Origin of the sequence: Psychrobacter sp. Cmf 22.2, from assembly GCF_001921745.1 — a bacterium.
In the GTDB taxonomy this organism is placed as follows: domain Bacteria; phylum Pseudomonadota; class Gammaproteobacteria; order Pseudomonadales; family Moraxellaceae; genus Psychrobacter.
In genome coordinates this window covers 403,700-448,335 of the sequence record NZ_MRYA01000003.1, presented here as the reverse complement: position 1 = coordinate 448,335, position 44,636 = coordinate 403,700, and the positions used below count along the sequence as shown (strand labels likewise).

Genomic DNA, 44,636 nt, shown 5'->3' with positions numbered 1-44,636 from the left:
TGGATGGAAAATGACTTATCTAAATTGTTTTATGATATTCATCCAAAACATAACTCTTTTGTAGTGCAGTGACTATATTAGATGTGTCGTCACAATGCATTTAGTCAGATGACTGTTTAATACTGATAATCATGATATTAATAATTCCATAACCGTACTATTAATTAATAGTACGGTTTTTTTGTATGTAAGACATACAAAAATATGGCTAATATTTATCAGTGTAAAAATGCGTTAACTTATACCCAATCGATGTTATGACACTTACAGCCTATTACACGCAATTACGTCAGTTGCACATTTTGCTACCTTGCTCATATATCTCAAGTAAAATCGCGATGTTACGATAATTACAAGTTGATGCAGTCATTGCTTATAACTGCAAATCTATGACTGCAACTAATGAAGTAGAGGAAAGGTCAGTGTATTCTGACTTATTCAACGACATATTTATCATTGGCGTTATTTTTTGACGCTACTATTTATTTACAATTAATCATTTACTCATATAAAAGGAAGACAATAATGAGCCAACTAATTCGCTTACAAGATATTCAAGCAACTCACCGTGATCTTATTGGTGATGACTATTATGATCCAACAGGCAAGACTGCCTATGGTGTCAACGAAGAAAAAATCGGTAAAATCGATGGCGCACTAGTAGAAGATACTACTGGTCGTATTCGCTATCTAATAGTCGATGCAGGCGGCTGGTTTAGCTCAAAAGAAGTCTTAGTACCAGCAGGTCTAGCTCGTATTGTCGGTGATGACGTGTTCTTTGATAGTTTGACCAAGTCACAAGTCGAAGCCATGGAAGAGTATGACCATGACTATCAGTACAGCTATAAAGAGCAGTATGAAAAAGACCGTCAAGCATTTGTCGCTGATTCTGTACCAGAGACTGAGCGCCGTGATATAGCTGACGCTGATTATAATGCGCCAAATACACTAGAGCTACTAGAAGAGCGTTTGACAGTAAACAAAGATCGCATCGTGGCAGGCCTAGTAAAAGTTGGTAAGCATGTTGTGACTGAAGAGCGTAACGTTGAAGTAGATCTTGAAGAAGAACATGCAAATATCCAACGTACCAATGTAGATCGTCCGACAGATCGTCGTATCGGTGATGTCACAGGTAACGAGTCTATCGAAGTTGAACTAGAAGCTGAACGTGCTCGTGTTAATAAAGAGACTTACGTGTCAGAAGAAGTAAACGTCGGTAAAACCACTGAACGCCACACTGAAACTATCGCAGAGACTATTCAGCGTGAAGAGTTAGATATTGATCGTGATGGTAATGTTGTTGACCGTGAAGGTAATATCGTAGACCGCGATGGTATTACTGCTGAAGATGTACGTAGCGCACGTGGTATGTAATATTCTGATCTATCGTTTATCCTAATATGATAATTACGATTAGGTAGCGTGAATATATAACTGAGCAATAAAGCTCGGTGAATTAAGGTCAGAGTTTGTCTCTGGCCTTTTTTTATGTCTTCTTTATGAATTGTAGACTTTATCTATCGCAATTTAATCATACTAGTAAAATACTTGCTAATAATAAGGAACGTAATGATGAATACTAACCATGAAAAAAAGACCCATGATACACACGATGCGAATGAAAACTTGAGCCAACGTCCAGATAGCGTAACGTCCTCAGCGACTACGGCAAAGCTAGAAGATCATGCAGGTGAGAATAAGCTAGCAGCTCCTGATACTGTGAGTGATAGTGCTATTACTAATCGTCTAGAGCTGTTAGAAGAGCGTCCAGTCGTCAATAAGGAACGCTTAGACGTTGGTAAAGTGACGGTAACCAAGCATACTCACACCAAGTCTATTGAAGTACCTATTGAGCTGGTAGAAGAGTATGTCACAATTCGTACTGAATACAACGATGCCGAAAGCCAAGACTTGCTATCAGGCAGCTATGACGAAAAAGACATCTTGCGCCATGTTGAGCCATCATTAGACAGCAAGGCAGTAGTCACTATCAATGGTAAGCAGATAGAAGTCGGTGACGCGCCTGTCGAGATCGTTTTATCACGTCAAGTAGCGACTGTGACAAAAGAGACTTATGCTATTCAAGAAATCGAAGTCAACAAGACCACGCACACACATACAGATAGTATCCAAGTTGAGCTACAGCATGAAGAACTAGAAGTGACAGAAGAAGGGTTTTTGGAGCACGAAACATCACGTATTCGCAAAGAGTAATCCTACCCGTATTAGATTTTTCTATTAAAGTGAAAAATTAAAGACAGAAATTGAAGATAAAAATCGTGACACAAAAAAAGCAACGTGAGCGTTGCTTTTTTTATGCAGAATTAAAATATGCAATAATTAATGCTTAGGTCTTATTACATTCGTAAGTACTTATATCAGCTTCGTCTTCACCTGCCGTACGCATGACGCCTGTTTCACGTTCTCCGTGAGCGACGCGCCACTGAGTAAAGCCTTGACCGCCATCCATCGCTGTATCGACTTCAAAGACTTCAGGGTTGGTGCCTTCATTGGTTTGTGCCAATGTAACTGTACCCATGTCTGTACCAATGACCACTTGATTGGCGTCATCTTTATAAGTTGCCTCAACTTCTAGAGCAGGCGTACATAAGTAAGTTATCTGATTCAAATCAGTATTCACATTGGCAACAGTATCATCTTCCACTTCATTTAGCGAAGCATCATCAGTGGCAACGATGGTATCGTTAGGATCTGCTGGCTCAGCTGACATTGGCACTGACTCTTCAGCATTGATACTATCTTCTAGGCTCGGCTCTGGCTCTTGCTGCTGCTGACAAGCACTAATACTGATAGCACCAGCGAGCAAACCTGTCATAAATACGGTCGTACGTAGTTGTTTTAGTTGTCCTAGATTCATCGTTGTCTCCTAGATTGATATGGTAAATACTATAGCGTGTCCACCTATATTCGCCTATGTTGAATTTGTAAACAGTAATGACAAACTATGAAAGCTTTAGCTTGATAACTATGATGATCTATATACAATCTAGATGAAATAGCTAACGATGTTGCACAAAAATACCCACCACTGCTAACAGTGATGGGTATCTAATCTGATAGGCCAATCCATTATGCGGCAACTAACAGGGTTAAATTTTACCGTGACATTGCTTATATTTTAGACTAGAACCACAAGGACAAGGCGCGTTACGGCTGATATTCATACCGGCATATGGGTTTGGCTCAGCGTCATTTGCATTATCAGGATTATTGGCTCCCGCACTTGCGCCTGCTGCTATGCCTCCAGCAAGGTTTACGCGCATCTGACCATTTGCCCGTTCACCTTGGTTTTGAGGACGCGGCGTTGGCTGCGGTTCACCTGATAAGTTATCGACATCGTTATGCTCGAACTGCATTTTCATGCGCTCGGCATCTGCACGTTGCTGCGCTTCTAATGCCGCAAGCTCTTCTTTGGTTGGGATATGGACACGCGATAGATCTTGGACCGTTTCTGATTTAATAGCGCCTAACATCATTTGAAACAGCTCAAACGACTCACGCTTATATTCTTGCTCAGGGTTCTTTTGAGCGTAGCCGCGTAAGTGAATGCCTTTACGTAGCTGATCCATCTGCGTCAAATGCTCTTTCCAATGCTTGTCGAGGCTTTGGAGCATAAAGTGTCGCTCAAGCTGGGCAGCGCTTTGCTCGCCCATTTGCTCACGGCGACCATGATAATGCGCTAGGGCCGTTTCGATGATTTTTGCTCGCAGACCTTCTTCATCAAGACGGCGGTCTTCATCGAGCCAATCATTGAGTGGCATATAGATTTTGAACTCTTCTTCAAGCTCATCCTCTAATCCGTCGATATTCCACTGATCATCGACAGAACCTGGCGGGATAAATTGATTAATCATGGCATTATAGACTTCATGATGCATCACTTCGATGGCGTCCATGAAATCCATATCAGCAAGCAAATCATCACGCTGAGCATAAATAACTTTACGCTGCTCATTGGCCACGTCATCATATTTTAGCAAGTTTTTACGAGCATCAAAGTCGCGGCTTTCAACCTTACCTTGTGCATTTTCAATCGACTTTGACACCATCTTATGTTCGATAGCTTCGTCTTCTTTGAGACCCATAGCACGCATCATGTTGACCACGCGATCACCAGCAAAGATACGCATGAGATCGTCTTCAAGCGATAAGAAAAAGCGCGACATACCAGGGTCACCCTGACGACCTGCGCGGCCACGTAGCTGGTTATCAATACGGCGAGATTCATGACGCTCGGAGCCGATAATGTGCAAACCACCAGCTGCGACCACTTGGTCATGCTTGACTTGCCATTGGGCTTTTAGGCGTTGCATTTCTTCTGGACTAACTGAGTCTATGTCTTCGATAAATGATTGCCAGTTACCACCCAAGATGATATCGGTACCGCGGCCTGCCATGTTGGTTGCAATAGTAACGGATTTTGGGCTACCCGCCTGCGCGATGATATCAGCCTCGCGCTCATGCTGCTTTGCGTTTAGGACATTATGCTTAACGCCTTCTTGATCGAGCAAATAAGATAACTCTTCACTGGCTTCAATCGTCGCTGTACCGACTAGCACTGGCGCGCCTTTATCCTGTATCTCTTTAATCTCGCGAATAATGCCTTTGTATTTACCCAGTTTGGTCAAAAATATCTGATCATCCATATCGACCCGTGCTATGGGCTTATGGGTTGGGATGACAATCACTTCCAAATCATACGTCGACTTAAATTCTGCCGCTTCGGTATCGGCCGTGCCGGTCATACCTGATAACTTGTCGTATAAACGGAAAAAGTTCTGGAAAGTTGTGGTTGCAAGCGTCTGGTTTTCGGCTTGAATCTCGACGTTTTCTTTGGCTTCGACCGCCTGATGCAGACCTTCTGACCAGCGACGACCTGGCATCGTACGGCCCGTATTTTCGTCAACGATGACCACTTCGCCTTCATCGACGATATAGTGCACGTTTTTGACAAATATGTGATGGGCGCGAATAGCCGCTTGTACGTGAGCTAACAATGGCAAACGGCTTGGACTGTACAGACTCTCGTTTTCACCAAGTTCGCCTACTTCGATTAAGAAGCTCTCAATCTTTTCATAGCCTTTTTCGCTGATTTCGATTTGACGGTTTTTTTCATCAATCCAAAAGTCTTCATCTTCATTATTCTTATTGGCTTCTTCATCTTTTGAGCGCACAAGCACCGGAATAATCGTATTAATCAGTGCATACATCCGTGATGAATCTTCGGCTTGACCTGAGATAATCAATGGCGTACGCGCCTCATCGATTAAGATAGAGTCAATCTCATCAATGATACAAAAGTTCAGCGGGCGCTGCTTTTTCTCACTGAGACTAAAGACCATATTGTCACGCAAATAATCAAAACCATATTCGTTGTTGGTACCGTAAGTGATGTCCGCTTGATAAGCATCGACTTTTTCTTGTGCTGGCTGCTGTGAGTAAATCACCCCAACCGTCAATCCCAAAAAGTTAAATAGAGGACGGTTCAAGTCTGCATCACGAGCGGCCAAGTAATCGTTGACCGTGACCACGTGGACACCTTTACTACTAATGGCATTTAGATAAATCGCCAAGGTCGCCATCAAGGTCTTACCCTCACCGGTCTTCATCTCAGCAATTTTGCCTTCGTGCAAGGTGATACCACCGATCAGCTGCACATCATAGTGACGCATGCCTGTGATGCGTAGAGACGCTTCACGGCAGACGGCAAAAGCTTCAGGCAATAGCGCATCTAGGCTCTCACCTTTTTGAAAGCGCGCTTTAAACTCTTCTGTTTTTTGTTGTAATTGTTCATCAGACAGAGCTTGCACGCTAGCCTCTTGGGCATTAATCTTGGTGACCACCTTACGCATACGTTTTAGTTCGCGGTCATTTTTGGTGCCAACCACACTGCCTACAATCTTTGATAACATAATTTTTTAACCTATGGAAATATTCGATAATTAGCGTAAATATAGTCAGCACAACACAAAATCGATAAGTGACGATAAGTAAATAGTCACTTATGAGAGATATAAATCGTCGTTGTGCATTGCTAGCAAGCGTGTCTTCGTACCAAAAACCCATGTCTTAACAGCACTATGCCGCTTGTAAAGTGCATCGACTATAGTAGCCAAAGCTTTACCCGCCGTCCTATCATCAACCGACTCAGTACTATCTGATGAAGCATCACCAATAAAATGTGCCGTCATTATATATGGTTATGGCGCTGATGAATACAAGGGCAATTGGTGGATATTTGCTGGCGCCGAAACGCGGCAGCTCATGTTAAAATGGTACTTATTTGGCTATCGCCAAGCGCTGTTATCTACCTATCATGCACCCAACTCTATGCGTTTTATCAGCAATATTTAAGCCAAGCAATATAAGAGATTATGAATGTCTGCTAAACCACTTGATGCAAACCATACCAACACCGAAACCCTAACCATAGGCGATGCTGTCTACGATTTGGCCCATCATACGCCGATGATGGTGCAGTATCTGACCATGAAAGCGCGCTACCCAAATGCCTTGTTGCTCTATCGAATGGGCGATTTTTATGAGCTGTTTTTTGATGATGCCAAGCGTGCCGCGCAGATATTGGATATTACTTTAACGCGCCGCGGCACTGATAAAGTCGGCAACACTATCGCGATGGCAGGCGTGCCGTTTCATGCTGCAGATAGCTACATGGCACGGCTCATCGCCGCTGGGCAAACGGTGGTGGTCTGTGAACAAATCGATGAGGCAGCCGATAGCAACTCTTATCCAAGCATCGGCGAAAAAAGCAAAAAAGATAATACGCTACACACCAAAGGTAGCACTAAAGCCGCTAAGGCTAAGCCGCCCACCATCATGCGCCGCGAAGTGGTCAAGACGCTGACTGCTGGGACGATAACCGATGATGCACTTATCGCGCCCAATCAGACGCCTACTGTCGTCGCCATCGACATCGCCACACCGAATCCAAAGACAAAAGATCGTAAACTGCCTATCCAAGCTGCAATCAGTCAACTAGACTTGACGGCAGGGACGCTCACCACTCAAACGCTAAGTGTGGATAGTAGCGCTGCAACTGGAGAGAATAGCGATATAGCAACGCTACAAGCGCAGATGCTCACTGTCTTGGCACGCTTTGCCCCTAGTGAGTGTATCATCAGTGAAGCCACCAGTGAGGACTGGCTACTGTGGTTACGTAGTCATCTCGACTGCCCTATCATCGAAGTGGCGGCCAATGACTTCCACCGTGAGCATGCGACTGCTACCCTTTGTCAGCAGTTTGACGTACAGCGCTTAGATGGTTTGGGTATTAGTGATGCGCCCCTCAGTCAATCTAGCTGTGCGGCGCTGATTCATTACGCCCGCCAAACGCAGCAGCGCCAAGTGCCGCAGGTCAACCAGCTTATCGTTGAACACAGTGATGACTATCTGATTATCGATGCCAACAGCCAGCAAAATCTTGAATTGTTTACGCCTGTTAGTGCGAATGGAACGTCGTTGATATCGGTACTTAATTATTGCAAAACGCCCATGGGACGGCGGTTATTGGTACAGCAAATGAAGCGTCCACTACGCTTACATACCCGTATCAACCAGCGCTTGGATGCGTTAGCCAGCCTAATAGACGTAGACAGTGCAAAAAACCATTTATCCAATAAAAATGCGACCCTAACCACACACTTAATCACAAGCTTACGTGACACGCTCAATGCCATTGGTGATATCGAGCGTATTAGCAGTCGTATCGGTCTGATGAGTGCCAAACCGCGCGATCTACGTAAGCTTGCCGATGGGATTGCCAGTAGCAATCAGCTAACGACGCTACTGACCAAAGCGGGCATCCATCCTGAGCACACAGGATTGCTACCGATGTTGATGCAGCAACTACCCACTCAGCTGCCAGCCGTACAAACGGTCGCCGATCTTATCGAGCGCGCTATTGTCGTAGAACCCCCTGCTCATATTCGTGATGGCGGTATGCTTGCAGCGGGTTATGATGAAGACTTTGATCGCTTGACCTATCTGCATGACAATATTCAAGCGACCCTTGATGAGATGGCAGAACGCACGCGGCAAGAGTGTCAGCTGCCAAGTCTAAAAGTCGGCTTTAATAAAGTCAGTGGCTTTTATTTTGAGCTGCCCAAAATGCAGGCGCAAAATGCGCCCAGTCACTTTATCCGTCGCCAAACCCTCAAAAACGCTGAACGCTTTATCACTGATGAATTAAAAGCAGTCGAAACCGAATATCTAAGCGCACAAACCTTGGCACTGGCGCGAGAAAAACAGTTATATCAGCAACTGCTGACCACGCTTAGCGAGCATTTAACCGAGCTACAACAGTTGAGCGCTGCCATCGCTCAGATAGACGTACTGAGTAACTGGGCGCAGCTGGCTGTGACTCATAACTGGCAACGTCCAGTCATGCATAATGGCGTATTAAATAGCGATATACATAATAGTAATGCAAAAAAAGACGCCGGCTTACAAGGTAGCCAACGAAACCATCAGAATCAGCAAAACCAGCTGAACTTTGACAGTGTTACTCAAAACTCACTGTCTAATCAATCACTCAATCAGACGCAAAACCAAACCAGCATCGATATACGTCAAGGTCGTCACGTCGTCGTCGAAGCAGCGTTAAATCCTGCCAATACGCACCATCGAAACGCTCCAACTGACCACCCTAGCCATTTCGTAGCCAATGACTGCGCGCTTGGCAGCGATGGACATCCTGAACGTCTATTAATCATTACTGGCCCTAATATGGGTGGCAAATCGACCTATATGCGTCAGACTGCCCTGATCGTGCTGCTCGCTCATTGCGGCAGCTTTGTACCGGCCGAACATGCCCTTATCGGTGATATCGACCGGATTTTTACTCGTATTGGTTCTGCCGATGATCTGGCTGGCGGCAAATCTACCTTTATGGTGGAGATGATCGAAACCGCCAATATTTTAAACTTGGCAACAGATAAATCACTGGTACTCATGGATGAAGTCGGACGCGGTACGGCAACCACTGATGGCCTTGCTATCGCGCACGCTTGCGTCAATCGCCTGCTAGAGATCGGTTGCTTGACCTTGTTTGCCACTCATTATTTTGAGCTGACTGCCCTAGCAAATAATAAGCAGGCAAATAACGAGCAGGCAAATAATAAGCAGGCAGACAACGAACTATCAAACAATGAGCTGACAAATAAAAACGACGGGATTCGCAATGTGCATGTCGCGGCAAGCGATGTCGATGGGCAGCTATTACTGCTACACCAAATCCGTGAGGGCGCGGCAAGCTCCAGCTTTGGGTTGCATGTCGCCAAGATGGCAGGCATACCGACGCAAGTGTTAAGTGACGCCAAACGCTATCTTATCGACAACTTAAGGTCTGAGCAGACAAAAAGCACTGATGACAAAAATGAATTAGCTAAGTCGGCAAACGATAAAGGCCAGCGAGTAGATAGCAGTCATATAACTGAGACGAACGTAAAAGCCAATACCCAAGCAAGCTATCTAGCCGATAATAAACAACAAAAACAACTGCTTAGCTTGTATAATGAGCTGATAGATATAGATCCTGACAGTCTAACGCCCAAGCAAGCCCATGACTTATTGTATGATCTTAGACAACGCATTGGTCGCTAAAGGGGTTTGTTAAAATCGTCTAAAAGCGCTAAAATATGCATTATTTTCATTATTCTATTCAGGCATTAGCCGAACCAATAATAGGTAGACCTCAATATGACCTTCGTCGTTGCAGATAATTGTATTCTTTGTAAACATACTGACTGTGTGGAAGTCTGCCCTGTGGACTGCTTTTATGAAGGGCCAAACTTCTTAGTCATTGATCCTGATGAGTGCATCGACTGCGCGCTATGCGAGCCTGAATGCCCCGCCAATGCGATCTTTTCAGAAGATGAAGTGCCTAAAGGGCAAGAGATATTCATCCAGCTGAATGAGGAGCTGGCACAAAAATGGCCAAACATCACGGAGATGAAGCCGCCTATGCCAGACGCTGAAAAGTGGGACGGTGTCGAAGGTAAGATTCAGTATTTAGAGAAGTAGATTGATTTATTAGATAATTACTCTTAATGATATAGAGGCTGTAGATTTTTGCTATAGCCTTTTTTATTGAAAGGCTTTTGATAAGCCATATTGTAGGGTGGGTTAGCAAAGCGTAACCCGCCAGACGTTATTCAAAATGAAATGATAGAAATAGCTAAATTTTAATCATGATGATATTGTTTTATTATAATTAACCTTTTCGTAGAACCCATGAAAAACTATCGTAGAAATAGACAAGCTGGTGCAACTTATTTTTTCACGTTTTGTTTAAATGATAGACGCAGCTCTCTTTTGACTGACTACATCGATGAATTAAGACAGGCTTATAGGAAAACTCAGTCAAAACTACCTTTTACTAGTGAGGCTATGGTAATACTTCCCGATCATATTCATGCGCTATGGACGATGCCCAACAACGACGATAATTATCCTGCCCGTATCAGACTATTTAAAAGTCACTTTAGTCGTCAACTGCCTCAATCGCTCAAACAAACGAACAGTATCAGTCGCACCAATCGTAAAGAAACTGGCGTTTGGCAACGGCGATATTGGGAACATACGATACGTGATGAGTTAGATTTCAATAATCATATGGACTATATTCACTTTAACCCTGTCAAACATAAGCTGGTAAGTTGTGCCGCTGATTGGGCGTATTCTAGTTTTTTGCATGAGGTTAAAAAAGGAAGGTATGCTAAGGATTGGGCTACGGAAGCATTTGATAATGATGCTATTGGAGAATAATAAATTTTGGGTGAATTGAGCTTTTGTCACTAATAAAGGCGGGTTACGCTGCGCTAACCCACCCTACATAGCCAGATTAACAAAACTAACCCGCCACTTTGTATTATGCTAATAGCAAATCCTATTTAAAGGATTTTTCTCACAAGCCGAACGAAACAGTGTTTTGTTTTTACGGCTTTCAGGTTACGCTATCGTCCATCCTACTCTCTCGCTCATCCATCTACAACCTTTCAATCGCCCGATAATAATACCTATCCAACCTAGGCAAATCATCGGTATGCACGGGTTGCTGCGCATTAAAAAATTCAGCTTGAGCCAGCTTTTGACTACCGGGACAGGCAAAATTACATAGCATGATATTTTGTAGATTGACGCTGCCGTATTTGGTCAGCACGTAGGCGGTATCTCCAAATACTTCTTGCCAATTTTTGAGAATGGTTTGGGTATAGCCATGCTCCTTTCGCGGTATGCCGATGATGTTTGCCATGATATCGTTGCTGTTGGCTTTGAACTGTGTCAACGCTTCAAGCGTGTACAGATTACTCGCAACATGTTGACCTTGAAAGGCATCAATGAGCATAAAATCATAACGAGCTTGTTTATTTCGGGTCAAATAGCCGCGAGCATCATCGCCTATAAACTCAATATTGGCCGCGATGGGTGCTTTTAAAAAGTGTTTTTCGATAATCTTTGGCAAGTCTTTGTCGATGTCGATAACGGTAACCTTCATTTTAGGATTGTAATGTGCCACTTCACTTGGTGTACCCATACCTGCACCCCCCAAAAACACCAAGGTGTCGGGCTTGGTTTGTCCAATGGCTTCTACAGCAATCTCACCATACCAATGGCAGTTTTTTTGAGTGGCGTATACCCAGCAGCTACTCGTTGACTGTCCTGGCTTGTCAGTGATAGTGACCGCCAAGTCACGACCCGCCAGCGTATCTTTGATAAACCAAGCCCCTGTCGCGGTCTGGTAGCCAGTATCCACTCTGTTCATCATAATAAACGCCGCCGTCATGACGAGTGCCGAGGTAAACAGCAAATAATTGGTGACATGATCAGACGCCTTGATAGGCTCGTCGCTCTCTATTTGGATGGCAAGCTTGGTACAGAGCCAAGCACTAAATGCCAATGACGCTATAAATAGCGCCAAGCTACTCATAAGCCCTATATAAGGCAACAAAAAAATCGGCGTCACGGTTGAGCCAAGTACGCTACCTACTGTGGTAATCGCTACCATTGTGCCAGCATTTTTGCCCGCGTCAACACCGTCGTGATTTTTGTATTTCAATGATAAAAACTGCGTAATAAGAGGAATGGCAGTCGAGCCAAACGCTAGCCCTACCCCAAACAGCAATCCGACACCGATTGCGGCGATGATAGGGCTATCTGTACTAGATGTCATGGCTGCCAGTAGGGGCAACTGAATGATACAGGCGATCGCATGAGAGATGGCGGACAATGACAACACGTATCCGGCCTGCAATAGTGCTTGTCTTGGGGTTCGCGCCGCTTGCGATAAGCGCCCGCCATACCAGTAGCCGACGGCGATGGCAATAAGTACCATTGCCAGTATAACGCCAGTGATAGAGATGGACGAGCCGATATAAGTGGCGGATATACGAATGGCATAAATCTCGATACCAAGACCAGCAAAGCCTTCAAGTAGCGCAATGACCAAACATATCATTAAGACTTTTTTTTGCATAAACTGACTCATTAATGTGGTGAGCATATATGCGAGGATTTTACACTATTCTTGATGGGGTGGGATGAATGAAAAAAGCCGAACATAACGTTTGGCTTTTTGAGATATTGAGTAGGATTTTTTGTAGGCTGAGTTTTTAACCCAGCATCGTGAACTTACAGAATAAAAAAGCTGGGTTAAAAACCCAGCCTACGCCAACTACAAGCTGGCGTCGTGAGCACAAGAATTAGGTAAATAATTATGAGCAATATTACTGCTACAGCGCCATGAGCCATTACTGGTACGTAACCATTGCACCTTTTTACCTGCGTTAGTCGGTGTTACTTGATTTGATACTGTCCCTACAATACTCGTTGTCAATGTCAAAGGGTTACTTAGCTGTGCCACACCCATATTGTTAGGTAGTACTACGCCCACTTGCGAGCCACCAACGATGAGATTAGACGCTGATGCTCGTGGATCACACTCATTTTTACCTATGCCAATAGCTGTCAGACCTGTTTGTAAACACTCCTCTACAGATAGACGCAACTGCCCCATCTCATTCACTACTCTTGTCGCTTGCGCCTTGCCTACATAAATCTGATATTGAGGTATAGCTATTGCTGATAGAACGCCAATAATCACGATAACAATCATCATCTCAACGAGAGTGAAGCCATTTTGCGTATACATTCATAAAACCTAATAATTTAAGAGGAGACAAATAGAAGACTTTATACTGATTTACATAAAGATCATTTTCTCCAAACCATTTTTCTCAAATTCCTTACTATACTTTTATTCAGCTATCATATTATTACGTTTATTCTAACTAAGCTATAAACCTATTTTTACAGGATTTCTACTATACTATCTCTGCATTAAACTAAGTATAGAAAATAACATAAATTTTTCTGTATTGATCTTACTAATGTAAATGAAAAAACCTATTTATTTCTTAATAACCAATTAAATATCTTGTTTTAATACTATATTTAAAAGATTTTTTAATAGATAAAGATATTAAAACAGATATAGATAATATTAAAACCAACATAAACATATATAAAAATAAGTTATTTTCTTCTGGATAAAATACAAAACCGAGGTTATAAAAAATTTCTTTAAATAATATAATCAACCATGGATGAATAAAGAATATTGAAAAACTAGTTTTTGATATAACATCTATAAAATATAAATTAAAACTATATTTCTCAAGGAATATATATACCAATAGTATCAAACTTATTTTTTGTAGATACATAAAGTCCATACCATCAAAATAAAAAAATAGCTTATTATAATTTCCAATATGCCCTGTTGAGTACTGAACTATCGTAAAAGTAAAAACAAGAAATATAAGAATGATAACAGCTTTTTTATTTTCAATTGTTACTTTTACCTTATTTCTATTCATTGCTACTAATATACCTATCAAATAAATAGGTGTATAGTATACAAGTGACTGGAAAGGATTAGTTTCTGCGACAGGACGATGACCAAAAATAGAAACCAATGAAAGCAAAATTACAACCTCTAGTTGCAAACGTTTCCTTAAACTTATAAAGAATATATGTATTGGCGCTGAAGCAAATAAAATCAAGGCGAATGGTATATACCAATATGCCGTTAAGAAACGACCAGTAGCATAATATTTTAATACTATAGTAAAAGTACTATCCTCTACTTTGAAAATAATTCCATCTCTATAACTATAGCTTGATAGGCTGTTAGCGTTAAAATAACCACTACTTAAGAAATAAGTGATACAAATAGCGATTATTGCAAGTATAGAGTATGGAACACCAATATTTAATATCTTATTTTTAATGAAATGTTTATACTCATATTTTTTATAAAAAACATAATAAAACATAAACCCTGAAATAAAAACGAACAAACCAGTCGATCCAGTTATTATACTCTTTATAAAATATGTAACTGGATCAGGGCTTGAAAGTCCAAATCCGTAAATATGGCTCGCAACTATTGCTATTATTGCTATTGCTCTATAATTACTAATAGATTTTAAGTACATACATGTCTCTTAAAACATCAAAAAAACTTATGCATCAGCTAATATTACAAACGAATTAATTAAATGCTAAATTACTTGACGGTGTTCTAAAAAATACGGTGAATATTAAATTTAAGTAAAAATCACACTTAGATTTTTGTTTCTATAAATTTTTCAATATATTTAATATTTTTAAAGTATTTATCAATAATTTTTTTATATACTACCGATTCTTTAAATGATAGATTGTAAATTTCTACATACTATCTAACTTATAATAAGAATTAAGTCTCGCATAAACCAGTTCTTTTAGCTTTTGCATAGCTTCAAAACTTGGCGCACTTGCTCCTCTATATACGGCTAATATACCACCTTTATCGTCAACAAATATATCGTTGTTCACTCCAGGAAAATACCCAGATTTGTTATATATAGTAAAACTGTGTCCGGTTTTTTGGTAAGGCTCTAGGGCATAACCATAGCAGCCGCCAATTTTATCTATTGCGCAGGGAGACTTGGCTCGTGATAAGATATTAAGTGGCTCCTTTAATAACATATCTTGAGTTACGCTTACCATAGCATTTGCTGAACCTGCAAGCCCGCCTATCGCATATAGCGAGTCTTTAAAATCAAAGTGAGTGTAATAATCTGAACTAAAAAAATTTTCATAACGATAGTCGTACACGATTTCATCAGGTAGCATGCCATCTTTAACGAATTGTATGTCTTTATCATCTAGGCCATAACTTTCTCTAGCCACCTCATGAAAGCTACGCTTTGTAACTTGCTCAACTACTGCTCCTAATAAACAATAACCAACATTAGAATATTGAAACTGTGTCTTTGGCTCAAAATCAAGCTCTAAACCAGCAAGATCTTCTAAATCAGTAGGGCACCATGGCTTTATATCCATCTTTAACATAGCAGTCTTAGACTTATATCTATCAAAACCTGCGCTATGTTCTAGTAGCATCGCTATAGTAATATCTTGTATTCGCTCATCTTTCGGCTTGGGGATCTCAATAACATCCAACAGCTTTTGATCTAGTTGCACCTTGTTTTGGTTTATCAAGTCTAATACTATCGCGGAAGTGACTATTTTAGATACACTAGCATATCGAAATCTGCTATTTATTGTGATTAGGTTATCACCACGAAAACCGTCTTCCCAGCCGCTTTCACAATGAAAGCGCTCACCCTCTTTGTTTTGATAAACTATCTGATTGCTCATTGATTTTTGTTCAGTTACCAAATTATTCATAAGCTCATACATAAACTCTGGCGCACCGTCAGAGCAGTGGATGGTACTTTTAATAAAAGGTACTTGTAAATGATAGCTAAGACGGCTTAACAATAAGTGCTGTGCTGTATATAAATAAGTACCACCTAATATAAAGAGTAAACTAAGCAAAATAACAAGGCTATATATAATGGTGGTTTTTTTATTGGTTGTTACCATGGCGTTTTATTCAATAGTAAAGGAGACATAAGGAATACGTCCTGGATTGAATGCAGAATCCTCACTACTCACAATAGGTGGTTCATGATCACTAACTACAATGACTTTAGTACCTTTGTAAGCATCGTTCTTTAGCATATCATTTAAGGTATGGAAAAACTGCTTTTGTAATTTAAGATTATTACAAGAATAAGGTCTATCTTCTAGATCAAAGTTATTACAATCGAATAAATCAGTGTATATATCTCTTTTATCATAAATAGAGTGTGTATTCAGAGTAAGCCAATATAAAAACAAACTATTACTATTCTGAAATTGAGTAGTAATCACTGATGCAATGTCTTTATCACAATTACCTGGAAAAGAAAAGCAGCGTGAGTCTGGCAAATTGAGACCTTGGTCTCTAAAAAGTATTGTTTCAAAACCTGCACGTGGATACCAGTACCTCCTATCATACATAAGACTTAATGCCCCGTGTACCGCTACGGTACGATAGCCCAACTCTTTATAACGGTTGGGCAGACAGTCTTCAAAGCCCTCGCTTTGATTTTTTAGATTAAAATGTATAGGTGCCTTATGACAAAGCTCTCGTAGCTCTCCACCTAAGGTAAAACCTTCAAATTCAATATCTGAAGTCTGTAAGTTATTTATGTTTGGGTTATTAACTAACTCAGATAAAACCTCTCTATGAATCAACTCATCTTTTGGTAGCCCCCAAGACTCATTGACAATGAGTAATACTTTTTTATGGCTACCTATATCTTGCCATAATGGTTCTGATACACTGCTAATCCTTACATCTTGTAGTGCATCACCATCGCCATCGTACCCTTGTATGAAGCTCTTGTTAAAATAGCCGATATAGTTTTCTAATTGTGAGCTAACGATTCTGCCTTTGGGTATCCAAAAACCATTTTTGACTTGACCGTTTGTTGTATTTTGAAAAATTTGTGCATCAGGTAAATGATACTTGATAGCTTGTATGACGATAAATATATTGAATATCATTAAGAGATATATGTTCAACTTGGGGCGATATAATTTAAGTGTAACAAATAGCTGTAGTATTACTAGAATTATCAGTAAAGTACCATATATCTGATAGCTTGATGATGATATCCACGAAAATTTCAATAGATATACTAAGTTATTGAGGCGAATAGCAGGAAATACTTGTCCAAACAACACCAAAAAATCAATAACAGCTAATGATAAAAAAGCACCTATATATAGCCACCGAAAGCCTAGTGATAATAGTAGGACAGGAATAAAATAATCGAGATTAAAAAAAGCACGATCTGTTCCTGATAATATATTGGCACTATACATCACGATATTAAGCATTATAACCATGAGAAAAGCTTTCATAGCCAAATAGCTGTCTGAGTTTACAAAGAGGTAAGTCGGTATGTTTTGAGCTTTAATATTCATATAATCAAACACAGTAAATTTTAACAATAAAAAAGAGAGGTTTAAAACCTCTCTTTCTCAAATTAGCACTTAAATTAAGTACGTTATTATAATATCTTACTGATGATTCAGTAAATTAAGAACCTGAACCTGAACAGCCTGCTGGCTTGTATTTAGGATCTACAGAGGTAGAACAAGTCCATGAGCCCTCCGGTGAACGAGTCCAAGTCAAGTTTTTGCCATCAATAGCTTGAGAAGCATTAGCGCCAAATTCTGCTTCAAGAGTAGTAGATTCAGTAGCAGCAGTTGCAAACGTTACCAATAGGCCAGTTGTACCTTGTAAAGCTTTACCAGCTCCACCTTCTAATAGATTACTATCAGTCCAACCGAAACCACAGTCTGCTTGTGAAATACCATCATTTAAGCAGGTTTCAGTAGCTGTACGCATTGAGGCTACCTCGCTCATCACGCGTGATACTTGCGACTTAGCAATATAGTTCTGGTACTGAGGAATAGCAATCGCCGCCAAGATACCGATAATAGCGATAACGATCATTAACTCGATTAGGGTAAAACCTTTTTGTGTAGTAGCGTTCATAAGAACTCCTTTAGATAATAAGTTGACAGCGTCGCCATATATTGGTTGGGCGTAGATACCTGCCGTCAGTGATATAAAATGCACGCTACCATATAGCGCATGCTGTCTTAATATGACTCTTAACAGGAATGTTGCAGGTACTGTGCCAACTTTTTAAAGGAGGGGGGTTGAGATTTAATTATTTTGCTCACACTCGGTGTGTCACTATCTGAGCTTAAGACAAGCGGTTTTATTTAACGATTAAACGGTAAAAATATAGTCAAATATTATTAAATAATAAAAATTATTCAAGACTGCTAACTACTAATAAACGAGTAGTAAGTTAAATTGAAATAGGATTAATAGCTAAATAATGATGAAGTAACGGTAACAATTTTTGTCACCGTTTTTATCTCTATAATAATGTTACCAAATTGTTGCAGCAAATTGTCACTCTCCAAAAAAGGTACTTTGGTCTAAATTGGAGAGATGACATTTTGTGTCAGGATGGGTCAGACAGTGATAGCGAGAATGATGAGAAGATAGTACAGCTTTAGTCCCATTCTTTACCAGTGCCACAGGTTGCCACGTTATTGTTATCAATACGGCACTTCTTACCTTCATGATTAAGCGTAAGCCTGCCGTCATTTACCATACGCTGCTCAGTCACAGGAACAGCGGTAATTGTCCAATTATTGCCACCTACAGTAGTCGTACTATTTGGATCTGTAATAACTGTAACGGTATATAGTGCCGTGCCAGCGATAGGGAAGTTTGCACTACCATCAGCCGCGACAGTGCCTGACAACACCGAGGACAGCGGTATTCTGTCATAACGTTTATAGTTTATTTTATTGGACTCAATGCGGGTGGCTATTTGCTGCATCTCGCTCATCATATCCGCTCGATTGGTTCTCTCGACATAGCCTTGATAGCTAGGAAAAGCAATGGCCGCTAGTATCCCGATGATAGCGACGACAATCATCAGCTCTATTAATGTAAAGCCTCTTTGGGGCAAGTGTTGGTTCGATAGCATATGTGTAGTGCTCGCTGGTGGGTTGCTCGATGAAGATATCACCATGTTGTCTCCCCTGCTCCGCAATCGGTATCTGTAATATCAAATGCGATGTTATTCGTGCAGCGTACGCCTTGACTACTTAGCATAAAGTTATCTGCGCCTGTCATATTGATAGGTGTCGCCATCATGACCCAGCCCATAGCACGCTCACCACCTTCGTGTAACGGGCTAAACGCTGCTGGACTGCCTGCGATGTGTCCAAGACGAATCGTATAATGAGGATTGTTGGCAGGCCAGCTGATCGCGCCTGTTGTGCTTGCGATCGTATCTGTCTTTGGTTCGAAGCCTTTGTAAGTTAGCGCTTTGGCGCGCCATTGCTCAAGCTCAGTTGCGAGCGATAGCATTTTACGCTGCGTATCTGCCTCAGCATTACGTACGACATAGGCGCGGTAACTGGGTACAGCGATGGCCGCTAGTATACCGATAATAGAGACCACGATCATAAGCTCTATTAACGTAAAGCCTATCTGCCGAGCAAAACCACTGTTGGCTCTTATTAGCATTTTAATGTTCCATCCAGCTCAATGGATTGATGCGTTTGTCGGTATTGATACCACTATTGACCCCGCAAGTAGGTCCGACACACTCATCAAACACAGGAGGGTTGTCGTTACCACAGTTACCATCTGGACAGATGAGCTCAGGCTCACACTCATCACCTTCACAGCGATTGACTAAGCTACTAAAGACAGACGTATCATTATACTGACTGATAATATTATCTACGATACCTGAGCCGGCGTTGAAGTATGCGCGTGAGGTCGATACATCGGTACCATAAGCATCGAGGCAATTACCATAAGGCAGACACGTACGTTCACGCTGCGTCTCACCTCTAACGCCCGCACTACAAGCCTGAATCTCTTGGCCTTCATCAGGGTTGTAAGACGACGATAACAACACGCCTCCGATAGCATCAGGCTCATTGAACATCTTAATCTTATATTTGTCATTGACACCCGCTTCCTCCCCTAACCAATGGGTAAACGGCATATACCAACCTTGTACCACGCCATTTTCCATGTTTTTCTTGATACCTGCCGTGCCGATATCTGAGCTAGAAAACGTAAGCTTTTGTAGTTTGTCGTTTCTATTGGACGTCCCTGCAACTTTAACAATAGGTGTGCGTAAGCTTATCGTCGGCGCTGTCTCTTTTCCATAATAAAACAGATCACTACGTGTGAGATCTTTATCTATAAAGTTATAAAGCGCATCGGGCTTACTTCTTATCGCCTCTACTGGACTACTGCGATCTCCTGTACCTACCGTTATCATGGCTTGAACACCGCTATAGTTACCACCGCTGTTATCAGCCTCTGTATAATCATATTTGCCATTGTAAAAAGTAATTAGCGGACGCTCATAGATACGCGGTGGTGCATCGCCCTCTGCCACTTGGTCGCTGACATCCAATACCTTTACCACTCGGTCTACCTTAAAGTTATCGGTATCTTCATCATTGTTGATATCGACACGCCAAACTTGCCCGCCCAAGTCAGCATAGTAAATATGATCGATGAGACCATCATAGTTACGATCTAACGCTCGGATTTGGGTGACGACGCTGTGTTTTAAATCAGCAGAACGAGAATACTGCAATGAAGAAGTGCGAGAGGTACTATCGCTTGAAGCGCCTTGATTGCTCGCCCACCATAATAGTTTGCCATTATTTTTAGAGGCATCTACCATCTCTTCGTTGTTTGATTTGGTCTTGACCTCCCCCATCTGTACCATGTACACAGCGTTGCCTTGAGCAGACGTTTGATTACTGCATTGGATATCTGTTAGGTTTGCAGTATTTAATTTGAATGTTGGATCTTCATAACAGGCATCATACCCACCAGGTAAAAAGCTGACCATGACCTTTTTGCCACCGCTTTTTACATAACCAAGTGTAGGCTTACCCCATGTCTGTCCCATACGTGCATAAGCTCTTAACTCTGCAGATGTGCCAACTCCGGTAGCTGGGCTAGTAACATTATCTCTAGTACCACCTAGCGCAGTTATATCACCCTTTAGACGGTTGGCATAATTAGATCCAATTCCATAAATAATCTTAGGTTTACTGACATCTGAGACATCCAAAGCATAATACATTGATCCACCCATACGTAGACCGCCCAAAGCGAAGCTCTGATCAGACTCATAAGTATTGGTGGTGGTCGCAGACTCTCCTGTACCCGTAGTCGTAGACTTTGTGGTGTAGGAGACATAAGTTAGCCAAGGGGCGTCGACACCATAAGGATAGCTGCCATCTTTGGCGGTGCCAGTACCTGTCAGGGCGTCTGGTTGTAGGTCGAGGATTTGTTTTGGTACAAAGGTAAACACCTCTTTGCCCGTCTTGTCATCGAGCATATGTAGTGCCCCATCCATAGAGCCATAGATGAGGTAATCTTTTCGAGTATCGTTATCAAACTCACCTGAAGCTTTAACTTCTACCTTTTGAGTAATGAGCTGCGGTATAGAATGCAGAACGCCACCTACGTTCTTCAACCATTTGTCCTGAGAAGACTCTAGCGCGGTACCATCTACAACTGTCGTATTGGTAGGTTCGCTATAACCCATAAAATGAAGCAACGTTAGCTTTTGAGCATTGCTATAACCGACTAACGGATTAAAGTTTAAAGGCTTTTTATCTTGACTGACTTTCAAGTTTATCAAACTATTGCCATTATCGACGAATAAGTTCCTATCCCCTATCAATGGCGCTACTGCGTTTTCGAATATTTTTTGATAAGCGCCGCCCACTTGCGGGGTGCCTCTATCTGGTTTTAGTGTATCAGGACGGTTGGTATCATTGATTGTATTCCATAAGTCTTGCGTGTTTTTTGCAAATAAGCCTGTACTATCAGAAAAGACAAATTCATCATTACTGCCCACTAACGTACCATTTTTGACTTTGTATTTTTTTAGATTGCCATTCCATAATAGCGGCGACTTAGGAACAGGCTCGAGGATAGGTAGATAAGCATACTGACGCGATTTTAGTCCGCCTAGACTATCAAGCGGTACAGACATTGTCCCTGCCGATATTGGATCAATCTCAGCCTTACTCACATCTTCAATGAACTTGCGCACACTATTAGCGATATCTACAGACTCTTCTGTGTAGTAAAAGCCACCTTCACCGTAGCCTTCACCTTTTTCGCCAAGCTTACATAAGTTTTTTGCATCCTGACTGATACCGTTGGCATCACATTGATAAACCTGTACAGTTTCAACAGCGCCACTCGGACGGGTCACCGTCTTGGTAACCTTACCCTGCTCTGTCAGTTGCTTAAAGACGTTGCCAAAACCAACGGTTGCGGTAGCAATAGGGACACCCTTACCATTCTCTTTATTGTACAAAGCTTTAGAATACTCACCAATACATTCCCACTTAGACTTTGTCCCGTATCTAGTATTTGAGCTTGTTAAGGCAGAGTTGCAAGAGTCGCCCATGGTTAATGAGCTATCAGACAGACTATTTTCCATAAGCTCAAGAGTATAATTGGAAGAAGTATTAGGCTCACCATCTGTCAAAAAATAGATACCATAGCCATCACACTGGTTAGCTTCGCCTTTGATAGGAGAATCATATCTTAAAAAATCTGGTTTTACTTTGGCGTTATTGGTCGATAAATCAAACCCACTTGCTGAGTTCTCTTCATTGCTTTGTTTAGACGATCTAAAGTAGTAAGTTCTGTTGCCTACTTTATAGGTGGCATCAAAGCCACCTAATTCATCAAAGTCTAATTTATCTTCGTCTTTGTTGTCGTCCTCTTCCTCATACTCACCTGACTTACAAGGGTAGTATTTATAGTCTCCATTGGTAACCAAGTTTGAGCTATTCTCTTCACACTTATAGAGTACATAATGATATTTGTTTTTATTTTTTATCTCACGTTGTGAATAACCAACCTCGGTATACACGGTTTCAGACTGCTTAGCTTGGGTATTAGTCCCTAGCATATAAGCCCCTGCTTCAGCATAGGCATCGGCAGTAGGTGTGTTGGTACTGGCGCTTAAAGATTTAACAGTTGCGAGTAGTTCTTTGCGATTACTTAAAGTTAAGTCTAAGACTGGATTATCAATCTTACCGCCATTAACTCCAGAATTGGTATAAAAACTCCCTAGTCCAATTTTATATTTACTAAGATCAACATTTTTACCAAATGCTGCCTCACTTCTTGGATTGGCAAACATAGGAATAAGTGCCATTTTGAGACGTGACATACGGTCAAAATAGTATTTACCATCATAGCCTCTATAGAAGTCCACTCTATAGGTAATAGAATCAACGATACTTTTTCCATCGTCGCTATATATATTCTCTCTTAGCTGCGCATTATCGCTATACCAAAAATTAACATCTGGATAATCTGCTCCAATACTCCCCCTACCCATACTTCCTGAGTTATCTAGCATCATGGCAATAGAGGCATTACCATAGGTCGCCCCTTGATATATTTCCAAATCAGACGTGTGGCCTACGCTCGTTGCCATACAACCTAAGATGACAGTTGATAATAGCTTTAGCGACCAGTCTTTCACACTAGGATTGGATTGACTATCTGTGTTGCTATTTAAGATTTTCATAATAACTACTCATGTAATTTTGATTTTGGTAGAAAACCACAACTCTCATCTAGTTTGTGATGACTGATCTTTTGATATATTTTTCATCAGCTGCCTGAGATACAATCAACCCCAACTGGCTGATTTAAGTACGTCTGTTGCTGAGTCTGAAAGGGCACAGCAAGGGCTGCTAGGCAACTATCTACCGTGGTAGATTCTGTACGTGACTGTTTGAGGCAACCTGCTATCGTGGTCGTGTCATTACTACTGGCATTACCTAAGGGCGCTCTAGATAGCGCAGGTATGACTGACGTTACGTAGCCTACAAAGGTGGTACACTCGATAGTGACATTGCCGCCTGTTTCTGGTTTTTCAAAATCATTGGACAGCGTTCCTTCGACTTCCTTGTAGAAGACACCTTTGTCTTCAGTCTCGATAGGCCGTACAAAGGTCATCTGAGTCATCACTCGACCTTCACTGACATAGTCCTCACTGACCGCAGGATTGCAATAGCCATTGTTTTTGTCCGATAATAAATCATTGGTTTTGTTGCGTTCGCTAATCTCAAGAATACTAAACAGTTTGGTGCTACGTGGACGTACACAAAAGCTGACTTGATGCCCTTCACGCTCCGTACTAGACATATAGCCTTTGAGGGTATCGACATTGTCCCGGCGCTCACTTAGGATACGATCTTCCTTTTCTACCTTCATAAGAGCGGCATCATTGGCCTGAAAGAGTAGCTTATTGACTTGATCAGCAGTCGCCACTTTTAGATCTGTCGTGCCTTGTCTGACGGCAATTGCTCCGACAACCATAATCAAGATTAAAGTAAACAATACAACGATCAGTACCACACCTGATTGATGATGCAAGCTTGTGGTTATCTTGGGATGATTGGTAGTATTTTGTCTCATCATAATCCTCCTCTTGCATTACGTAGTAGCACAGTACTTTTATAGACACTACGTAGATAAGTGGGACCCTGTATCGCTGTAGCATTGAGGCCGACATCTGTCTTATCGAGCACGGTAAAGCTTAAGTCACTGTTTGCCTGCGGTGTCACTGTTGGATTGTTTGATCTTGCCAAAATGCCCAGCTGCAAACTGACAATACGTCTGTTATTAAGCTGTGCATTAAGGTCTGATCCATCAGGGATCGCTATATACCCAATACGAGAATTCTCAGGATCAGTTGCAAATCCTGTGCTGTCTGATACACCTAGCATTACTCTAAAATAATCTACGTTAGATATAACAATCGTACCAACCCCTGCCAAGTTATTCGGCGTTGCTGTGCCTTCTCCAGGTACTGTGTAAGCCTTTATATCAATACCAGTTGCACTACCAGCATCAGATTCTTTGTAATTGTAGATTGCTGATGCACATGCTAGTCCGGGCACAGCTGGAGTCACGGTGTTATCCATACGAACAAAATAACGTTCAATGACATAAAAATCCTTTGGAATAGAAGCACCCTCGCAATCAAACAAACCTTCTCGGCTGGATTGATATTGAATGGTTAACTGATCACTATTTGCGATACCATTTAGGTTGCTGACACTATTGGCAGAGGCACTACTAGACAGTAAGTTGTCAGCTATAGCAGCGCTATCTAGCACCAAACCAGATAAGTTATTATTAAGCCACTTTCCAGAAGCACCGTCTGGTGCTGTAAGTACTACCCCGCCTTGCGGCGTTAGATGATTCATAAAGTATTCATCGTACGCACTTGTGGATTTGGCACCATAGTTCGTACGTCTCAAATGCTGCTGTATTTGAGAGAAACCAAAAATAGAGTTGTCTTGGATTTGCGAGCTTGCTTCTTGACGACGGCTATTGACTGAACTGGTATAAAAAATCTGTAGTGCGGCAGCGGAGACAAGTAGACCTAATACCAAAGCAATCATAAGCTCAACTAAGGTAAAACCTTGTTGTATTTCAAACGTTGATGTCGGTTGTGGTCGTCCTATAGAATCTGATATAGATGAGTTTTTAACCTCATGGGATAAACGCTTCATATCATATCTCCATCATCATGCATGTGGATTTAGCATAGTAGCTACCACCAGCCTCTTCTACATTATCGCCATCGACCACGCGTTCAGTTAGACAATCTGTCTCACTATCTGTACCGATAGTAGGGGTGGTATCGCCCCACGCCGATATCAAACAGTACGAATACATGATATTATTTGCTACATTGTCACCTGTACCCCCCGTGTTAGGACAAGCATGCATTTGGATTCGGAAGTCATAGTTCTGCAGCTCTGCTTTAACCTTGTAACTTTCAGCTTCTGCAAGCGCTTCTGGTTCACATAGCGTTGTAACAGCTTGACCGTCTAGACCACATAAATCACTAGGTGCAGTGATCGTCCCATCTTCGTTAAGCTCATCTGCATAAGTCTCAATAGCAGAAGGGTTAGCATGTATTTTTTCTGCTATTGTTCGCATCATAACGAGCGATTGAGAACGCTCGAGCGACTCGTTGGTGACTTTTATAGCTTGACCCTGTAAAGCGCTATAGCCCAATACCGCCACTGTCAGTAGCAGCAGCGCTACCATAACCTCGATCAATCCCACACCTGCCTGAGTCATCTGTGTCTTCATTAGCAGCTCCCAACGGTGGTAATATTGATATTAGCGATACTGTTAAGACTGACCTGTGTAGGAGTTTCACTAGTAGAAGCATCATCGCAAACGGTATAGCTAACGCTGGCGCCACCAGCCATGACTTTATTAGGCTGAAAAGTAACCGCGGTGACCGTAGTAGGAGTAATCACTTGATTGATTGTGCTTTGAGAGGCGATGTTATAGGTAGATAAAACGGTATTGCTGTCGTCTTGTAAGGTGATGGTTTTAGGCGTGCTACTGTCGTATACCACTGTGATATTTTGCCGGCGTATAATGCTCTCAGCTTTTGCTTCTTTAAGCGCACTCTCTATGGTTGAGACAGTTGACTTTACTCGCTGATTGGCCAGCTGGTTGCTGATGTTAGGCGCGGCAATACTTACAATGATAGCCAGTACAGCTATCGTTATCATCAGCTCAATCAGAGTAAACCCTGCGTTGGATGCTGGTCGTTGGTAAGATAAGCTGTACAAAGATGCATTCACATCAATATCCTATTAATAACAATCACACATAATGACAACGGCCTATTTATCTACATCAAAAGACAGGTCATGAGTGCCCGATCTTTTGTTTATTTTTCAGAAAACTGTTGCAATATTCATTCCACCGTAACCCTATTTATAGACAGTGTCTTATAGCGCATAGCCTGATATTTAAGTAATGTAATCATTAAAATAGTAGTAAGAATCGACATACGAATAGACAATGTAACACAGATACATTTCTGTATCATTATCAATACATAAAAATATCTTTAAATATTATTTATTAACATTGTTTGTCTAGGTGTCGTGACTGCCGTGTGCAAGTGCATAGGCTGATATATGATAAATATTGGAGGTAGGTGTGTTTTTATCGTGGGATGTATATGGATTTATAGGCTGGATCTGATTATGAGAGGAGGTTTGGATATACAGTGTCCGAGCCAGTGCTTGTAGACTTGCTCCTGTGGTCGCCACATCATCGAATAGTAATATACGTTTGACAGGAGGTAATGTCGTCATCGTAAAAGCATCGTTTAGGTTCGCTAAGCGCTCTGCACGCGTTAGACCTTGCTGGCTAACAGTATGATCAATGCGCTGGACACCTTGCCAGATAGGTATATTCCAATGCTTCGATAAATAGGCGGAAAGAATAGTCACGGGGTCAAAGCCGCGCTCAACTAGGCGACTGGCGGTGGTAGGCATGGGTAGGATGACGCTGTTTTGGCTGTGGCAACCGACAGGTCTTGGGAGCTGACGCAATACATGTACCAATAAAGGCAGCTTGGTCATGTCCTCTGAATGTTTAAAAGCTCGAATGGCTTGGCGAATTGGATAATCATAATAAGTAGCAGCTTGGATAGTAAGAGAAGCACCTGCGGCAATATCTATAGTAAATACCTTAGGTAGCCACGCGATATAATCATGACAGCGCTCACATAAAAGGCCTTTATGAAAATACTGCTGTATACGTTTGTAAAGCGTCGGTGCAGTGCTGCTCGGTATGGAAGGTGTACTACGATAGACATGGCATAGCTGACAGCGTAAATTTACATACTCTGCCAGCCATAGGCCGCTTTGATATGGTGCTAAGCGCTGCATAAGCCGTTATGACACTTATTGATAAGACTTAGCGAATTATAGTCCTTTCCAGTCATTAAGTACTATCCCAACCCCGACAGCGGTATTTTTATGGTTATAATCGATGATAGACTCACCATAACCATGGAACAGCTGAACATACCCATTGACGTTATTAGACAATGGATAAATATAATCCACTTGCGCGGCGCCTTTTTCTGTCTTTGGATTATAACGCAAGGTACCGCTGACACTGTGTTTGTTTGGCAAGTCATATAAGAACTTCATATCACCATAACCCAAGAAATCTTCGATATCTGGGTTGTCATCCGTATCGCCACTTTCGGTACTGACTCGTGTCCACAGTCTTGGTACGATTGCGAATTTACCCCACTCAGCACCAGCCATAAGATAAGCACGGTTCCATGAACGAGACAAATTGTCAGATTGACCATTTGAGTGATGTGATGCCCCTACTCCTAACATGCGCAAGCGTCCGCCAAACGGTAAGTTCGCTGTGACAGGCTGGGTTATAAACATCTCTGGCTCATAGTCGGTTGCTCGAAACGGACGAGAGTTGTCCTCGTTATAGACTTGCCAATGTGACTGCTGCGTATAGCCAAACCACATATCGGCATTGGTATCGAATAAGTCCTCTGCAACCTTAGTCTTAATAGATACTTGCAGTTTTAGCTCAGGTACTCTTAGCTCATTGGGGCTAATAACTTCCTCATCTCGAGTCGGAGTGCTTGGATTACGATTGGGCTTGGCATTTAAGAATAAAGGTAACAAATACATAGGACGGTGTGGTCGCGCTGACCAAGTCCCGCGCTCACTGTTTTGATCCAAATCATAAGCCAGACTCAACGGCGTATATTTTTCGATATCGCTTTGAGTCACGCCTACATCATCTAATATCTCGGCTTGTGTCTTGTCTATCGCAGCCTTATTAGTTCCATTATTGGAAGATAACTGATTGGCAATGAGTACCGTATCAGCAGCTTCTACAGTATCGCCCTGCATTTTGGTCATATCTTCTGCAAGTACCACCTGCGGATCACCCGAAATGGTACTTTTGATGGTACTTGCCAAATCTAATGGTTGCTTGGTCGTGGTATAGCTTGGCGTCTCGCCTTGCTCTGCAACTTTATCAAAACAAGCCAGTCGTGCAGCGGCCGTACGTACTTGCGTACATTCAAAAAACAATTGTGCTTGTTGTGCAACAAAAGCATCGTTAGACAGTTTTGTTTGGCTATCAACAGCATCGTTCGACGCCTCTAACGGCTCAACAGTAGCTTGCGGCGTTTCTATAACCGTCTTACCATTTATCTGATTGTTGTCTACCGCATGCACTTGCATGGTCAAACAGCTCAATATTGCACCAACTGCAATGCTCAAATGAGTTTTGGTTACTGTGTGCTTAGTAGCTTGATAAACAAAAGCAAGGCCCATCATCTGACGCTGCGAAGTTGTATGAACAAACATAAGTGTCCCTTGTGTTAATTGACACTGTGGTCAATAAATTATCTACGATGACTAAAATCAAACCTGATAGGTAAATAGCAACTATGGTGTTTTATTAGTACAACTTAACTATTGTTGCTTTAGTGTAATAAATATATCCACATTATACTAGAGTTATTCATCCTTAGTACAATGTTAAATAGCTAGAATTCGGCTTTAATATATTTTTACGCGGACTTTTGGTAAGTAAAAAGAGCCAGTAACTGTGACATAACAGTATACTGACTCTTTGATAATGTTGACTCTTACTGATGCAGTGTTATTGGTTTAGCACTGTTAATGTCTCTTCAAACTCTGAGCGTCCAATTTCGCCAACCTGCTGGTTTACCAGTTGACCATCTCGATAATACAATAACGCTGGCGGACCAAATAGCTGGTAGCGTGCTAAGATTGCTTTGGAGTCTGGGGTAGTTTCAGTGATATCAAGCCTGACCAGTTGCCAATCTTGCATCTGCGCTGGGCGACTATGGAATAAGTTTTTATCCATAATCCGGCATTCGACACACCAATCAGCCGTCACATCCACGATGGCTTTGGGCGTTTTGGCAGTGATTGCATCTAACTGTGCAAGCGTCGTGACATGCTCATCGTTTGCATTATCATTACTAACCGCTTGGCCAGTCGCTGACTGTACCATCGTTGGCGCAGCACTTAGTGACGCCAATGGATGTAGACTGTCATCATTGCCTAATGCCGCCCCAATGACCAAGCAGGCAGCCCAGATACCAGTCACCAAGCCAAGCGCTTGAGTAAGCATCCGACCACGGCCCAGCCAGCTCCAAGCCCATGTCGCCACCACCATAAACCATAACGCCCATACTAGCAGCATTATGGGAGATACAAATACTCGCTCAATCAATAGTAGCGCCACTGCAAACAACAATAACGCAAAGCCTTGCTTGACCCAGTTCATCCACTCGCCAGCCTTCGGTATGATTTTGCCTTGAGTGGCACCAATCAAAATAAGCGGCGCTGACAAACCAAAACCAAGCATAAATAAGGCGATAAAACCAAGCAGCGGACTACCAATAGTCGAAACTGCAAGCAAGGCACCAAATAGTGGCGCGGACACACAAGGCGATACGACTAGTGCGGATAAAAACCCAGCAACGAGGCTACCTCCCGTACTACCAAGCTTACTATCACCCGCCTGACTCAAGCCTTGCAGCTTACTACTGATGGCTCGTGGCAGACGAATAGTAAATACGCCCAGCATATATAGCCCTAACAGTACAAAGATGATAGCAAAGCTAATCAAGATAATGGGGTTTTGTAGCCAACCGATAATGCCTAATGACTCACCAAACACCGCGATGACCGCACCTAAGATACCATAGGCAGTAGCGACTCCAATGGCATAACTGGTGGTCAATATCACACCTTTTTTGACAGTAGGGTTTTTCTCGCGAGCGACGATGTTAGCAACGATAGGTAGCATCGGCAGCACACAGGGTGTCAGTGCCAAACCTAAGCCTGCTAAAAACAACAAACCTAATGCCAACCATGGATGCGATGCTAGACCAAACGGGTCAGTATCGACTAAACCATTCTCGTTGACAGTAGCGCCGCTGGTCGTGTTGCTATTGGTCGTATTGCTATCGACCGTACCGCCACCGATGACATTGGTATCTGCTCCAGAAATCGTATTGGTTGTAAGCTCGTCATCTAAAGCACCCTCATCTATCAAGGCATAGTCAATCACCTCATCATCTGTCTCTACTTGCTCTGCTATAGATGTAGCATTGTCCGGGTTAGTTGCATTCGCCGCGTCTGCTGTCGTTGCAGCACTCATAGCAGCTTTGACGGTAGAGTCTGTCGTCTGATCTTGAGAAGACGTACTATTGTCACTCGCTGCAGTCTGCGGGGTAGTCGCAGCAATATTGACAGTAGTATTGATCTTTTCAGGTGGGTAACACAGTCCCGCTTTAGCGCACCCTTGCCAGCCAATAACCACTGCTGCATCGTCCACGCTTTTGCCACTCGTACTACTTAGCGTCGTGGTCGCTACCATATTGGCTTGATCAAATACTGGCACACGACCAAAGGTGGGATCATCAATAAAAACAGCAGTCTGACTAAAAGTAAATGGTGCGGCAGTCACACCAGTAGGTAAAGTTAGCTTTATTTTATCTTTATAGACATAGTGTTCAGGCGTGATGTCGAAGGTGATCGACAACTGCGTCCCTGTCGCGACAGGCTTGCTGACACTACCCACCTGAAACGCTTGATCGACTGGCAAGAACTTTGGCTTCGCTGAGCTTTTATTATTACCAAACAAATCACCCAAGCTAACAGCTTGAGCGGTCATGGATGTGGCGGTCAGTCCAGTAGCGACCAACCCAGTAGGTAGCAACCCTGTCAGCAATGAGCTACTGCTTAAAGCAAATGCCAACAGATAAGACTTTTTGGTAGGATGACTTGTAGAGGTGGATGGAGGTTTTTCTAGTGTCTTAATGGACATAAAGGACTGCCTATTGATTACTAATACTGACATCGACTCAATCGATATTTACTTGCGTTGTGCTGCGATATCAACCGTGGTTTTGATTTTCTCTGGCGGATAGCATAGTCCAGCTTTGGCGCAGCCCTGCCAACCGATCACGAGCGGTGCATTCTTTGCCCCTTTACCATTATTGGTCGTCAGTGTCGTCGTCGCTATCATATGCTTTTGGGTAAATACAGGAACCCTACCAAAAGTTGGATCATCGATTGAGACTGGAGATTGATTAAACGTAAACGGCGTTGCGCTTATTCCTTTAGGAAAGTTTAAAGTAAGCTGGTTTTTGTAAACGTAATGACCTGGCGTGATATCAAAGGTGATGGATAAACGCGTGCCCTTGGATGTTGCATTGGTAATGCTATCAACTTGGAAAGCTTTATCCACTGGTAAAAACTTCGACTTTGTAGCACTGTTATTACCAAACAGCTCACCTAAACTTGCCGCCTGAGCAGTCATAGCAATCATTGAAGAACCCATCATCACTGAGGTGCTCATGATAGCAAGTGCAAGCGCATTAGACTTTTTAGAATGATGTTTGTGTAACGCAACTGATTTTATTATTGGCATTTTAATTGTCATGAATAACTACCTTTATTGCTTTTAATCACTGATGGCATAAGTTTCACGTATTGATAAAAAATATCAACCAATAATGACTTATTGGTTGATAATAGTTACGATCCAGTTATCCATTGCTGGTCGTTAATACTGAGTACGCTGATACCTCTACTTATAGTTTTGCATAGATATCAGCATCTTGACCTTCGCCGCCTTGTTGTCCATCTGCACCCAACGAAAACAAATCGTAAGGACGACCTTCACTGCCAGGAGAGACATACTGTAACTCGTTTTCCCAACCATCGGTCGGATAGCCGCCTTTAATATAGCCGCCTTCAGGATAATTCTTTGCTTCGGCAGGTGGCGTGCTTAAAGCTTCTAGGCCCTGCGCGGTCGTTGGATAGCGCGAGTTATCTACTTTATACATATCAAGCGTATTGGATACAGTCGCTAGTGCGGTCTCTGTCGTTTTGACACGCGCTTTATCGCTTTGCCCTACGACTTTTGGCACGACTAATCCTGCCAAAATGGCTAGAATGACAATCACGACCATAATTTCGATAAGCGTAAAGCCTGATTGACTACGGCTCAATGCTGTCCGACTATTGACGATGTTTGTATCTCTTATATCTAAATGAGATTGTCTGCTTTTCATAAAAAACTGCTTTGTCGCATTGGTTGAGGTTTTATCAATCATAATCATCGCTTTTATCATTACCGTTATACATAAATATCAAGACGATTGTCACTATAGACTATGATTGTACATTTATCTACTAGCGCACTTTGATTTTAAATTTTGATTTTAAGTTTTGGATTATCGCTGTCCCTACTTATAAGTACATAAACCTCTATATATGTATAAACGTCACTGTTTATAAAAGTCACTATAGCCCAAAGAATCAATGAACGACAGTGTATTTGCCTATCATTGATTAATATACAACAGTAAGCAAAACTTAAGAAACCTGCTGTAAGGTTAAAGTGATACGGTCAAATAGTAAACCGCCCGAACTAACCTGCCAAGTCGTTCATATTCACAATCGGTAGCATGACTGCCATCACAATAATCATCACTACAACTCCCATCAATACTAGCATTAGCGGCTCTAATAACGATAGCAAAGTGCTAATAAAGTTAGTCGCTTCCGCCTCTTGCATATTGGCTGCGCGACTAAGCATACTTTCAAGCTCGCCCGAGTTTTCACCGCTCTTGATCATCTGTACCATCATCGGTGGAAAATAAGAGGTTTTTTCAAGCTGGCTGGACAAACTTGCGCCTTCTGTTACTCGATCGGCAGCAGTGATAATAGTTTGTTTAATGTGTAGGTTGGTTGTGACCGCAGCACCGATATGCAAAGCTTCAATCAATGGCACACCTGAGCGCACCAATATCGACAGTGTGCTTGCAAAGCGTGCAGCATTGAGTCCTTTAGAGAGACGCGCCAATATCGGCAACCGAAGGACGATGCTATCGATAGCAAGCTTGCCTGCCTGCGTTTGCGCAAACCGATAAAACAAAAAAGCGCTACTTATTAATATTAGTAGCATCAACCACCACCACTGGGTAATAGCATTGGACAGCGTAAGTACTACCTGAGTTATCAGGGGCAGTGCTTGCTCAGACTGCTCGAACACTTTGACAATCTTGGGTACAACAAAGCTCATCAGCCCCATAATCACACTGATTGCCATGACCATCAGCACAATAGGATATACCATCGCACCTTGGATTTTCTTTTGTAAGGCAAAGCGATTTTCAGTGTAATCGGCCAGCTGATTAAGAATCAGATCAAGATGACCTGACTTTTCACCAGCCGCGATAGTGGCAATATATAGAGGCGGAAAGCTTGCCGCTTGCTGTAACGCACGGGCAAAACTTAAGCCTTCTAAAACGTGCGAGCGTACTGCCAGCATAAGAGATTTGATATGGGTTTTGGGAGATTGCTTGGCGACAGCTGCTAGGGTTTCTTCGAGTGGAATACCAGCTGCTAGCAGGACTGAGAGCTGACGGGTTAATAGCGCTAACTCATAAGCAGACGGCTTTTTATAACGACTTCGCTGTCGACCTTGTTTGTCATTGACGGCATTGACTTCTACCGGTGTCCACTGCTTGTCGCGAATTTGCTGACGTATTTGCCGTGCAGAGTCGCCTTCTAATAATCCTTTTTGGATACCGCCTTGGTCATCAAGCGCTTTATAATGATAAGCAGGCATAGCAGCGAATATCCTAAGGCAGTTGATAAAAAAAGAATTGGGAAGTCATGTATTTAAAAAAGTGGCGTAGAGTCGTTACTCTCAGGCATCATTCCTTGTAATAGCAATACATCTAAATGCTGTTGCTGTAGCTTTTTATCAAAATCATTGACCTCAGCGATAAGCATCTTTTCGATACGTTTATCAGACGCATAAACGCTGAGTCGTGCGCAAATGACCGCCAATTGATAAATACGCTTTTTACAATAGCTGTCTAGGCCTTGTAATAAACGTACCATATAAGGGGTCTCGAGGCTAGCATAGTCATATCCTTCAACCACTTGCTCGCCAAGCGCCGTGACACCGTAGCTAATAGATAAATGGGCACAAAAATAACAGCTAAATAAGTAACCAACCACATGACCGATATAATATCCACGGTCATAAGTAAAACTACTCACCCCAAAATGTCCAAGCACATAGCTATTTAGGCTGGCTTGATCCTCAATAGGCTTGGGGTGTTTTAGCTTACCGACAGTCGCAAGTCTCAGCGGATTGTGACCATCTTGAGCAGTCAGCTGCCACCCTGCCGGTTGCTGTGCTGGCATATGACGTACAATATCAGCGATGATATCATCGACCACGTGCAACTGCTGCCACATGCGCTCAAGCGGAGTGACATCGAGCAGGCCACGTTTATCGAGCTGCTGCGCAAGCTTATACTGCTGGTACTCTGCAAACTGACTCTTCAATGTCTGTACCAGATAAGTTGGACGTATATCTGCAGGCGCCAAGTACAGCAAGCGTGTTCGCTCATGCTGCGTGCGATAAAGTGCTAAGCGCAGCTCAGCCACACTAGACTCTGAGGTCTCAGTCGCGTGAATAGCAGATGTCTGAGAAGATGATGGTGTAAAAAGAGCAAGCAGCGCCGCTTTATCAGTCGCCATCGGTTCTTGTAACGATGACACAGCCTCATGGCTACTTTTACCATCAGGGATGGAGGCGCTACTATCGCTACTTATAGCAGTAGATTGTAGGATGTTGTTAAAAGTCGTTTGGGTCATAATGTACCATCACCAGCAAAAAATAAATGTGGTCTTCAGTATCATAATCATATATCTAAGCTATTTATTTAAATGTCATAACTAAAGGTAATAAATAGCCAAATATCGTAGTGACTGCGTTTGGACTACTGATTATTATATAGTACCTGAACGTACTTTGGTTGTCAGTGTTACGGCCGCTCTTTATCTGACTTTTTAAAGATGGGCGCTTATAAAATACTTACGCTGTCAGTTTACGTTGATACTGCTGACGATAAGCTTTTGGTGATACACCATAAACGCGCTTAAAGGCTTGACTAAAGGTTGAGTCTGACGCATACCCTACTAGCTCACTAATACGGCTGATGCTGTTTTGCTGCAAACGTAGATAACGTGCTGCCAAGCGCAAACGGTAATCAATCAAATATGTCAGAGGCGGCATTCCAACTACATCTTTAAACCGCTGGGCAAAGCTTGAGCGCGACATTCCTGCGACCTCAGCAAGTTTATGAATCGTCCAGTTTCGATCTGGTGCATAATGCATCGCTACCAATGCTTTTGACAAAAATGGATCTTTTAGCGCTTTAAGCCAATTATCTGTCGCCTCAGGTAAACTCTCAATATAGGTACGCAGACACTCAATCATCATAATACTGGCCCAATGGTTGATGACTGCTGTCTTACCCATACGCTCATGCTCAGACTCCAAGGTCAACAGCTTAACCTCTACATCAATAACGCCGAATCGACCATCAGACATCTCAGTAAGCTCAGGCAATATCGTGGGTAGTACTGACAGTAGTGGTTGCGTCATCTCTTTTTCGTATCGACATTCGATCAAGATCAAACATGCATTGATCTCACCTTCTCCATTAAGATCTATAACATGGCTTTCAGAATCATTGAGCATCTCATCTAGAGGTTTGGTGTTATCACCATGATGATTGAGTGCATAGCTGACATGTTTATAGGCGTTTGAGATCATAATGGTATCGCCAGTCTTTGCCTCTCGTATCTCACTGCCGACATCGATACAAAAACTACCCGATAACACAAGATAAAATAAAATCGTATCTTTTCTATCAATAGAATATGACCAATTACCCCTACCATTTAAACGATAGTAATTTGTTTCAAACAAATGCACATTCTGTAATAACATACTAAGTGCGTCCATTAACAATTTCCTCAATAATGTATGGCAACTTACGGCAGCTAAGCCGGGCTCTGCAAAATAAACTACCTAAGAGACAATACACAAGAAAAATCGTTTACTGTGGACTGCTATTAAAGTTATACGCACGCTACACACATTTTATACTGATAGCAGCGAGACAATATTCTTTGTATAGACTATTAATATACATAGTATTAATCAGAAAGATACTGTTTCTTAAGTGTAGATTTAGGATACTGCTTAATAATGGGGGTTATTTCGCTAAAATTAACAATAAATGCGTAGAAGACAGTATGGGCATTTTTTTAGAAACCAGATAAAAGATAGGTACTAAGCCAAATAAAGTTATCAAGCTTACAAAAAATAGCTATAAAATGAATAAAAAGATAGGAAAGAAAAACGCAGACGAAAAAAAATGCCAACGAGGGCAATTTATGTATGTAAAAGCAGATATATCAAATAAAAATTGGGGCGACTGATGGGACTCGAACCCACGACAACCGAGATCACAACCCGGGGCTCTACCAACTGAGCTACAACCGCCATAACTATTGCCAAGGAAGGCAAGATTTGCAGGCTAAATGGCGCGCCTGGCAGGGCTCGAACCTGCGACCACCTACTTAGAAGGCAGGTGCTCTATCCAACTGAGCTACAGGCGCTCTTAAGGGCTTTTACGTATTAAGTATAATTCGTAATGCTACGAACAAAACTATTATACATAAAAAAAAGCCTGTAAGGCTCTTAAAATAGATGGTCGGAGTGATAGGATTCGAACCTACGACCCTCTGGTCCCAAACCAGATGCGCTACCAAACTGCGCCACACTCCGATATTCTCTATTATCTCGCTAGTTTTGTCACTTAACTCGTTATTGGCAGTACCGCTAACTTGTTAATGTTCCTCGCTATCGAGGTGCATATATTAAGACTTATAGTCGGTAGTGTCAACACCTATTTTTAATTATTTTCATCAATTTTGACTAAGTTCTTTATCAACGAATTGTTTGCACAGATATCTGCATAATATTTGCTTTTAATCGCCTAAATTTTTTAGGCGCTCAAAGTAGTTTTATTAAGCGTTCCAGTCGTAACATTAAAAGGCATGACCCATAGTGTCGCGTGGTTCGACTCTATAGAGTCAATAGACTGCTGAAGTGCGACTGGTTGAGTGGTGTCATCCATGACCGGATAGACCAGCCAAACTTGCTTAGCTTGGTAAGCTTGAGCATAACTGATCAGCTGATACGCATCAGTAGCGCTAATATCACGCGCATGAGTCAGTGCCTTCCATTTGATATCAATGACGTGACTACAGTGAGTGGTGTTAGCATTCGCCTTACTGGTGTGCTGCTTTTGGCTATTTGCTTCGGTAGCTGTATTATAAATCAATAAATCTGGCTGTATAGACAGACATGTCTGCCCTGTAGCATCTCGAAGCCATACATCTTTTTGCTGAGTAAATGTTTGGTAAATAGGCTGGTTGATACTGGTAGACTGCTCAAACAGCTGCGTAAGACGCAAGCTTGCCCACTGCTCAAAAGCTTGGTTCATATTAATCAGTAAACATAGGCTTAACTGTTCACCTTTGTAGTTAACACCATTACCTGTAGGCAAAGTTGAGTACTGCATTTGAAGTAGCCAATACGCCAGATCTAATAGTTTATCTACAGAGTGCCGCTGCAACCGAGACAATGGCTGTAAGGTTAGCTGCTGCTTTGCCATCTGATAAAGAGAACTCAGTCTTTGCCGCTCGTAGTGGCTAAGCACAGTAATCTGTCGCCAGCACACCAGCTTAGACAGTAACGCGGCGGACAACGACATAGACTGTGGTTGATAGGCTTGAGACGCGCCTACCAGCTGCTCAAGAAAAACCAAAGCACTTTTTATCAGACGATTGACCAGCATATCGGTGCTTAGTTGGTTTACCTCACAGACAAACTTATGAGGCTGATAGCTATTACGCTTTAGCTGCTCTTTAACGAGTAGCTTACCTTGTAGCATTGACTGGTTTTGGCTTTGTGTTTGATACTGCTTGGTTGGCTGATAATCGGACAATAGCTGCAAAAACTGTCTGATGAGCCATTGTGACAGTGGCGGCGTTTGTGTCGATAGTGGCGTGAGATGCTGACTGAGCTGGCCTAAGGTTTTGGTGTGCGGCAGCTTGTGATGTCTATTAGGTATAGTCATCAAATCAGTCAGCATCATTTGTACCCATTGACGTGTCCGCATGAGTTCATCGCTTTGGGTAAGGGTGTTTTTTTGCGTGACTGCCGCTACTTTGGGCAGTATCTCAAGCGTAATGCCGCTTGGCAGCAAAATAATACCGATATAGTGACCCACTTTGAGCTGCCATTGTCCGCGTTGGCGCTTAATGGTAAATACCGTAAATTCTTGCGCAAGCAGCCAAGTAAAATCATCGACATCAATAAAGTCCTCTGCAACCAAGCGTTGATGTTCAAACACGCTCATAGTAGCGTGACCCGCTGTATTTGAGTCAGAAGATGCCTTTGAAGCTGAGCATCCAGCGCTATAATAATGACTGTTTATTGATATATGTTTCATTAAAATTAATACAGACGTTGATAGACATAAGGTTTGGCAAACTCGCCAGTCTGCGTCAGAAGCTCTGGATTGATAGTATAGCTAGCAGATGCCATCATTGAGCCTACAAACGCATTTTGTTCAGCAAACATAGGGTTTTGATGGTCTCTAGTTGACGATTGAGACAGACTGCGTTGACTGTCATGAATAAACTGCGATGTTACTGGCCGCTGCTCATCATTAAATAGATACTGTAATAAAGACACTTGCCCGCCAACAGCTTGTGCCAGTTGTGGAATAATCTGTTCTACTAATACTGTTCGTAGCTGCGCTAAACTCCTTACCGAGTATAAAAAGGCATGACCAAGTTGCGCCTCTTGTCCCAACGTTTGCGTGATACGCTGGTTCAGCCCTCTTAATAGCTTGGCCAAATCCACCTCTGCTGATGACTCATGCTTATCTGAGCGTTGATGCGCATCTGTAGGATCTAAAACGCGAATAATGGGCAGCAATTCAGGCTGCGGTGGACAGTCGATAAAGCGAAAGCGACGTCGTAGTGCCATATCAAGCGGCGCTAACGAGTGATCCTGCGTATTCATTGTTGCATAAATATCGACATTGGCAGGCACGCTAAAGACTCGCCCAGAATAAGCCAAATTTACTTGCATCGCGTTTGGTTGCCCGCTGCGCTTGTCAGGCTCGATCAGACTAAGCAGCTCGCCAAATACTCGGGAGACATTGGCACGGTTGATTTCGTCGATGAGCATGGCATAACGATGTTCAGGATCATTAGCAGCGCGCTTACAAAGCTTTAAAAAGGCCCCGTCTTGGATGTCGTAGCGCATCTGATTGCTAGTCCCTTGTTCGCTTGTTTGGCGATTGATTTGAGCACCCTGCCCTCTTGGTTCATCACCGCTCATCACCGGGCGAATACCTTCGACAAACTCTTCATAGCCATAGGCTTGATGAAAGCTGACCATACTATAGCGCTGCTTTTGTACAGACTGATTGTCTTGTTGCGCTTGTCGAAACTCGCCTAGCTGCTGCGATAACTGAGTCAATAACGTCATACTCTCTGGCAGTAGGTGCCATGCCCCGCTTTCATCTTTATCAAAGTAAGCTTGGCTTGCGCGGTTTTTATAGGTCACTGTTTTTGAGCTGGCCGAACTGTGCATTTGTAGCACTGACCATGCTGTATTGCTTAGGTTTTTTTCACGTGCATTTTGTGCCGCCTTAGCGATAAAAAACTCATGATTGACGACTTCAGGTACTTTTACTAAATCTTTTTGCTGTGCTTTAAAGTCCAAAAATATCAGACACACCACATCGCGCCAGCTAAGCTCAAAGAGCAACTGCGACAACAGCTCATTGCCATCCGTGATGGGCAAATAATGCGTATACTCTTTGGCGATTTGTAACAAGCGATAAGTCTTGCCTGTACCTGCGACGCCCGTATAAATAATATTGGTAGGCTCGCTAATGGGTCTGTCATTCATAACTTAACTCAATATTAAAAACAATTGATAAAAACAATAGGTTTTTGGTTTGCAACTCTCCACCGGTTACGTTACTACTATTTTGTGTGCGTGGTGGTTTATGGTACTAATATTAATGAGATGCAAGTATTAGGCAGTTGCAAGATAACAGTATGACAACTCATGACGCAGCTTTACTTGTATTGCTTTATTCATTATCCAAAAATGCCCAAACAGATTAATTTGAGGAACTTTGTATGTCAGGATTGTTAAATAAGCTACCCAATAAATTATCGACCAAGATACCAGCTAAGTTGCCCGAAAAAATATCTGACGCGCTAACCTCTCAAACAAACACGCCATCGACTCCTAGTTCGCTTAAGCCAGTAAACAATCAATTTACCAAGCTTTTATCTATTACCAAGTATTTACCTGCTGGTGCACGCTCGACTATTTTATCCAAAGCCTTTGGTAAAGTCGTGCCTTATGTAGGTACCACTGGCGTCTACTACGAAACCGTAGAGCCCAATCAAGTGGTGGTCAGCTTACACAATAATAAACCTGTACAAAACCATATTGGCTCTATTCATGCGGTCGCTGTTACGCTACTTGCTGAGACTGCCACAGGCTTTATCTTAGGGTTAAACCTACCCTCAGATCGTGTGCTGTTGATCAAATCTTATTCTGTAAATTTTTATCGACCGCTTAAAAAAGGTCAAGTAGCAGCGGTCGCTACTTTAAGTGATGAACAGCGTTCAGAAATTTTAGATACACCCAAAGGCGAGATGGTCATCCCATGCGTCATCAACGATCGCGAGTCTGACAGCGTGCGTGATCCCATTACGGTTGAGATGACATGGGCATGGATACCTAAGGCTGAATTAGAAGCACGTCGCCAAGGCAAATTTTTTGATAAAGCAACTGACGCTGACAACAAAACTGAAACTGAAACTGAAACTGAAACTGAAACTGAAAACCTATCTTCTATTAATAGTAAATAACCAGTAAACGATAACGTAAATAATCAGTAATAAGGAGTCAATAATGTCCAAACTTACCAATCAATTTGTCAGCTGCCTATCCAAGGCATTTTTTGTGGGTGCTTGCTCATTTGGACTGGCCGTTAGTGCAAATGCTGCTCCGGCAGCAACTACCAACGCAGCTACTATGACCAAGTCTAAACCTGTCTTTTTAGGTGATGGCGGTGACTATCCTTTCTCTAGTGCTGTTCGAGTTGGTGACACCTTATATATGTCAGGACAAATTGGTTTTAAAGATGGCAAACTGGTAGAAGGTGGTATCAAAGCCGAAGCCGCGCAAACGTTAGACAATATCAACGACGTATTGCTACAATATGGCTATCAAAAGTCTGACCTTATCAAATGTATGGCGATGCTGACTGATATGAACGACTTTAACGCGTTCAATGAAGTCTATAAAGCCAAACTTGCCAAACCCTACCCTGTGCGCTCAGCATTTGGTGTCAAAGACTTGGCCGCAGGTGCTAGCGTTGAAGTTGAATGTATGGCAGCAAAATAATAGCCCCAATTACACAATGATAGCGTCCTCAGTTAGGGCGCTTTCTTTGGTTACTCGTAGTACTTCTTCTAATGTCGTCTGTCCTGCTATTACTTTATGCAAACCGTCAGCACGAATCGATGGAGTCTTTTGACGAGCATAAGACTCAAGCTCATACTCCGCAGTATTACTATGAATCATACGTCTTAACGTATCATCAATTGGTACGACTTCATATATCGCTGTTCGTCCTTTAAACCCAGACTGATTGCACTTGTCACAGCCAACGGGCTTTGGTAGCTTGATTGCTGTCGTCACTGAATCTTTAGAATCGGTTTCAATACCAATCTCAGAAAACAGCTTTGCTTGCTCACTATCTGCAGTTTGCCACGTATGACAATGCGAACAAAGGGTACGTACTAAGCGCTGCGCGACTACGCCAATGAGTGAAGACGATAATAAGAACGGCTCTACCCCCATATCTTGCAAGCGAGTCACCGCACCGATAGCAGTATTGGTATGCAATGTTGATAACACCAAATGCCCTGTTAATGACGCTTGTACTGCAATCTCAGCAGTTTCAATATCTCGAATTTCACCAACCATGACCACATCTGGATCTTGACGTAACATCGCGCGCAGACTGGTGGCAAAAGTCATATCTACTTTATTATTCACTTGGGTTTGTCCAATACCATCAAGCTGAAATTCGATAGGATCTTCAGCCGTTAAGATATTACGTGTCTGATCGTTTAAGTCAGTCAATGCAGCATATAGGGTCGTCGTCTTACCTGAACCCGTAGGACCTGTCACCAAAATAATGCCATGCGGACGATGAATTAAGCGTTTAAGCTCAGTATAGTCATTGTCTGCAAGCCCAAGATAAGTCATATTGAGGCGGCCTGCTTGCTTATCTAACAAACGCATGACCACGCGTTCCCCAAAACTTGAAGGCAACGTTGATACCCGCACATCGACCTCACGCCCTGCTAGCCGTAAACTGATACGCCCATCTTGTGGCACACGTTTTTCTGCGATGTCGAGTTTGGCCATGACCTTGATCCGTGAGACCAAAAGCGGAGCCAATTGACGTTTGGGCGTAATGATTTCTTTGAGTTCCCCATCCACCCGAAAACGGACAACCAGACGCTTCTCAAAAGTCTCGATATGGATATCTGAAGCATTAAGACGAATCGCTTCTGATAATAGCGCGTTGATGAGTCGTATAATAGGCGCGTCATCTTGCTGATCCATCAAATCTTCGGTCTCAGGCACACTATCTGCTAAGCTGTCCAGATCTGGATGATCTTCAAGACCGGCGGCGATATGCTGGGATTCACCCGTATTGCCTGCGTAAGCTGCATTCAGACGTTTTTCAAACTCATCCGAGCTGATGCTGTCATAAACAGGCATACCGCGTACGCCTTGCTGCTGCAAAAATCGCACAGCTTCATTGATGGCAGAAAGCGGTGTGGCTTTGGTCAATACCAACGTCGGTGGCAGCTCAGCATCCATCGCTAAAACGATTAAGAGCTGATGGCGTTTTGCAAAACTGTACGGCAGTTGCATCATAAAAACGACCTGATAAAAATAGAGTGGGTAAGAAACAAATAATAAGTGCTTGGCCTCTTTAATAAAGGCGCTAACGTCTTTAAAAAGTAGGCAGTATCTAACATAAATGTCTTAGACTTAAATGATTAAACTAAGTAAAGTTTATCGGTAAGCGCTTATGAGTTTGTTATAATAACATTTTGTTTTATATCATTAACAAAGCTTTTACGTCGTTTTACGTCTCGATAAGCGTTTATTATTATCATCTCTCGATGCTAACTTTGTACTACTTGTATTAGTGTCGCTTACGCCTTTTGTCTTTTATAGTCCGCCCGTTATTAGGATTTCAGATATGTCTCAAGCCACGACTCAAACTACTACTGAAAATACTCCCCTTGTTCAAGATACCTTTACTGTTGGTAGTCGCACATTTTCATCACGCCTACTGGTCGGCACTGGTAAATATAAAGATATGGCTGAGACCGGAACCGCTATTGCAGCCTCAGCGGCCGAAATAGTCACCGTCGCTATTCGTCGTACCAATATTGGTCAAAACAGTGATGAGCCGAACTTGTTAGATGTGATTTCGCCCGATAAATATACCATTTTACCCAATACTGCCGGTTGCTTTGATGCTGAGACAGCGATTCGAACTTGCAAACTTGCACGTGAGCTATTGGGTGGTCATAATCTGGTCAAGCTTGAAGTATTGGGTGACGAAAACAGTTTGTACCCTAATATTATGGAGACTTTAAAAGCGGCA

35 protein-coding genes and 3 tRNA genes (1 of these 38 cut by a window edge) are annotated in these 44,636 nt (G+C 42.4%); 8 read left to right on the top strand and 30 right to left on the bottom strand.

The window, feature by feature from the left end; genetic code table 11:
• Positions 1 to 525: 525 nt before the first annotated feature.
• Together BTV98_RS08705 and BTV98_RS08700 are read left to right on the top strand one after the other, a co-directional pair.
• A complete protein-coding gene (locus BTV98_RS08705; protein WP_058368029.1) occupies positions 526 to 1,374 on the top strand; it encodes a DUF2382 domain-containing protein in 849 nt (282 codons plus the stop codon).
• A gap of 195 nt (positions 1,375 to 1,569) precedes the next feature.
• On the top strand, positions 1,570 to 2,214 hold the full coding sequence (locus BTV98_RS08700; RefSeq protein ID WP_143505714.1) for a YsnF/AvaK domain-containing protein: 645 nt from the start codon (positions 1,570 to 1,572) through the stop codon (positions 2,212 to 2,214).
• Positions 2,215 to 2,347: 133 nt separating this feature from the next.
• On the opposite strand, the gene BTV98_RS08695 is transcribed toward BTV98_RS08700, so the two are convergent.
• The 3 genes from BTV98_RS08695 to BTV98_RS08685 all read right to left on the bottom strand — a co-directional run bounded on the left by BTV98_RS08695 (position 2,348) and on the right by BTV98_RS08685 (position 6,212).
• The gene (locus BTV98_RS08695) at positions 2,348 to 2,878 is read right to left on the bottom strand and encodes a hypothetical protein (protein ID WP_058368027.1); all 531 of its coding nucleotides are present in this window, start codon (positions 2,876 to 2,878) and stop codon (positions 2,348 to 2,350) included.
• Positions 2,879 to 3,110: 232 nt separating this feature from the next.
• On the bottom strand, positions 3,111 to 5,933 hold the full coding sequence (gene secA / locus BTV98_RS08690; RefSeq protein ID WP_075103395.1) for a preprotein translocase subunit SecA: 2,823 nt from the start codon (positions 5,931 to 5,933) through the stop codon (positions 3,111 to 3,113).
• A gap of 90 nt (positions 5,934 to 6,023) precedes the next feature.
• The gene (locus BTV98_RS08685) at positions 6,024 to 6,212 is read right to left on the bottom strand and encodes a hypothetical protein (protein WP_075103394.1); all 189 of its coding nucleotides are present in this window, start codon (positions 6,210 to 6,212) and stop codon (positions 6,024 to 6,026) included.
• A 187-nt stretch (positions 6,213 to 6,399) separates the two neighbouring features.
• Between BTV98_RS08685 and mutS the strand changes: the two genes are divergently transcribed.
• From mutS to BTV98_RS08670, 3 genes are all read left to right on the top strand, one after another.
• The gene (mutS, locus tag BTV98_RS08680) at positions 6,400 to 9,642 is read left to right on the top strand and encodes a DNA mismatch repair protein MutS (protein ID WP_058368025.1); all 3,243 of its coding nucleotides are present in this window, start codon (positions 6,400 to 6,402) and stop codon (positions 9,640 to 9,642) included.
• Between the two features lie 96 nt (positions 9,643 to 9,738).
• Positions 9,739 to 10,062, top strand: coding sequence for a ferredoxin FdxA (gene fdxA / locus BTV98_RS08675; RefSeq protein ID WP_058368024.1), 324 nt, complete (start codon positions 9,739 to 9,741; stop codon positions 10,060 to 10,062).
• Positions 10,063 to 10,272: 210 nt separating this feature from the next.
• The gene (locus tag BTV98_RS08670; RefSeq protein WP_075103393.1) at positions 10,273 to 10,806 is read left to right on the top strand and encodes a transposase; all 534 of its coding nucleotides are present in this window, start codon (positions 10,273 to 10,275) and stop codon (positions 10,804 to 10,806) included.
• A gap of 220 nt (positions 10,807 to 11,026) precedes the next feature.
• On the opposite strand, the gene BTV98_RS08665 is transcribed toward BTV98_RS08670, so the two are convergent.
• The 26 genes from BTV98_RS08665 to BTV98_RS08540 all read right to left on the bottom strand — a co-directional run bounded on the left by BTV98_RS08665 (position 11,027) and on the right by BTV98_RS08540 (position 40,825).
• The gene (locus BTV98_RS08665) at positions 11,027 to 12,514 is read right to left on the bottom strand and encodes a fused MFS/spermidine synthase (RefSeq protein ID WP_075103392.1); all 1,488 of its coding nucleotides are present in this window, start codon (positions 12,512 to 12,514) and stop codon (positions 11,027 to 11,029) included.
• Between the two features lie 198 nt (positions 12,515 to 12,712).
• Positions 12,713 to 13,189 carry a pilin gene (locus tag BTV98_RS08660; protein WP_058368019.1) on the bottom strand — a complete coding sequence of 159 codons (477 nt, stop codon included), beginning with the start codon at positions 13,187 to 13,189 and terminating at the stop codon, positions 12,713 to 12,715.
• Between the two features lie 265 nt (positions 13,190 to 13,454).
• Positions 13,455 to 14,537 (bottom strand): acyltransferase, encoded by a 1,083-nt coding sequence (locus BTV98_RS08655; protein ID WP_058368018.1) that lies wholly within the window; start codon positions 14,535 to 14,537, stop codon positions 13,455 to 13,457.
• A 235-nt stretch (positions 14,538 to 14,772) separates the two neighbouring features.
• A complete protein-coding gene (locus tag BTV98_RS08650; protein ID WP_058368017.1) occupies positions 14,773 to 15,975 on the bottom strand; it encodes a serine hydrolase in 1,203 nt (400 codons plus the stop codon).
• Positions 15,976 to 15,981: 6 nt separating this feature from the next.
• Positions 15,982 to 17,406, bottom strand: a complete 1,425-nt coding sequence (locus tag BTV98_RS08645) for a sulfatase-like hydrolase/transferase (RefSeq protein WP_143505712.1) — start codon at positions 17,404 to 17,406, stop codon at positions 15,982 to 15,984.
• A 115-nt stretch (positions 17,407 to 17,521) separates the two neighbouring features.
• Positions 17,522 to 17,983: a pilin gene (locus tag BTV98_RS08640; RefSeq protein ID WP_058368015.1), complete on the bottom strand. Its 462-nt coding sequence runs from the start codon at positions 17,981 to 17,983 to the stop codon at positions 17,522 to 17,524.
• Between the two features lie 532 nt (positions 17,984 to 18,515).
• Complete coding sequence (locus tag BTV98_RS08635; RefSeq protein WP_305954765.1) at positions 18,516 to 19,043, bottom strand: type IV pilin protein; 528 nt, start codon at positions 19,041 to 19,043, stop codon at positions 18,516 to 18,518.
• Positions 19,037 to 19,543 carry a type IV pilin protein gene (locus tag BTV98_RS08630; RefSeq protein WP_058368014.1) on the bottom strand — a complete coding sequence of 169 codons (507 nt, stop codon included), beginning with the start codon at positions 19,541 to 19,543 and terminating at the stop codon, positions 19,037 to 19,039. Before BTV98_RS08630 ends, BTV98_RS08635 begins: the two co-directional genes overlap by 7 nt.
• A gap of 1 nt (position 19,544) precedes the next feature.
• The gene (locus BTV98_RS08625) at positions 19,545 to 23,618 is read right to left on the bottom strand and encodes a hypothetical protein (protein ID WP_075103391.1); all 4,074 of its coding nucleotides are present in this window, start codon (positions 23,616 to 23,618) and stop codon (positions 19,545 to 19,547) included.
• Positions 23,619 to 23,704: 86 nt separating this feature from the next.
• Positions 23,705 to 24,517, bottom strand: a complete 813-nt coding sequence (locus BTV98_RS08620; RefSeq protein ID WP_143505710.1) for a pilus assembly PilX N-terminal domain-containing protein — start codon at positions 24,515 to 24,517, stop codon at positions 23,705 to 23,707.
• Complete coding sequence (locus tag BTV98_RS08615) at positions 24,514 to 25,617, bottom strand: PilW family protein (protein ID WP_058368010.1); 1,104 nt, start codon at positions 25,615 to 25,617, stop codon at positions 24,514 to 24,516. The genes BTV98_RS08620 and BTV98_RS08615 overlap by 4 nt, the downstream gene beginning before the upstream one ends.
• A gap of 1 nt (position 25,618) precedes the next feature.
• Entirely contained in the window at positions 25,619 to 26,206 is a 588-nt protein-coding gene (gene pilV, locus BTV98_RS08610) for a type IV pilus modification protein PilV (protein WP_075103390.1), read from the bottom strand.
• Complete coding sequence (locus BTV98_RS08605) at positions 26,206 to 26,712, bottom strand: Tfp pilus assembly protein FimT/FimU (RefSeq protein ID WP_075103389.1); 507 nt, start codon at positions 26,710 to 26,712, stop codon at positions 26,206 to 26,208. The genes pilV and BTV98_RS08605 overlap by 1 nt, the downstream gene beginning before the upstream one ends.
• Positions 26,713 to 27,012: 300 nt before the next feature.
• On the bottom strand, positions 27,013 to 27,813 hold the full coding sequence (locus tag BTV98_RS08600) for a ComF family protein (RefSeq protein ID WP_075103388.1): 801 nt from the start codon (positions 27,811 to 27,813) through the stop codon (positions 27,013 to 27,015).
• A gap of 36 nt (positions 27,814 to 27,849) precedes the next feature.
• On the bottom strand, positions 27,850 to 29,277 hold the full coding sequence (locus tag BTV98_RS08595; RefSeq protein ID WP_083606158.1) for a phospholipase A: 1,428 nt from the start codon (positions 29,275 to 29,277) through the stop codon (positions 27,850 to 27,852).
• Positions 29,278 to 29,575: 298 nt separating this feature from the next.
• The gene (locus tag BTV98_RS08590) at positions 29,576 to 31,777 is read right to left on the bottom strand and encodes a protein-disulfide reductase DsbD domain-containing protein (RefSeq protein ID WP_058368005.1); all 2,202 of its coding nucleotides are present in this window, start codon (positions 31,775 to 31,777) and stop codon (positions 29,576 to 29,578) included.
• Between the two features lie 48 nt (positions 31,778 to 31,825).
• Positions 31,826 to 32,395: a protein-disulfide reductase DsbD domain-containing protein gene (locus BTV98_RS08585; RefSeq protein ID WP_058368004.1), complete on the bottom strand. Its 570-nt coding sequence runs from the start codon at positions 32,393 to 32,395 to the stop codon at positions 31,826 to 31,828.
• Between the two features lie 151 nt (positions 32,396 to 32,546).
• Positions 32,547 to 33,071, bottom strand: a complete 525-nt coding sequence (gene gspG / locus BTV98_RS08580) for a type II secretion system major pseudopilin GspG (RefSeq protein ID WP_227511682.1) — start codon at positions 33,069 to 33,071, stop codon at positions 32,547 to 32,549.
• Between the two features lie 317 nt (positions 33,072 to 33,388).
• A complete protein-coding gene (gene gspF / locus BTV98_RS08575; RefSeq protein WP_058368003.1) occupies positions 33,389 to 34,591 on the bottom strand; it encodes a type II secretion system inner membrane protein GspF in 1,203 nt (400 codons plus the stop codon).
• Between the two features lie 53 nt (positions 34,592 to 34,644).
• Positions 34,645 to 35,634, bottom strand: coding sequence for a hypothetical protein (locus tag BTV98_RS08570; RefSeq protein ID WP_058368002.1), 990 nt, complete (start codon positions 35,632 to 35,634; stop codon positions 34,645 to 34,647).
• Positions 35,635 to 35,854: 220 nt separating this feature from the next.
• Positions 35,855 to 36,790: an AraC family transcriptional regulator gene (locus tag BTV98_RS08565; RefSeq protein ID WP_058368001.1), complete on the bottom strand. Its 936-nt coding sequence runs from the start codon at positions 36,788 to 36,790 to the stop codon at positions 35,855 to 35,857.
• A 467-nt stretch (positions 36,791 to 37,257) separates the two neighbouring features.
• Positions 37,258 to 37,333 (bottom strand) — tRNA-His (locus BTV98_RS08560).
• A 39-nt stretch (positions 37,334 to 37,372) separates the two neighbouring features.
• A tRNA-Arg gene (locus BTV98_RS08555) sits at positions 37,373 to 37,449 on the bottom strand.
• 92 nt (positions 37,450 to 37,541) lie between these two features.
• Positions 37,542 to 37,618: transfer RNA gene (locus BTV98_RS08550), tRNA-Pro, on the bottom strand.
• Between the two features lie 220 nt (positions 37,619 to 37,838).
• Positions 37,839 to 39,257, bottom strand: a complete 1,419-nt coding sequence (locus tag BTV98_RS08545) for an McrC family protein (RefSeq protein WP_058368000.1) — start codon at positions 39,255 to 39,257, stop codon at positions 37,839 to 37,841.
• Positions 39,258 to 39,355: 98 nt separating this feature from the next.
• Positions 39,356 to 40,825 (bottom strand): McrB family protein, encoded by a 1,470-nt coding sequence (locus BTV98_RS08540; RefSeq protein ID WP_058367999.1) that lies wholly within the window; start codon positions 40,823 to 40,825, stop codon positions 39,356 to 39,358.
• 236 nt (positions 40,826 to 41,061) lie between these two features.
• On the opposite strand from BTV98_RS08540, the gene BTV98_RS08535 reads away from it, so the two are divergent.
• Together BTV98_RS08535 and BTV98_RS08530 are read left to right on the top strand one after the other, a co-directional pair.
• Positions 41,062 to 41,805, top strand: a complete 744-nt coding sequence (locus BTV98_RS08535) for a DUF4442 domain-containing protein (RefSeq protein ID WP_075103387.1) — start codon at positions 41,062 to 41,064, stop codon at positions 41,803 to 41,805.
• 43 nt (positions 41,806 to 41,848) lie between these two features.
• Positions 41,849 to 42,343, top strand: coding sequence for a RidA family protein (locus BTV98_RS08530; protein ID WP_058367998.1), 495 nt, complete (start codon positions 41,849 to 41,851; stop codon positions 42,341 to 42,343).
• A 9-nt stretch (positions 42,344 to 42,352) separates the two neighbouring features.
• Here BTV98_RS08530 and gspE read toward each other — a convergent pair whose 3' ends face one another.
• Positions 42,353 to 43,894, bottom strand: coding sequence for a type II secretion system ATPase GspE (gene gspE / locus BTV98_RS08525; protein ID WP_058367997.1), 1,542 nt, complete (start codon positions 43,892 to 43,894; stop codon positions 42,353 to 42,355).
• Positions 43,895 to 44,225: 331 nt separating this feature from the next.
• On the opposite strand from gspE, the gene BTV98_RS08520 reads away from it, so the two are divergent.
• On the top strand, positions 44,226 to 44,636 hold the 5' end (the start) of the coding sequence (locus BTV98_RS08520; protein WP_058367996.1) for a thiazole synthase. Its footprint extends 417 nt past the window's final position; the window shows 411 of its 828 coding nt (coding positions 1-411); it begins with the start codon at positions 44,226 to 44,228; the stop codon falls past the right edge of the window.

Coding starts and splice junctions, on each gene's coding strand:
- BTV98_RS08635 (WP_305954765.1), bottom strand. CDS start 19,043: ATGGTGATATCTTCATCGAGCAACCCACCAGCGAGCACTACACATATG.
- BTV98_RS08650 (WP_058368017.1), bottom strand. CDS start 15,975: ATGGTAACAACCAATAAAAAAACCACCATTATATATAGCCTTGTTATT.
- BTV98_RS08545 (WP_058368000.1), bottom strand. CDS start 39,257: ATGAGCGTGTTTGAACATCAACGCTTGGTTGCAGAGGACTTTATTGAT.
- BTV98_RS08585 (WP_058368004.1), bottom strand. CDS start 32,395: ATGACAATTAAAATGCCAATAATAAAATCAGTTGCGTTACACAAACAT.
- BTV98_RS08595 (WP_083606158.1), bottom strand. CDS start 29,277: ATGTTTGTTCATACAACTTCGCAGCGTCAGATGATGGGCCTTGCTTTT.
- BTV98_RS08540 (WP_058367999.1), bottom strand. CDS start 40,825: ATGAATGACAGACCCATTAGCGAGCCTACCAATATTATTTATACGGGC.
- BTV98_RS08685 (WP_075103394.1), bottom strand. CDS start 6,212: ATGACGGCACATTTTATTGGTGATGCTTCATCAGATAGTACTGAGTCG.
- BTV98_RS08700 (WP_143505714.1), top strand. CDS start 1,570: ATGATGAATACTAACCATGAAAAAAAGACCCATGATACACACGATGCG.
- secA (WP_075103395.1), bottom strand. CDS start 5,933: ATGTTATCAAAGATTGTAGGCAGTGTGGTTGGCACCAAAAATGACCGC.
- BTV98_RS08565 (WP_058368001.1), bottom strand. CDS start 36,790: ATGGACGCACTTAGTATGTTATTACAGAATGTGCATTTGTTTGAAACA.
- BTV98_RS08620 (WP_143505710.1), bottom strand. CDS start 24,517: ATGATGAGACAAAATACTACCAATCATCCCAAGATAACCACAAGCTTG.
- BTV98_RS08665 (WP_075103392.1), bottom strand. CDS start 12,514: ATGCAAAAAAAAGTCTTAATGATATGTTTGGTCATTGCGCTACTTGAA.
- BTV98_RS08530 (WP_058367998.1), top strand. CDS start 41,849: ATGTCCAAACTTACCAATCAATTTGTCAGCTGCCTATCCAAGGCATTT.
- BTV98_RS08590 (WP_058368005.1), bottom strand. CDS start 31,777: ATGTCCATTAAGACACTAGAAAAACCTCCATCCACCTCTACAAGTCAT.
- gspE (WP_058367997.1), bottom strand. CDS start 43,894: ATGATGCAACTGCCGTACAGTTTTGCAAAACGCCATCAGCTCTTAATC.
- BTV98_RS08670 (WP_075103393.1), top strand. CDS start 10,273: ATGAAAAACTATCGTAGAAATAGACAAGCTGGTGCAACTTATTTTTTC.
- mutS (WP_058368025.1), top strand. CDS start 6,400: ATGTCTGCTAAACCACTTGATGCAAACCATACCAACACCGAAACCCTA.
- BTV98_RS08600 (WP_075103388.1), bottom strand. CDS start 27,813: ATGCAGCGCTTAGCACCATATCAAAGCGGCCTATGGCTGGCAGAGTAT.
- BTV98_RS08625 (WP_075103391.1), bottom strand. CDS start 23,618: ATGAAAATCTTAAATAGCAACACAGATAGTCAATCCAATCCTAGTGTG.
- fdxA (WP_058368024.1), top strand. CDS start 9,739: ATGACCTTCGTCGTTGCAGATAATTGTATTCTTTGTAAACATACTGAC.
- gspF (WP_058368003.1), bottom strand. CDS start 34,591: ATGCCTGCTTATCATTATAAAGCGCTTGATGACCAAGGCGGTATCCAA.
- gspG (WP_227511682.1), bottom strand. CDS start 33,071: ATGATTGATAAAACCTCAACCAATGCGACAAAGCAGTTTTTTATGAAA.
- BTV98_RS08645 (WP_143505712.1), bottom strand. CDS start 17,406: ATGAATATTAAAGCTCAAAACATACCGACTTACCTCTTTGTAAACTCA.
- pilV (WP_075103390.1), bottom strand. CDS start 26,206: ATGAAGACACAGATGACTCAGGCAGGTGTGGGATTGATCGAGGTTATG.
- BTV98_RS08640 (WP_058368015.1), bottom strand. CDS start 17,983: ATGAACGCTACTACACAAAAAGGTTTTACCCTAATCGAGTTAATGATC.
- BTV98_RS08615 (WP_058368010.1), bottom strand. CDS start 25,617: ATGAAGCGTTTATCCCATGAGGTTAAAAACTCATCTATATCAGATTCT.
- BTV98_RS08705 (WP_058368029.1), top strand. CDS start 526: ATGAGCCAACTAATTCGCTTACAAGATATTCAAGCAACTCACCGTGAT.
- BTV98_RS08660 (WP_058368019.1), bottom strand. CDS start 13,189: ATGTATACGCAAAATGGCTTCACTCTCGTTGAGATGATGATTGTTATC.
- BTV98_RS08655 (WP_058368018.1), bottom strand. CDS start 14,537: ATGTACTTAAAATCTATTAGTAATTATAGAGCAATAGCAATAATAGCA.
- BTV98_RS08535 (WP_075103387.1), top strand. CDS start 41,062: ATGTCAGGATTGTTAAATAAGCTACCCAATAAATTATCGACCAAGATA.
- BTV98_RS08630 (WP_058368014.1), bottom strand. CDS start 19,543: ATGCTAATAAGAGCCAACAGTGGTTTTGCTCGGCAGATAGGCTTTACG.
- BTV98_RS08570 (WP_058368002.1), bottom strand. CDS start 35,634: ATGACCCAAACGACTTTTAACAACATCCTACAATCTACTGCTATAAGT.
- BTV98_RS08695 (WP_058368027.1), bottom strand. CDS start 2,878: ATGAATCTAGGACAACTAAAACAACTACGTACGACCGTATTTATGACA.